Origin of the sequence: Mesorhizobium salmacidum (SeqCode) (genome assembly GCF_037179605.1) — a bacterium.
Taxonomy (GTDB): domain Bacteria; phylum Pseudomonadota; class Alphaproteobacteria; order Rhizobiales; family Rhizobiaceae; genus Mesorhizobium; species Mesorhizobium salmacidum.
In genome coordinates this window covers 1-56,525 of record NZ_JAPYKS010000021.1, presented here as the reverse complement: position 1 = coordinate 56,525, position 56,525 = coordinate 1, and the positions used below count along the sequence as shown (strand labels likewise).

The following is a 56,525-nucleotide window of genomic DNA, read 5'->3' as shown; positions in this document are numbered from 1 at the left end:
GGGTGCGGGGCAGACCCACAGCATTGGCGCCTCGGACAGCTGGACGGTGGGAGCCAGCCAAATCGTACAAGTCAGCGCCGACCAGAACTTTGACGTTGGTGGAGCGCAGGCCCTGCAGATCGGGAAATCCCGAGCGACCAAAATTGCCGACGACGACGCCGCCGATATTGGCGGCGGCCACAATCTGAAGGTGGGTAAATCCAGTGCGGTCGACGTCGCCGACGACGGCAGCTTCAAGATTGGCAAGAACTTTGCGATAGACGCCGGCGATTCGATTTCGCTGACATGCGGCAACGCCTCGATCACGATGAAAAAGGACGGAACGATCTTGATCAAAGGAAAAGACATCACGGTCAGCGGATCCGGTAAGATCAATATCAAGGCGTCGAGCGACGTCACCATCAAGGGATCGCAGATCCACGAAAACTGACGGTGGTTTGGCTCGGGGAAGAGGCGGGGCTGTGCTCTTCGCCGCTTTGCCTGTCCCGCTCCGGCGTTGCGCGCATAAGTGATTGGCTCGTTGCCTAAATGACGGTCCTGGAAAACATTGTCGGGGAACATGCCGAGCGCTCGGCCGCCTTATGGGCGCAGAGGGACAGTCTGGCACTTGACGACCCTCCCGATCTGGAGACTGTAAGGGCCATAGATGACAGGCTGGAAATAAATCTCGATGGCCTGAGGGCTGCTGGCCTCGCAGCTTGGCCCTGCGTCCTCGCTCTGGACGAGGAAGCGCCTGGCAAGGGCGAGCTTTTTGTCATGGCTTGGACGGCTCTCGAATTCGAAACCGCCGATCATGTCGCAAAAGTCGTCGAGATCGGTCGCACCGCAATCGATGGTCCGGGTGGCTTGCTTGGTGCCTTGGCATGGCACGAGCCGCGCAAGATTGCGGCGTGGGCACGTACTTGGATTGATGAGGGCGACTCGTTCAAACGGCTCCTTGGAATGTCGGCCTGCCTGGCACACGGCGTCGATCCAAAGCAGGTGCTTTTGCAGCGACTTCGCGACCCCGACACATCGGTACGTATCGTCAGCCTTCGGCTGGCCGCAAAGCTCCGTCGTGCCGATTTGACGGCCGAAATCGCGAATGCGCTTACGGATGAAGACCAGCAGGTGCGTTTCTGGGCTGCCTGGACCTTGAACGAACTCGGCCAAAGCGGTCCGGGCCTTGCGGAACTTAGAAGGACCGTTGAGAGAGATGACCTCAATGCCGTGGTCGCTCTCCGGGCCGTCGTGAAGGCGACCCCCGTCAAGGAGGTGCGAAGCTGGATCGGAACCTTACTGCGCCTGCCGCAAAGCGCCGCTTTCGGCGTAAGAGCAGCCGGCATGCTCGGGGATCGCGCCATCCTGCCGTGGCTGATCGAGCAGATGGGTGATCCCGCCGTTGCCGTGGCGGCAGGCGCATCGCTTTTGGAATTGTTTCCAGAGGCGCGGCTGGCGGGCGATCTCTTCACCAACGATCCAGACGCGGCGGGCACTCACTTCACGGAATATTTCGGTGACAGGATCGCTCGCGTGCCGCTTAAGGACGGGGTACTGAAATGGGCGCGACGACAGGGCTACGTCCAATGACTTGATGTGGTTGTAAACGGCGGTAGCCTCAATCCGCTGATGCAAGCCATTTGAACAAGCGAGCCGAACTGTTGGCAAGCGGAGTCTCCGGCGCGCCCAATGCCAGGTCCAAAGCGGCGCCCCGCCTTTGACGCAGCGTCCCCTGTGCAAAGGTCTGCGCCAGAGTCTCTGCTGCTAGAGGCTTGCCCCGCAAGTACCGCGTGCCCTGAGCAAAATTCGTTTGGTTTTGCCGCCACCATTCTCGAATCTTACCGACATCTGGCCAGACGAGGTTCTCGTCGTGAGCGGAATAGCCGGTCGGCAGGTCTGCGGGGTCCAGGTCTCCACGCGCCTCAACATGCATTGCTCGTTCCTCAAGCGAGATGCCGGTGATAGTTGCGAAGCTCTCGCCGGCCAGCCGGGACAGTTCGTGGTCGCGCATTCGTGTAATCAGCCAAGGTACGAAGACGGGGTCCCCGACAACGCCGGCCCCGGCCGCGATCAGCCTCTCCTTCGAACGATCACCTCGCAGTCCCAGAAGCCATTCCACGGCGTTTTGATGATCGGCTGCGCGCAGCATGAGTTGCGTGCCCTTCCAGCCGATCCCGTCCGCGCTAGCGTGCATCCGCAGCACCTCCAACGCCTCATATCTGTCCCCTAGAAGCACGCAGGACCAAGCTGCCCAAAAGCGGCATGTCTCGTTGGCGTCATGGAGAGCTGCCCTTATGTCGGAGAGTAGGTCGACGCGCCCAATCTCTCCCGCAAGGCGCAAGGCTCTGGCGCGCACTGCGGGGACTTCGTTGAGCAAGTTTGAAAGACGGGTCGGCGGATCGATCCGACGAACCGAACATGCGGCCATGCCAAGCAGGCGCCTGGAAGGGAGCGGGTCCTCCAACAGCGCCGGGATCCATTTCTGGACAACATGCGGCTCGACCCAACCCAGCGCTGATACGACGGGGCGCGACAGCTGTGGTGATGCCTCGGCAAGATTCAGGATGTAACCGATCCGGTTTTCTGACATGCTCTCCAAGGCGAGAACGGCGGCCACGAAAGTCTCGCCTGGCTCCTGATACCGGTCGAAAGCCGTCTCAGCGGCTTGCCACCCCCATTCACCGGCAACACGCAGACCATCCACATGCGCCTCGAGGCGGTCGTCCAGCCGTCTCAGATTCTTGAGATGCTGATCGGGAGCATCGATCGCCCAGTCACGCTGCAACCAGAGGAATGCCGCGTCTTCGGCATGTTGCTCGACGATATGCTCGATAACGCGGCGCGACATCCGAGGCTCTAGTTAAGCTGGATCGAGCCCCCTTTGATCTTGTTGGGACCGGACGAACGGCTGAGGATATAAGTGCCCCGCAAGATGATCTTGCCGGTGCGGGTCAGTGTGATGCTGGCCTTGCCGCAGCGAAGCACGATCTCGCGCTCAGCGCAAAGTTCCAGTCGCTCGCCGTCGAGGGTTGCGGCCACGTCTTCGGCGGCAACCGGCTTCGGATGCTGCAGGCGCCCCAGGATGATCGCCTGGTCCGGATCGCCACCCGCGAACATCACCACCACGTCGGCCCCAACATCCGCAACCTCCAGCATGACCGCTGCCCGCGCGATTGCCAGCCTCCTTTCGATTCCGTCGGGAACCGAGACAATTGCTTCGCCGGACTGGTCGCGCCCAATGAAGGTTCCGATGACGAGGCCATTGCTGAGATTGCTGCCGGCGCTCGAAAAATTAGGGCGGTCATTCATAGTGCTTACCCCTTTCCGGACTTGTCCAAGCATAGTCGCGCAGGGAAAACCCGGCAACTTCGCAACGTTCACGCGGCCAGCGTAGTATCGGCAGCCACCATTTGTACACACAGAACGTAGTTTTCCATTGTACTGTATTTCACTTTCAGCGAATATTCCACGAAGTGCCAGGTTGCATAACCTTCGAACTCTTCGTCCAGCAGTTGATCCGGAGGACGGCCGATCTTTTGCGTTACCTGTTCTGGCGAGTCGTCGAACGAAAGCCCTTTCGGCAACTCCCCGGGCCAGCGTGCACCCTCTGCCTCGTGCTCCCGGTAGAACAAGACGTTTGCGAGCGACTGATCGCGACCTCCACCGAGATAGCGAAATCGCAATTCTATGCCGAAGTGCCGTGTGAGGCTGGCGACCGACCCGGTTTCGTCTTCCTCCAGATTCTGCTCCAGCCGTAACGGCGCAAAAGTCAACCGAACCTCGGAATGTGTCAACGGCTTGGCCATCACGCGGGCGATCTGGGCGATGCTTGGAACCAGGGCCGCATCGTCGGCGTCGGCTGGCATCGCAGGCGGGCGCAGAAGGCAAAGAACAAATCCGATCCGCGCGCCATCGTCGACGTAGCTGACGGTCACCCGACACTCTGGCAGTTCCCACGTGTCGCGCAGATAGGAGCGCCGGGTCGGTTCGTAAGTTGCGAACTTCGCCCTTACACCGTTCCTGTCGTCGTCAGGCCCGATGCTGAACGGCAGCCGTCCACGATACGGCTTTACGTCGGCATGATTGCGGTAGAAATACAGCTGCGAGAGCACCATGGGTTCAGTCTCGGGATCGAAATCATCCTCGCCCATCAAGTGTGCGCGCGCCTCGAACCCGAGTTCCATGCCAAGCTGCAAATTGCTCAGCCAGTCTTCGGCCGAAAGTATCCGATCATCGCCGTCTTCGTCGATGTCCACCGAGGGCTGACGAATAATCTTCAGGCTGTCGAGAAGCGCCTGCACGTCGGGATCGGTCGATAGCCGACCAAGAAGGTAAACTGATTTGCTTAAATCCATGAAATTATGATCGCAATCGCGGTTTAAGCGGGTTCTGGCAGACTCAGCATCAAGGCCTCGATCGAGAACCTGTCGCCCGTGTATTGCGCGGTGAGCGTGAGATTGTCTGTTATGATCCAACGATCCCAGCCGATGTCGCTGTCCGATTCACTCGGTTTTCCAAACTGGGCGCGCAAATCGGCCTGAGAAGAATCTGTTTTGATGCCGTAGGGCAGCGGTCCGCCGTACGGGGCCACCTTGTTCTTCTCCAGGCGGAGAACGACTCCGGTAAGGACGCAATTACCGGATCCGACTGGCGGCAGGTCCTCGAAAAGCTCAGCGTCCTGGAAATTCACGGTCATGCCCGCAATGTCGACGAGAAGATCCAGTTCGTCGCGAGGCATGACAAGCCTCTTGGTGACCCCGGCCGACCGCAGCAAGGCTTTCACGGCCGGATCTTCGGCGGTATGACCGAAAAGGCCAACCCAATCCTGGTAGTTCGTCTGAGCCATCGGAGTTCACCCTGTTGTGTGACTACTTGCATTCGTCCACGGCATCTCTGATCATCTGATCGAAGTCAAACTTCTTGAGTTCCTTTACCGCCTCCGCATAAGCTGGACCGCAGTCGGTGGTGTCCAGATGTTTCTGCAACGCCTTTGTATCCCGGTTGACGGCCGCGGTCATGCTTTCCTTGGATTTTGCGTCTTGTCGAATTTGCGTCTTGGTGTTCTTGCTGCCGCAGGTTTTGCTGAAGCCGCGGTGAGATTTGCGGGGGATCACGATCGCCATGCCACGCGATTCGATCTTTCCTTTTGCGCATTCGTATACGGCTGCAGACATTGTGTTGAACATGACTTTGGCGCGCTTGAAGAGCGTGGCCTTGGCCGGAATATGGTCGCGTTCCCATACCCGCGACCCGTCGGCTCGGCTCGCCTTGCCGTCGTTCTTGAGGCCGCCATAGCTTCCAACCTCGCCGCATTTGTGCATCGGCTTGTTGTCCGGAGCCTGCTTGTTTCCGGTCGAGGTGGCGGAGTTAGCTCCCATTGTTGGTCATCTGATCGCCGAGCAGTTGGATGTTCTTGCCTTCTGCCTTCACGTCCATCGAGCCCGGCGCAACGAACTCGGTCTTTCCTTGCGTAGCCGACGATACCACGCCTCCACCAGTGCCCTGGCTCGCCACGTCGGGCGACGGCGCGCTCATGTAGTAGCTGCCTTTGATGGCTATTTTCTTCCCTTCGATCTTGACCGTCGACGTCGCGTCTGACAACCGGTCGGCGGAGCGTCCAAAGTTCGGTAGTGGAACGGGCACGAACGGCGCTGGCGGCCCCGGCATCTTGCAGACATTGGGCACGTCCGCAGGCGCCATATCGATACTTCCCTCAGTCACCGGCGTCTTGGGTGGATTGACCCCAACTGAAACCATCACGCGTCCTTTCTTGGCGGGGTGCTAGGAAAGTCCAGCAGCATCACCGCCCGCTGTCCGCCTTCGGATCCGGCCCAGAGCGCGGCCCGCGAACCGTGACTGTAACGCTTGCTGGCGGCGGCGTGGGCGAGGGCCGCGAATAGCGGCCCCGACGCGGCGCCGACATCGCCCCAGCAGTCGGCCGGATGCAAAAAGTGGGTTGCCTGATCTGAAAGATGCTGAACTCGCAGGATTGAGTAGACCAACTCCTCGCTGCGGTAACGCTGGCCATTGAGATCGCAATAGGTATCGGTGATCTTGCGTCGATCGCTGTCGATGGCGGGGCCAAGTCCAAGGAAGGCGGAACTCAGCCCCTCGCCGACGCAAATCTCCTCCCCGCCGTGCCGCTTGATGGTAATCCGCTCGGGCGCGGCGCTGACCGCGGTTAGCCGTCCCAAGAGTGCCAGGCCCAATTCTGATATCAGATTTCTGCGTGCCAGCAGGCAGGCGCCCGCCGCTTCTCCCGGGAAGAAGCCGTCTCGATTTGCCTCGGATTTAAGTTGCCCCGTCTCATCCATCCATTCCAGGGTTTCGTACTCGTGATAGGAATCGACGCCTGCTACCACCGCCAGGTCCGTCTTGCCCTCATCAATCGCCTTGGCGGCGACACCAAACGCAAGCATTCCGGCAGCGTGTCCGTGGGCAAGGTATTGCACGCGCATGTCCGCCGAGCCGAACCGTCCCATCACGGCACGGCCGAGCATTTCGGCGACCCCGTCCGGCAGCCCCGGCCGCGGCTCCGGCGCACAGATGATCAGGAGCGTTCTCAGGTCGTTGGCTGATTGCGTCGCTGCCTGCGGCAGTTGCAGCAACGTCGAAAGCAGCAGTTCCTTCATACGCTCTCCCAGCGGCATATCAGGGCCCATGATCGCATCCCGCGCCAGACGCATGGGTTCGCCAATGCGGTCGACGAAGAATGGATGCTCGGAAATTCCTGATATCCCCGCCCGCACCGCCGCCGCCGCGCTTTCGGGGCGCAGCCCAACCGGGGTCCGCGCTGCAAGGCCTGCCAGCCAGATTGGCGTCCGAGGGAAATAGGCTGCGAATACCATCACATCAGCTTTTTCAGACGGACAGAGGTTTGATCGAGATAGTCGATGTCCTTGTTGCAAACGAGCGAGCTTTGCCAGGCAATAACCACGCGCGAAGCATCCGGCTCCAGGATCACTGTTGCCAGCGTGCCCCGGGTATGAATCGTTTCGCGTTTGATGCGCGTGGTGAAGCCAAAGACCATTCGCGGCAGATGGAAGCGTATCGGGCCGTTCGGCGAGAGATTGATCATTTGTACGGGCTCGCCGCCGCGCAGGTAGCCGGCCACCTGTTGATCACGCGGCGCGCAGCAGTAGTAGTGGGGATCGAGATCTTCCGCCCAGAGCGGGAAGCGAGTTTTCTGCCAGGCCTCATCATAGGTTCCGGCGAGTTCGCGGCGTGGTGACCAGTGACAGGCCACGGCGTTGAAGCCAGCCGGTGCGGGGCGACTGGCGACGGAAGAGACCAGGTTTGCAGGATCTTCTATGTTGGGGAGCGGCCGCCCGAGACAGCCATTTGGATTAGAGATGAAGCCCTGCCCGACCGGATTCCTCGCTTCCAGTCGATGATCCTTCGGATTGGAGGCAGTACGATCCCAGCCACCGAAAGCGTATTCATACCGGATCGGCATCTTGGCGAACGGGTCGGGGCTCGAAATAACACGCTGTCCGGCAAGGTTCACCGTCCACCAGCGATTGCCGAACACCTGCAGGCGCTTTTGCACCGGACCAACCTGAAATCCAACGTCGAGTTCAGTGGTCGGTCTACCATTCGGCGGCCAGGCGGTGCCGTTGACGAGCACGTCAGTGCACGGCTTCACGCCAAAAAAATCGGCCTCATAGATCAGGCTTTTCTCGTAGTCGCCGCCGAGAGGTTGCCCCTGTATAAACGGCGACACCTGATCGCCCGAGGGCCGCGTGGTTCCGTCTGGCAGTATGTCGAAAGTGGCCTTCACACAGACCAGCCAAATCTTGTTTGCGGCCTTGTCCTGAACCCAGCTCCCCATAGCCGGGAATCCTGTGGTGTTGGATACCGCCCACATCAGCTGGTCTCGCAGCTTGCGGCCAGCATCTGCTGGAGCGCCGGCTGCGGCGCTTGTCCATCAATGTCGAAGATGTCCGTGTGTGTCGTCCACATGACAAGGTCGTCGATGACATCGCCATTCTGTTCGACCAGTGGCACGGGCAGGGCTGCAAGCGCGGCATCCAATTCGTCCGCTGTCAGCTCGCCCCGTTGCGCCGCCAAAGCGGCTTCCTCGATACTGTCGAACCAGGTGTCGGCGTAAGCCAGCTGAAGCGGAGGCCCGGCAAGCTGCGCCACGACGCTCAGTGGGAATTGCCTGCCGACCCTGTCGGCGCTCTGCAGGACGAGGCCCGCCGAGGCGCCGAAGGTAGCGGGGCCAGCGAGAAAGCGAAGCGCCTTATCGTGCGGCCACGCTTCCGAGCCGAACATCGGCACGATATGCTGCGACAGCCAGCGGTCCCATACGCGCACGAACCCCGCCGGCAGCCGCCGCGTCACGAAATCCCCGGTAGCGGGCATCTTGCCGTAGAAGCCGGGCAGGATCAGATCTGCGGCGGACATGTGAATTTCTTGAACATTTCGAGTGTGTACGGGTTCTCGACGCTGGCCGCCTTGAGCTCGAAATCGGCCCACACGCCTTTCGTGCCGAGCCGCAGGCTGTAGACGTCGGTGAGCTTGGTCGCGGCGAAACGGCCGCCGCGCAGCATTCTGAGCCACGCCCAGCTGCCGGTCTCGTTGAGCATCACTTCGGGCGAGCCGTCGACCGGCTGGAAGGCGAGCGAGATGACGCCGGTGCCATCCTTGCCGGGCCACGTCATCGGCTGCGGCCTGGTGGCGTTGTTATAGTAAACGAGATTCTGGCCATCGAGGTTGAGCGTGACCCGCGCCACGTTGGGTGAGAGGTCCTTGGGTTCCAGCGTGAAGTTCATCACCGGGCCGGTGCCGCCGGGAAACAGGTCGTCGCGGATATGCCTGGCCTGTTCGAACGCTGCGAGCGCCGCTGGGTCGAGGCCGAAATCGGCCCGCCATTTCCATGGCTCGCTGGCGGTGTCGACATAATTGATCAGATGGTCGTTGATGAACGCATCGATCATGCCCGAGGGTCCGAACAGACGCTGGAAGTCGCGCACATTGACGTCGACCGCACTTTCGGCGCTGAATGGATAGCGGTTGTTGAGCGCCGCCTGGCAGAAGGGGAGTATGTCGGCCCGCCAGATGGCGTTGAGTTCGTTGGTCACGGCCTTCTGCGACAGGCCGCTCGTGTCGCCGGCAATACCGCCCAGCCAGTCGTTGATCGGCGAGGGCAGGATCTGCGCCTGCCTGGCGACCGCACCTGTCAGTTCGGCAAGGCCGCCTTGCTTCTTGATCGCATCCTGCGGGTTCGGATTGGCGGTGACCGTCTGTAGCACATTCGACAGCGCCGTCAGGGCCACTATCGCCGCGTCCAGCGCTGGCGGCTGGCCGTCGACCTGGGCGATGGTGCCTTTGAGCGGCTTGAAATGGTCGGCAACCAGGCTGCCGGTCATGTCGACCTGGCTGGCGGAGCCGGCGCGCGGCAGGAGCTTCGCGCCTGTGGTCACGACTTTGCCCAGCTTGCCGAGCTTGCTGAAGAGCTTCGAGCCGGTGCTGGCGGCAGCGCCACTTTTGTCGCCGGCCGGCGCATCGTCGGAGCGGGTGAGGTCGGTCTCCTGTACGACTGCCGTCAACAGGCGCTTCAGCGCGGAGTCGGCGCTTGAAAGATCCTTGAGGTTCTCACTGGCGATGTTGAGATCGGTAAGCGGCGCAAGCCGCATGTCACGCAGGAAAGAGTCCCACTGCGCGATATAGTCGTCATAGTAGAGCTTCAAGATGTCCTGCGAGAGTGCTGAAACCGATGTCTCGGAATTCTCCGCGCAGCCGCCGGCAAACACCGCGCGATCGAGGGCCGCCTGTCCCGCGACATCCTCGACCCGATCGAGGATCGCGTCGTGGAAGCCGGCATAGGTATAGGGCCCGGGAACACCAACGCGCAACGTCTTGTCGGAGCGGCGCGCGAACACTTTGGCGCCGTTCGGCCCGGCGAAATTGGCCGGCACCCATTCCTTGACGGCTGCTACTTCCGGGTCGGCCAGGAGCTGCCTGTAGGCGCGCTCTGGCAGGGAGATCGTGCACACGGTCTTCAGCGCCTCGCCGACCAGTTGCTTGTCCGGGGCGATGTAGCTGTCGTCGATGGCCATGCGGCGGATCGCAGCGAGCTGGTACTGTTCGGCGTCGGCGGTGGGGAAGGGCGGAGCCGGCGCGAATTGCGGCAGACTGTTCACCCACCAGTTTTGCACGAAATCGGTGTCCATCTGCGACAGGCCGGTCATCATCCGGTAGGTCTTCAGCGCGCCGAGCATGAAGTCCGGATCGCGGATCTGCCGCCACATCGTGGCTTCGAGCAGGGCGACCATGTGCGGCTCGAGCACGTTGCGCAGCGCATGGTCGTAGGTATCGGTCTGCGCACGCGCCAACTCCGCCGAAGCAGTCGGCCCGAGCAGGTTATGGACAGCGTCCGGCGGGGCGGTGCGCGCCGTCGCCACGGCGTCCATGGCAGCTAGCGCACCGTCCATGGTCGGCTGCTCGACCGCGGCCGGCATGGCGGCGACCTCGGCGAGCGGCCCCTGCAGGGCTTCGAACTGGCTGGCCTGTTCGACGATCGCACTGCGGTTGTCGAGGTAGGACCAGGTGAACAGGCCGCCGGCCAGCAAAGCCGCGAGCGCACAGGCGACGGCAGCCCCGCGCCAGATCCAGGCGCGGCGACGCTGCGCCAGCGGATCGAACGTACCAAGGCCGGCCTCCTTGAAGATCACTTCGGTGAGAAGGTTCCTGAGGAAAAAGCTGCGCTTCTCGACACGCGACGCCGGCATGGCGCGGCGCGGTGGCAGCCCGAAGGAGGATGATAGCGCCGCGGTCAGCCGGTCAATGGGAGCGCCTTCCTGTGTCGCCGACGTCACATAAAGGCCACGCAACCAGGCGGCTTCCTCGTAGCGGCTTTCGCCGAACATCGCCTCGAGCAGTGTCTTGATCGGCTCGCCAAGGCTCGCCAGCTGCGCCGGAAAGCGGAAGATCTCGGCGCGCTGGCCGAGCTTGTCTTCGTCTTCCAGGCGTGGCACCAGCCGCCGCTCAAGCTCCGCGGCAAGCCTGGCTAGCTCCGCTTGGATCGTGCCGGCGTTGACGCGGGCGTCGAGCGGAAAAGTCGTTCCCCACACCTGCTCGCGCGCCGTCGTCGACAAGCCGCCGAAGAAGGCTTCGAAGCCTTTGATCAGGTCTGCCTTGGTCAGCATCATGTAGACAGGCAGACGGATCTCCAATCGTTCGTTCAGCTCCGCCAGTCGACGGCGGATCTTGCGGCCGTGCGCCTTGATCGCTTCGTCGCCCTCCGACAGCGCATCGATGGACAGTGCGACAATGACGCCGTTGAGCGCGCGGCGGCCGCGGTGCTTTTTCAAAAGGTCAAGGAAACCCAGCCATTCCGCAGCGTCGACATCCGGCTGGCTCTCCTGCTGGACGTAGCGGCCCGCAGTGTCGATCAGCACCGCGTTTTCGGAGAAGAACCAGTCACAATTGCGCGTGCCGCCGACGCCCTGCAAATCATCGGTGAGGTCGATCGGGAAATTGAGGCCCGATTGGCGCAATGCCGTGGTCTTGCCGGTGGCTGGCGGCCCAACGATTACATACCACGGCATCTCGCGTAGGAATTTTCTGCCGCCGAGCTTGCGCCGCTTGAGCTCGGCCATCACCTCGGCAAACTTGGCGCCGACGGCCGCGACGCTCTCCTCGCCGGGGGTGAGTTGTTTTTCGGCCACGGGTGCTGCGATCTCCGCGACGAACATGCGGTTAGCGCGGATGGCACGCCGCTGCGCGACGATCAGCCAGATCAGCCACAGGATGATCAGCCCCGCGATCATGGCGATGCGCACATTCTCGGATTCGAATGGCGCGTAAGGACCGACCTTTACGATCGGGCCGAACACCCAGATCAAGAGCGAAAGCAGCGCGATGCCAATCAGCGTCCACAGGAATCGCGAGGTGATGACGGCCCAGAGGAAGCGCAGGATGAACATCTCAGAGTCTCTTCTCGACCAGGACCTCGACGCGCCGGTTGAGCGCACGGCCCTCGCGCGTCGCGTTGTCGGCCACAGGATCGGTCTCGGCGCGCCCTTCAGAATGGATGTGCTCCTGTGGCACGCCAGCCTGAACCAGGAGGTCCGCTATGGTCTGGGCGCGCGCCTCCGAGAGCCGCTGGTTGCTCGCGAGCGGGTTGGACCGTTGCAGGCGCACATTGTCGGTATGGCCGATGATCGTGATGTTTCCGATCAGCTCCTGATTGGCGAGGATCACTTTGGCGATCGAGGCGATCAGCGGCTCATACCCTTGGGACAGCGTCGGCCGCGAGGACTGGAACAGCTCGGGGTTGGAAGACTGGATGATCAGCTTGGCCAGCGAGACGCTCTCGGTGCCGCTGAGCGCGCCCTTGAGGCTGGCTGGCGCTTCGGCCTTGAACGCGGGCAACAGCGCGAAATCGACCGGCTGCGGTGCCTCGGGTTCAGGAGCATCTTGCTTGGGCGCGGCGCGGGCGACGTCGCCGCGTGAGGCCGGCGGCAGCGTGCGCACGAGCGCGGAGAGTTCAATCGCCTGGCTGCTCAAGCTCACCGATAGACCGATGTAAGCGGCGGCGGCGGCGACGATGGCGGCAAGTGCCATCACCCAGATCGGGACGATGAAGCGCTGCGGCTCGTCGGACGCGATCACGCCTTTCCAGTTCGGCGACAGCGGTGCGTTCTCGGCGTCCGCATCGCGCAGGAAGCGCGCGGCTGCCACACGCACGGCATTGAGCGAGCGGTCGCCGGCGCGGCCGGGCACCCGATACTTGCCGCGGAAGCCGAGCGCCAGACAGTAATACTGAAGCTCCAGCATTTCGCGGTCGCGGTTGGGATGGCGCTCCAGCTCGTCAAGGCGGGTGAAAAACTGGGTCCCGGCATCGACGTCGCCGCGTAGCATGACCACGAGCGGCTGGCGCGGCCAGGCGCTGGCGCCGCCCCATGGCGTGTTGAGTGCCAGGTCGTCGAGCAACGCCGCCACGGCCCATGCTGCCTGGTCGGCGCGTTCCAGCGAGGAGCCCGCTGCCATCGCGGCGTCGCGCGCCTGAACCAACTCGTCGAGCAGGCGCGTGCGCATTGCTTCCGGGTTCTCCGGCGCCAGTGCGCTTTCGAGCTCGGGCGCGAATTCGAGCAATGGCGCGAAGATGTTGATGAGCGGGTTGGGATGAGCGCGCGCCCGTTTGACCGGCGCGCCCGGCGCCAGCGGCGCCATCGGCCGGGGTGCAGCGCCGGTCAGCCGGATGCGTGTGCGCTCGCGATCCTCCGACAGTCCGAAAGGATCATCCCGGCTCATGGCCTCACCTGTTCACCGAATAGCAGTCGACCTGCGGCTCGCTCTCCAGGACACCGGAAACGCCGATGACGAATCCCGGGGCGTCGAGCAAGGAGGCCCAATGCTCGCTCTTCTGGTCGAGCTCCAGGCACAGCCGGTCGCCATCATAGGGAATCTCGCGTGGTTGCGAATGAAGCGGTTTCAGCGGAATTCCGGGCAGACGCGACTTCCAAAGTCCTTCGAACTCGTCTGCGGCGCCGACTGTCGCCTGGTTGACGAAGATCTTGCGCAGCGCGTCGTCCGAGAGTTCCGATCCAACACGGATGACGATGCGGCTGGCGACGAGGAGCTTAGGGTTGTCGATGCGCACCTTCCAGACATTGGTCGCGTGCCGCATGACCGGCAGCGCGCGTGATTTCGGTTCGATGTAACGCAGACTGAGGATGAGCGAACGCAAGGCGTCGGCCAGCGCCATGTAGGCGGGGCCGGGGGCCATGTGGTCGTAGGCCGGCAATTCGCCGAGCCGCCGCGAGCTCGAGCCGTAGGTTGTCATCTCGCCGGCCAGTCCGGCAAGTTCGAGATAGAGTTCGGCAGGATGAAAGACATCCTGCGCAAGCATATGGGCAAGCCGGGGGCGAGCGGCATTGGCCAGGTGCAGCATCAAGAGGTCTTCGACGCTGCGGCCGGCGCCGCCCATCACCATCTTACCATGCGCTTCGGCGATCTGGTCGAGGCCGGTGACGACCTCCTGCAGCAATTGCCGGTACCAATGGACCGCGCCGGTGATCAGCGTCGGCGGCAGGAACGTCTCGTCGAGCGAGACGCCGCCGTCGGCGCGCAGACCTTTTATGTCGGCGATCGGCAAGGCGGTATAACCGCCCACCGATTTGCCGGGCGCAAGCAGGGCCGCATGCGGCCGGGCGATCTCGATCTCTTCGGGATCGGCGCCGCCCTGGACGGCGTCGCGCACTGAAACGATCTTGCCGTGGTAACGCGCGCCCGTCGATGCGGCATGCGCCGGATCGTATGCGACGCCACCGGGCGGCTCGAGCGGCAGTGCAAGCAGCACCGGCCCGGCGCCGGTGTCGGGCGTGACCGGCAGCGGCTTCGGAGCGTCCATCAGGTCCGGGATGGAGAAGGGCGTGCCGTCCGGGAGGATGCCCCGGGCGGATACGATCGAGACCTGACCGGCGTCGAGCAGCGACTGGTCGAGGGTCAGGTGCTGGAAGCCGAAAGTATGGAGCTGGCCGGCCTGCAATGCGCCGCGCACCATGCCTTCGAAGAACCGATCCTGTTGCTGGAAGTGCTGGGTCCTGAGAAACAGGCCCTCCGACCACAGCACCCTGTTTGCATCGCTCATACCATTACTTTCTGCACGCACCCGTCTGCCTTGTCGCTAGGCGGAAATGCCGCCCTTGCCGAGGCTGACGTTGATGGTGAATTTCGACCCTGGCGACACAGACTTGGTGGTGCGCCAGTTGCGTCCACCCGGCTCGCGGATGAGCGCCACGAAGCCGAGCGCCGTCGCGTTTGGCTCGACCGTGATGGTCTTGGCCGCCGTCTTGCCAGGCGCAACCGAGATCGCGTCGGAGCCGATGAGGTCGGCACCGAGCGCCGAGCCCGCGTCGCCCTGCAGCGCGAAATAGTCGGCGGAGTTAAACTTGCCGGTGCTGGTAAGTCGCATCACCAATACCGTCACCGGCCGGTCGCCGCCGCCCGGTCCTGGATTCATGCCCGCACCGCCGGTCACGTTGACCGAGATAACCGATGGTTTCGGCGGGCCGCTCTGGCAGGCCGCCAGCAGCCCCGTAGCGCCAAGGGCAACGACGAATTCGCGTCGGTCGATCATGTCCTACTCCTCTTCATATGCGTCCCTGAAGTCTGCGCCGATCTCGCCCAGGAAACTCGATTCCGCGCTCTGGGCGATGTCGCGATGGCGTTTCTGGTAGAGCTCCCACAGCTTGGCGTTACGCCCGCCGGAGAGCAGATTGCCGATGGCGGAGTTGGATTTGAGCTCCTCTTCGATCGCGGCAGGATCAAAACGGTCGATCATGCGCCGAAGTGCTGCCTGGACGCCCCGCCAGGCGCGTACGTGATGCTGTGCAAGATCCTTCACCGCGTCGCCGATCGCCGCCTCACCGGAGAGAAAGCCCGGACTGCGTTCCGAGATGATGGTGACGACGACATCCTCGACCGTCGGCAGGAATTTAAGCGGATTGACCTCGGAAGCGCCGACCATCGTCTGGGCGACACGCGCGCTTCCCTTCTCCTCAGCGCGTTTGCGCAGGAGCTGCATCAGGCCCTCCAGCATCAGCCGGTATTCACGACCGAATTTTTCCATTTCGGCGATCGCATCGCGGCCGGGAAAATCGGCGTCCTCGACACCCATGCCGCGCAAGAATGCGGCGCGAAGCGCCATATCGCTTGCTGCTGGCTGCGCCGGGCGCGCCAGCTTCGCCGCTGCAACGGCGCGGCGCGGCGCCTGCGACGCGGCTGCCTGCGGCATATCCCAAGGATTGCCGGCGCGGGGCTTTTCAGCCTGATGCTGGGCACGTCCTGCGGCATCGGCGCCGTTGCTGAGAGGTGGCGTAGCGGCCGGCCCAAGGCTGAAATCGTCATCGAAGCTGGCCGGCTTTGCTGTGTGCCAGGACGCACCGCCGGGCGAAGACATTTCGCCCAGCCCGAAGGGATCCGGCTGGCCCGCGGCAGCGGCGTCGCTGGCTTGCGGCGTTGCCACCGGGTCGAGGCTGAACGGGTCATCAAAGGCAGGCGAACTGCGTTGGTTCGATGCGCGATCATAAGCCCCCGGCACGGGCTGCTCGAACGGGTTGGGCAAATCCGCCGGACGGGGCGTACGCGGTTCTTCCTCGATCCTGGCCGAGAAGAAGTCGTCGCTGCCGATGCTGGCCGGCGTTCGCGCTCGCAGCGATGACCACGCCGGCGTGGTATGGCTGGCGACCGGGGCCGGGCCGACTGACGTCTGGCTCGCTTTGGATTGAATCTCGACATGGAACACGTAATCGCCCATGCGCAGCCGCATGCCGCTTTGCAGCCGCATCAACCTGCCAGGTCCTACGGGGCTGTCGGAATCGTCGACGAACAATCCGCTGCTCGACGTGTCGGTAACGAAATAGCCGTCCTGGTTGCCGCTGATTTTGCAATGCGCGCGCGAGACGAACATGTCCGGGTCGTCGATCTGCCAGCCAGCATCGGCATTGCGCCCGATCACCAATTCGCCCTCGTCAAGGCGGGTCTGCCGGACCACTTGCGAGCGAGGGCCTTGTTCCAGGGTCAGCAGCAGGGTCATGCGGCCGCCTCCGCCATTTCGGGCCGCCAGCCGACGATGGTGTGCAATCTGAGATCGTCGGCATCCCCCCTATCTGCGGGCCGTTCGAGCCAGACCGTCCGGCCAAGCTGGACAGTCCCGACCCGTGGCGGGGGCACGTCATCGCGCGCCAGCACGATGCGCAAATCGACATCGAGCGCTTCGCCGATCATGTCGCGCACCGCTTTCTTGAACAGGCCTAGGCGCCGTTCGCCGGGCAGGAAAGACTTGAACTCGTCGAGGCTCAGCGGACCGACGCGCAATTCGATCCTGCTCTGGCGGCTGAACACCCGCGGCCCGATCGTCGCCCCGCGTCCGAGCCCGGCATAGGCCTTGCCGAGACGCGTCTGCAGTGGCGTCGGTATGGTGATCCAAGCGGCAACGAACTCCTTGATCCGCACCGGCACCTTGAAGGCGGTGGTGAGAAACAGTGTCAGCCGCTCCACGCCGTCGACCTGGTTGGCCAGCGACCCAGCCTGTCGTAGGCGCACTGTCTCGAGTTCGGGGTCCTGCGTCCCGGGGAGGCCGATCCCCGACATTGCCTCCAGCATGGCTCGAACGTGCCCACCGACGGAACGCTCGACCTGCACCGCTGGATGCGCATCGGCCCAGGCGCGGTAGTAAAGCGCTATCATCCGATGCTGCAGGATGTTGACGAAATCGACGAAGGTCGTGTCGCTGGTCTGCTCGGCATCGGCCCCTGTAAACCAGCGCTGCGACAGCCGGTCGAGCACCCAGCGCGTCAGATGCAATGGCATCGGTCCTTCCGGTCCAAGCAGCCCGAAATTGGCGACGGTCACTCGCGCCCGGGCCTTGTCCCCGGCGTCCTCGACCTTGATGACGTCCCGGGCCGAAAAGCTCAGACGCACATGCTGGCCGAGTCTCGCCGGCTCGCGGTCGGCCGTTCCGGAATGGCCGAACAATCCGCCGCGCTGCTCCAGGCGTCGCAGCAACTCGAAAAAGTCGAAGCTCTCCGACAACGCTTCGGCCGCGACCGTTGCGTGCTGCGCTAGATCAGGTAGCGATTGCCGGGCGTCATCGGCCATGGCACATCCTCCTGCTTCTGCAGCAATCGCGTACGGGTCCGCACAAATCCGTTTATGCCCGCATGGCGGGCGAACAGCCGCGAAAGCAGGGCCGAAAGCAGCAATGAGCTTTGACCGGCCAGCACGGATTGGTCGATATGCAGTGTGACCTCGGTGCCGCGTCCGAAACACATTGGCCCATCGATCCGGAGCCTCTCGATCACCGGGCGCGAATCGATGCGCACGATCGAGTGCACGTTGCGGGCAAGACCCGGATCGCCGCGATCGGCATAGAGGTCGAGCAAGGCATGCAGCGGATCGACACCACGGCCTTCCTTGGCAAGGCTGAGGAAGTTGAGCGAGAGCTGCGCCACCAGCCGCCAGGCAAGGTTGTCGGCGCGCGATTCACCTTCAGCCCCGGCCGGCAGAGATGCCGGGATGGCCGGCTGCGGCGGCCGCAGTGCCCCAAGCAAGCGCACCGCTTCGACTGGATCGGCCGTCTCCAGCGTAAGCGTCGGCGTGTCGTCCAGGATCGGCAGGTCGCGATTGGTGCAAAGCGCCACGATGCCGAGACGCTTGAGCAGCCGGTTTGGCGTGCTTCCTGGCGGGCGCGAGACGGCGATAAAGACATCGTCGCCCGTATAGGAGGTGCGGGTCAGGCCGTCGCGCCGCTCGTCCTCGGTGGCCCGGCGCGGACGTCGCTCAGTCGAATAGACCCAGCCGCTGCCGCGGTTTTGCCCCAGGCTGAACAGTTCGGGAATTGTCGCCTCGCCGCTCTCCGCGTCGGCATCCTCGACCCGGGTGACCCGGAATATCTCAAAATCCCGCGCCCGGGTGCGGTCGGCGTGCAGCACCTGGCGCGTTTTGCGCGGATCGATCTCAACGTCGTTGCATTCGCGTTCGAAGAGATTGATGACCGGCGTCACGAAGAGCTCGAATTCGGCAGCCGTCACATCGGCGAGTTCAGGCACCGCACGCCGGAACAGGAAGATGATCTCCATCCCCGCCTCGCACGCGCGCACCACCGGCTGGAGGCCGGCAACCCGTACATAATGGAAGCGCTCCGGGATCATGAAATATTCGCGCAGCAGCCGATATCCCTCGAAGGTGGGACGGGTGCGCGGCATCAGCGCTTCGTCGTCGTGAATACCTATCATTTCGGGTTCGGGCAGCGCCGATAGCGCATTGGTCTTGCCTTGCGCCCGCGCGCCGACGGCCGAGCAGGCGCCGAAGATCGCATCGAAAATCACCGGCGCCTTGGCACGGCCGGCGAAATAGAGGTCGAGACGATCGAGCGACAGGTCGCTGAGCTTGCCTTTTCCTGTCCGGGCGAAGGTGACGCGCAAGGCCGCTTCGCCACGCATGTCGCCGACCGGCGCGATTCCGGCGGCGGCGAGCGCGCTACGATCCTGGAAATAGCTGACCGAGGTGATGGCGATCGGCCACAGCGTGACCTCTTGCGCGGTGGTGAAGGTGGAGCGTGTCGAAAGCCCTGGATGCAGGGTGGAGACCAGTCGCGTGCCGCGCGCGATGGCGTGGCCAGCGATCATCGAGTGCACTTGCTGGCCGGGTTTCAGCACAGCCATCCCCGTCGCCGGCGCCGGCGCCACCAGATCGGGGTAAAGCACATCGAGCACGGCGCGCGAGAAGCGCGAGCGCTCCGCGTCGACCTTCAGACGGGTGCGCGCGGCGAGGAAGGCAACGCCGTCAAGCAGCCGTTCCACATAAGGATCGGGACACGGGACCGTGTCGAGGGAAAGATTACGAGCAACCGCCGGATGCATGTCTGCGAATTCCGCGGCCAGCGCCCGGATATGGGTCAGTTCTTCTTCGTAATATTCGACAAAGACCCGATCCATCTCAGGTCTCCCGGAATTCGGTTCGTGCCAGGCCGTTGTCGAGATTGATTGTGGTGCGCAGCCGCATGCGCTCCGGTGTCGGGGCCATGATCAGCACCGCGTCGATCTCGATCTTGAGGCCGACGTTTTTATCGCCGAGCGTGACGTTGACGATCGTGGCGCTCTCCTTCAGGCGCGGCTCGAAGGTGGCAAGCACCGCGCGGATTTCGCGTGCCAGCCCATCGCGGTCGAAATCCCGCGACGAGCGGCCGGAAAAAGACGGCACGCCAAAATTGACCACGCTGCGGCGCACCTGCGGAAAGTCAGCGAGCGAGGGCAGTTCCTCCAGGGGCTGTTCGTGTTCGGCGTCCGAGAGCATCGGTACGGATTCGAAACGCTCGGTGTTGAACAGGGCCTCGATGTCGCGCCGCACGGCCTCTCTCAACACGCGTGCCGAAACGACCACGCCGCGGCCTTCGATCTCGGCGCGATGCTGGGCCTGGAAGACCAGGCGGTGCAGGCGCCGTTTCTGCTCGGATGTGAGTTCGGCGTCGGCATCGATGGCGCGCGCATTGCCGGCAAGAAGAGCCTCGACGCGCTCGGCGCCGAGCTCTTCCTCCAAGAGACGGCGCAGCCCATCGATCTCCGACGTCAGTCCTGGCAAGTCGTTGACGAGGCGGTCCCACAGGGACGGCTGAACCGCCTCGCGCCTTGCGCGCGAACTGCCGCCAAGCTGCGCCCTCGCGCCAGGCCGCTTGGTCTCACTTGCCGACATAGACGTCCATTTCGATCTCGTCGTCCTTGTCGTAGACGAACTTGATCTTTTTGTAGGCGAAGCTGACTTCTTCCTCGATAAGGTCCGCCTCATCGGCGGCCTGCCGCATATCATACTCCATGATCGAGGCGTCGGTGAGCGTCACGACCAGATAGTCGCTGGTCTCGCCGTCAATGGTGCGGCGTGCCGAAAACACCACCTCGTCGAGCGCCTTGTTCTCGAATAGCGCCTTCTTCAAATAGGGCGACGACTTGTCGTAGTGCTTGAAGAATTTGATCATTCCCATCGACACGCGGCCGCGTCGCGAAAGCGAGTTGGGATCATAGGGCGCCATGATCTTGTAATCGACGCCATGCACTTCGATCTCATCTTCGTGGCCGTCGCGCTTGCTGGGGCCCTTAATGTCGGGAACCTTCAAAAAACCATCGATCTTCATGGAAGGAGCGTCACTTCTTTCTGTGGTCGGCATTGTCTTTCTCCACCGCTTTCAAACCAAACAAGATGACTTCGCTGCGTTTCAGCCCTTCACCGACGGCAGTTCCGACACCAACCGCAGGGAGGCGTTGATGCCTTCCAACTGGTAATGCGGACGCAGATAGAAACGGGCGTTGTAGTAACCGGGTCTGCCTTCGACGCTGTCGACCTGAACCTCGGCCGCGGCGAGCGGCCGCTTGGCCCGCGCCTTGTCGTCGGCGAAAGCTGGATTGGCCAGCACGTATCGGTTGATCCATTCGGTCAACCATGTCTCCATATCGGTGCGTTCCTTGAACGAGCCGATCTTGTCGCGCGCGATCGCCTTGAGGTAATGCGCGAAGCGCGAGACCGGGAAGAGGTAGGGCAGGTTGGCGCTCAGCCGTTCGTTTGCCTGGGCGTCGGGGTCGACCAGACGCCCAGCCCGCGTCTCGTCGTCCTGAAGTGAGTGCGCGCCTATGAAGGCTGCGAGGTCGGTGTTCTTGCGGTGCAAGATCGGCATCAGACCGAGCTTGGCCAGTTCCGCCTCGCGCCGGTCATCGATGGCGACCTCGGTCGGGCATTTCATCGCGATTGACCCGTCATCGGTCGGGAAAGCATGCACCGGCAGATTGAGCACCGTGCCACCATTCTCGACGCCGCGGATCTGCGTTCCCCAGCCATAGAGCTTGTGGCTGCGGTTGATGTTGACGCCCATCGGGAAAGCGGCGTTCATCCAGACATATTTGTTATGGTCGCCGCCCACCTCTTCCTCGAAGGTGAAGCCCTTCACCGGAACGGTTTCCGAGCCGTAGGGCAGGCGTGCCAGCACCCGCGGCATGGTGAGCCCAATATAGCGGGCGTCCTCGCTCTCACGCAGCGACTGCCATGAGGCATAGGACGGGTTGTTGACGATCATCTGCAGGTCTTGGGGGTTTGGCAGTTCCTGCCAACTGTCCATGCGGAACAGCCGCGGCGAGGCGGCCGCGATGAACGGCGTGTGCGCCGAGGCACAGACACCCGAGATGTTGCGTAGCAGGCCGACATCGCGCGGGTGGTTGGAGAACTCGTAGGCGCCGATGATGCAGCCGATCGGCTCGCCGCCCAGCATCGAATACTCGTCGGTATAGACTTTCTTGAAGATCGGGCTCTGGTCCCACATCTGGCCTTCATAGTCTTCCAGCGTGTCGGCCAACTGCTCCTTGGAGATGTTCATCACCCGGATCTTGAGCTTGGTATCCGTCTCGGTGTTGTTGATGAGGTACCAAAGGCCTCGCCAGGTGCCTTCCATCTCCCGCACTTCGGGGGCGTGCAGGATCTCGTTAACCTGCGTCGTCAGCATCTTGTCGATGCCCGCGATCAGCGATTTGATCGACTTGATCGCGTTGGACGATATGGTCGTCGTCTCGGATCGCGACTGTGCGGCCAGCGCCAGGTTGCGCACCAACTGCTGGAGCTTCTCGGTGTCGTCCTTCCTGACCTTGAAATCCTTTTCAAGGAGCCCGCTGAATTCGCCCAGATCGATGGCTTCCGCCTCGGCGGTTGCGGCTGCGGTCTTTTGCTGTTCGGCCATGACTTATTCCTCGCCCTTGCCGTCAGAGATCGCCTGGCCGGCGATCTTGCTCAGCAGCGGCTCGTTGTTGAGAAGCTGCGCAATGCGCTTTTCAGCGTCGACGCGGCCATCCATGAAGCCCAGCAGTTCCTCGAGTTGGCGCCGCATCTTGAGGATCTCGGCCAGTTGCGGCACCTGCTCGGCGATCTTGTCGGGCGCGAAATCTCCCATTTTGGAGAAGGTGAGATCGATCGCCAATTCCTCGTCCCGCTCGGCCCCTTCCACTTGCGGCAACGTGTTCTTCACGCGCGCTTTTACGCGCGGCCCCATCGCCTCCATGAATTTCGGGAAGCGATTGGCGTCGGTTTCGACGAAGTTGCGATCCAGGACCGACTTTGACGCTTCCTTGGTCTGCGAGGCGCCGGAAAGGTCGGCCATGACAGCCATGACGAACGGCAACTCGATCGTCGTCGGGCTGCCGTAGGTTTCGACGTCGTAGGCGATCTGCACACGCGGCGCGCGGTTTCTTTCGATGACCTTGGCTTTGCTCTCTGCTGGCATGGTTGTTACCTTTCATCCTTCTGGGCCGGCTTCTTGGGATCGGAAACACCGGCAAGCAGCCGGAATTCCTTCAGCCCCGACGGGGCGAGATCTTCCATCAGTTCCACGAAATCCATGTGCACCATCCGCCGCACGCGCCGGGCGAGGTGCGGGATCGGGCTGGACGGCTCGGTGCGGTCGTAGAATTCAACCACGAGATCGAGGCATTTGACGACCTCGTCACGCGAGTAGATCCGGTCAGGCAGGCCGGTGCTGGTTTGCGCAGAGCTTGCCACACTTGCCATCGTCTCGGCTCCATGTCCGTTTCGAGGGGGCGTCGATGCCGGCTGGGACGGCTGCGGGGCAGGCTTTGCCGCACCGTTGGCCACGGCGGCAGCGCTGGAATTCCACTCCAGCGTCGTCAGCAAGCGCTGCAGGAACTTCTTCAAATCCGGAACGGCCGCGCCATTGCCGTCGATGTGCGCGTTGAGCGCGGTATCGACCGCATCCAGCGCCGAAATCGCAGCGCGCGCATCGCTCAAAAGGGTGGTGATGGCGTCCACGGCCTGATCGATCTGCGCCGCGCATGCGGTGCGCACCCGGTTCAGCATCTGGTTATGCGCGGCCGTTAGCGCCGCCTTTTCGGCGTTCCCCAGGCCGGAGGCAGCTTCCTGGAGCATGACGCGCTCGTCGAGCGCTGCCTGTTCCAGGTCTCGCCCGCTGATCGGCCCGATCGTGCGCGGTGAGAAGAAGACGGTCTGCCTCAGGTTCGCCAGCAGGCCTTCCTGCCCGTTCTGGAGGTCAAGCAGCGCGTTGATGCGTCGCAGCGCCGCGTCGCGAGGCGTGCCAGCCGGCCGTAAAGCCGGATGCATTGAATCCCAATACTGGTCGAGAGTCTTTGCGATCAGGGTCAGGCCCTCGGCGAGGCCGGCAAGCCTCTCTTCATTGGCCAGCGCGCGCGTGACGATGACCAGAAGGCGCAAATCCCGACCGCGTGAGCGCAATTCTTCCGCTTTTTGGAGGATGGCGGCCCAGTCGACTGAGCTGGCTGACTGCGAAGGCTTGCTGCCGCCGTCGTGCACGACCTTGAGCTGGGCTTCCGTCAGCCGCTCCAGCTCGTGAAAAGCCGGGTCGTTGCGCAAATCCGCTCCCGACGGATTCGCACCGTCCAGAGGATTCAGCCAGAGTGCGAGATCAATCACACGTACCCCCAGCGAGCGGCTCCGCGCCTCATATGTGACGCAACGTTATCATCGGTCCCTTGTCACGACAATTGAGCACATGCTCGAAAACCAACAGAAGCTGAATGCTCGGTTATCTTTCAACGAAACCCATGCCGCGATCGGCGGACCGTGTATGTGCAATGGCTCGCGTATTTCGGATTCCAGTTCGGGTTCTTTGCAGGAGTTTGCTAGGCTTGTGTAACCACAAGGTGCCGCGCGGACAGGTCAGAAGGACCGTCTCCTCACACGGCTTTGTCAAGCTGCTGCTTCTGTGGCAGGGTAGGGTCAGCAGATTTCGGGGGCAGGTTCAAATGGAACAGCGCCGGTCGTCGCAGAGTTTCAAGCGCAAGGAACTTGTTGCGAAGCTCAATCCCACGGGGGTGCGCGCCTTCAAGGCCGCCGCGGACACGGCCAAGTTGCGCGGCAACCCGTATGTCGAGCTCGTCCATTTCGTCCAGCAATTGGTGCTGTCCGAGCGCTCGGATGTACAGATGATCGTCGCTGATGCCGGGCTGGATGTCAGCCGGCTGACGGCGGATATGACCCGTGCCGTCGACAAGCTGCCCTACGGCGCGACCTCGGTGGAGGAATTCTCCGATCACATCTTCCACGCCATACAGGAAGGCTGGAACCTGGCCACACTGGAATTCGGGGTCGAGGAGGTGCGCAGCGCGCATATTCTTCTCGCCTGCCTGAAGACACCGGTGCTGGAGGGGCTGGTTTCGAAGATCAGCGCCGAATTCGACAAGATCAATGCTGATGGGGTAATTGCGCGGTTCGCCGATGTCATTGAAGGCTCGCTCGAATCCGGCTCACCGCCCGCGACAGCTGCCGCCGAAACACCGATAGAACGCGGCCCGGGCCGTGACTCGGCGCTCGCCAAATACGCCACCGACCTCACTCAGCGCGCCCGTGATGGCAAGATCGATCCGGTGGTCGGCCGCGATGCGGAGATCCGTCAGATCGTCGACATCTTGATGCGGCGCCGGCAGAACAACCCAATCCTGACAGGCGAGGCGGGTGTCGGCAAGACGGCGGTCGTCGAGGGCTTTGCCTTGCGCATTGCCCAGGGCGACGTGCCGCCGCCGCTTCAGAATGTCAGCGTGCGCATGCTCGATGTCGGCCTGATGCAGGCGGGCGCCAGCGTCAAGGGCGAGTTCGAAAAGCGGCTGAAGGCTGTCATCGACGAGGTCCAGGTCTCAGAGACACCGATCATCCTGTTCATCGACGAGGCGCATACACTGATCGGCGCGGGTGGCGCGGCGGGAACCGGCGATGCAGCCAATCTCTTGAAGCCTGCTCTCGCGCGCGGCGAGCTCCGCACCATCGCCGCCACGACGTGGGCCGAATACAAGCAGCACATCGAGAAGGATCCGGCGCTGACCCGTCGGTTCCAGGTGGTCAAGATCGACGAACCTTCCGAAGCGGTGGCCGTGCTGATGTTGCGTGGTGTCGCCGGCGTTCTTGAGCAGCACCATCAGGTGCAAATCCTGGACGAGGCGATCGAGGCGTCGGTTTCCCTTTCGCACCGCTACATCCCGGCCAGGCAGCTGCCCGACAAGGCGGTCAGCCTGCTCGACACCGCCTGCGCCCGCGTTGCCATCTCTCAGCACGCGACGCCTGCCGAGGTCGAGGACATCCTGCGCCGTCGCCAGGCGCTCGAAGTCGAGAAAGGCATCATTTGCCGCGAGGCGGCGATCGGCATCGAAGTGACGGACCGACAGGCTCGCGTGGAGGCCGGGTTGGCGGAAACCGAGACCACGCTTGCGGCAGCGCAAGCACGCTGGGATCGCGAAAAGGCGCTTGTGGCCGCGATTCTTGACCTTCGTGCCAAACTTCGTGGCAAGGGCATGTCCCTTGACCCGGAGGAGGGGGAGGAAGCCACGGCCGAAGCTCTCGAGGTCCCAGGTGGCGAGGCGCGCAAGACAAAGGCGCTTGCCGCCCGCGAGCCTGCTCCAGCGCGCGATTCCGCAGCTGATCTGGCACGATTGCGCGAACTGACGGCCGAACTTGCCGCCGCGCAGGGCGAGACGCCGTTGATCCTGCCGTCGGTCGACCGCAATGCCGTGGCCGCCGTCGTCCAGGACTGGACCGGCATTCCGACCGGACGCATGCTATCCAGCCAGACTGAGAAGGCGCTCAAGCTGGCCGCCACTTTATCCGAGCGCGTCGTGGGTCAGGACCATGCGATGGAAATGATTGCGCGACGCGTGCAGACCAGCCGCGCCGGCCTTGGCGCTCCGGAAAAGCCGGTCGGCGTGTTCCTGCTTTGCGGCCCCTCCGGCGTCGGCAAGACCGAAACAGCCTTGGCGCTGGCCGAGACGCTCTATGGCGGAGAGCAGAACCTGATTTCGATCAACATGTCCGAATTCCAGGAGGCGCACACGGTCTCGACGCTGAAGGGCGCGCCACCCGGTTATGTTGGCTTTGGCAAGGGCGGCATCCTGACCGAAGCCGTGCGGCGCAAGCCCTATTCGGTGATCCTGCTCGATGAGGTCGAGAAGGCGCATCCGGACGTGCACGAGATCTTCTTCCAAGTCTTCGACAAGGGCATGATGGACGATAGCGAGGGCCGCCGGATCGACTTCAAGAACACGCTGATCCTGCTCACCTCGAATGTCGGGTCCGAAGTCATCATGGATCGCACGAGGAACGGCACCTTGCGTATCGGCCTCGACGATCTGGACACCGGCTTGCGCGGTCCTCTGTTGAAAGTATTTCCTGCCGCTTTTCTCGGGCGCGTGGTGACAATCCCCTACTACCCGCTCTCGGACGAAATGATCGAGGCGATCGCAACACACCAGTTCGCCAAGATCGCGCGGCGTCTCAAAGTAACCAACGAAGCCGAGTTGGTGATCGGCGAGGGTGTCTTGGATATGATCAAGGCGCGCTGCACCGAGATCGAATCCGGCGGGCGCATGATCGACGCCATCCTCACCAACACGCTGCTGCCGGAACTCAGCCGCGGCGTGCTCAATCGCGCGCTCGAGGGCAAGAAGATGACGAAAGTCATCGTCGGTGCCTCGGCGAAAGGATTTACCTACTCTTTCGAATAGTGCCCGATCAGGATTCGCCGTCACGCGTTCGCGCCCACGATCTGGGTCACACGCCGGGACGTGCACGTCGACCGTATTGCTTGCAGCTGGCTGACCCGTCGTTTCATCGATGCTGACGCGATCATCCGCTTGTTCGGCCCCGAGGAGGCGACAGGGATTAGCAGCCTTATCACCGGCGTAGCCATGGCATATGAGAGTGACGAGCAGCGAACCGTGCAGGGCGCTCCTGTCGTCGATGGCCTGTGGTCAGAGTGCCGGCGCCGCAATGCGACGCGCGTTTCGCCGCCGTCTTCACTCCTGCCTTTTGGCAAATCCAGGGGTTTTGCAGGACGACTGGAGCCCCATAGCGCCTGGACAGCGCCAACATCATGGCCATTATCCTTGGCAGCACGAACAGAATTCCGGCCGCCCTTGGGTCATGTGCATTAGCCAGCCGATATAGATCGCCATTGCTGAGTCTCTGGACGGGCAGCAGCGTGAAGTAGTTGAGCGTAACAGGAAACCATGTCTCGCCGATCCAGCGGAGCCACGAGCCGCCAATGAAGGCGGCGTTCACGACAGTAGCTTTGCGGCTTCCCCGTGCTTGGAAAGTAGCTTCACAGCCGTTCTATCGAACGACACAAAGGTCTCGCCGCCCAACCAAGTGCCTTCATAGGCCATGATACCATTCGCGAAATCGCCCCCTGCGTCCAGCAATGCAAGCCCGGCCTCAACACGGGTCGATTCATGACGACGTTTCCGGTATCGAGCAATGCGCGGATTGCGGTCGCGCAGACCGGATGTTCGAAGCCATAGGCCCGGCGCAGCACCCACACCAATTCGCACAGGCACGCAGGGAAACGGCGATCAGCGACGCCTCTTTCAGCACCTTGTCTGCTGCGGCGGCTTGCTTTAGATCGTCGCGGACGACGCCCCGGACCAGCACGTTGGTGTCGACGGTGACTTTCACTCCTCGCCCGCCCAACCGGCGGCGGCGGCCTCGTTCATGTCCTCGATCGTGGCGACCTTTTTCGTCTTGCTGGCGAGCAGTGCAAGGAAGCTGTCAATCGTGCCGGTCGGCCGCGCCGCCCGCACCCGCAATTCGCCGCCGGGAAGCTTTTCAAAATCGACCCGTTCTCCCGGCTTCGCACCCGTCGCGGCGCCCACCTCCATCTCCATCAGCCGCTTGGCGGCAAAGCCGATCATCTCGCGCAGGAGATCGGCGTCCGGGGTCTTCTCCACGAGCGCGCGCAGGTTCATCATGTCGTCGGTCATCGGTGGTCCTTCCAAGCAGGAGTTGGTGTCGCAACCAGACTCTACCGGAAAGCGCCGATGACCACCGCACTACCAGCTACACCACGTCCAGGGACATCACCGAAGATGATGCCGCCGCTGACGCGTTTGATCTCTGGGCGCGTCATTATCTGATGCAGTGGACCGATGAATCCCGAATGTGCTGGCCGTTGGCTGGTCATCATGACATCTTCCTGGCTTCACCAGTTGCTTGGCTGGTTATCGAAATTCAGACCCGTGCCCTGTTTGTAAACTGTTTTCGTTGAATGTGCTCCATTTTCATGCGATAGTAGGGGTAGTGTTCGATTTTCACGGCAAGGTATCCGATGTTCATGGGTGATGGTCCTCAGAATCAGTTTTCAGGCCCGGTTACTGTTTTTCATGACCGCAGGCTGCCGGAGGAGGCGCTGCCCGCAGGGTATGCCGCCCTGATCGCTGCCTACCGGCTTGCCGTGCCCGTGCCGCTGAAGCTGGCTGCCATCGGGCAGCGCCATAAGATCTATGAGGCGGAAGGCTGGCGGATATTCACGCCCCGCCACACGCCGCACGCCGACCTGGCCGGCCACCTGACATTCGCCCTGCGCTATGAGGGGCTGGATCTGTGCGTCCTCAAAACCCTGTTCAGGGCGACCGGGCCTGAACCTGTCGCCGATATCGTCCGCGCCGCACCGACGGGCTCGTTCGCGCGCCGCGTCTGGTTTCTCTACGAATGGCTGATGCAGGCCCGCCTCGACCTGCCGGACGCGGCCAGCGGCGCCTATGCGCACATCGTCGACCCCGAACAGCAATGGGCAACAGGCGGCGTCACATCCACGCGCCACCGCGTCAAGAACAACCTTCCGGGCACGCCCGCCTTTTGTCCGATGATCTTCAGGACGCCCACCCTTGAGGCGTTCGTCACCAGGAACCTTGCCGGGGAAGCGCGCGCGCTGGTCGCCGACGTGCCCGCCGATCTGCTGGCACGGACGGCGGCGTTCCTGCTTCTCAAGGATTCACGGTCCAGCTTCGAGATCGAAGGCGAGGACCCGCCGCAGGACCGTATCCAGCGGTGGGGCCAGGTGATCGCGGAAGCCGGAAGGCGGCCGATTGACCGCGCCGAGCTCGACCGCCTGCAAAGGATTGTTATCGGCGATGCGCGTTTTGTTCATCTGGGATTACGCACCGAAGGCGGGTTCGTCGGTCAGCATGATCGCACGACCGGCGTGCCGATCCCCGATCATATCAGCGCGCGGCAGGAAGACCTGAGCGGCCTGGTGGATGGCCTTACCGCCTTCGACAGGACGGTCGCGCCGGCGCTCGACCCTGTGCTGGCGGCGGCCGTGCTCGCTTTCGGCTTTGTCTATATCCATCCCTTTGAGGACGGAAACGGACGACTGCATCGCTTTTTGATCCACCATGTCCTGGCGGAGCGCGGATTCAATCCGCCCGGCGTCGTGTTTCCGGTGTCCGCCGTTATTCTCGACCGCATCGACGAGTATCGGCGCACACTCGAAAGCTATTCGCAGCGGATGCTGCCGCTGGTTCGCTGGAGGCCTACCGATCGCCACAATGTGGACGTTCTGAACGACACTGCGGACTTTTACCGCTACTTCGATGCGACGCCGCATGCAGAGTTTCTGTTCTCCTGCGTCGCGCGGACAATTGACGTCGATCTGCCGGCAGAAACCGCTTTCCTCAAAGCTTACGACACGTTCAAAGCGCGCGTGCTGAATATCGCCGACATGCCGGACCGGCTGCTCGGCCTGCTGTTCCGCTTCCTGCGGCAGAATGGCGGGACCGTGTCGAAGCGCGCGCGCGAACGCGAATTCGCTGGCCTGACCGACAGGGAAGCGGCTGAGATCGAAGCGATCTTCGCGGAGACAAACCCCGTTGCCGCTCCCGTCGCCGCGCAGATTCGTTGACGCCAGCGGCACGAAACCCGGAATCGACCAGGTCACAAACGGGTCATTCTTCTCCTGAAAACTGAAGTGGCGGTGACATTGAACGCGAAGCGTGTTGTTTTAATCTGCACGCGAGCTCACGGAGCCGAAATCATGCAGCTTCGATTCAGCCCATGCAATGGTCGGTGTTGCTGGAGCTTCAGGATGCGCCGCCGCTTGATGACGAGGATCTTGCCTGCCTGTAGGAAGTCCGAGATGCGCTCGCCCGGCACGGGAAATTGAAGCGGTTCGCGATCCATCTGGCACATCGACACTTCGAGCTCGGCCGGATAAAATATTGATCGAGCGCCCCGATCCCGATGGGCGTACTAGCATGTAACCGTTGGAAAGCGCGGTGACGAAAAGGGCGCTCAGCCGACAACATGGTTGTTCGAAGAAAGTCCGGAGCTGTTGTTGTCAGGTGCAGTCTATTGTGTGTGCGTGTCCGATCCAAAAGCGACGGATGCCTGTGTGCGCCATGGCAGGAGCCGTTCGCCGGGCGGAGCGCACCAGAAGGATGAGTCAGCGAAGAACAGGCGGATGTCGAAGATAAGGGCCGGCAGAAAGGTTTTCCTGCCGGCGGGCATGATCGCGACAGAGCGCGCGATAGATAGGGTCCTGCTTCACACCAAGAAAGATGATGGTTGGAGTTCGGCGCCGGACGACGGCGACTCCGCTATGCCGGCAACGCCTCAGACATTTCCAGGTAGCGGCAGAAGGCATTGGCGAGCTGCATCTGCCGCGGCGTCTTGCTTTCGGCTTCGAATATCCCCGGGATGAGACAAGGATCGCGAGGCATTTTGCACGGGAGACCGCGACATTGAAGCGGTTGGCGCTGTAGAGGAATTCCATGCTACGCGGGGCGTCGGCATGGCTCGACGTCGCCATCGAATAAATCGCGATGGGGACTTCCTGCCCTGAAACTTACACAGTACCGACGCGCACGCCCGGATGGCGCTCGAAAACCTGCGCATTACGGGGTGTGATGACGATGATATCGTCGAGCGTAACGGGCCTTTCGATGCCGTCCCGGTCGATCCATCGTGTGTTGCTGTTCATGATGGTCATCACGATCTGCGTCATCAACCGAATAGCTCTTGTTGCCGGCATGCTCGACGGGGACGAGCGAAGCCGCGAGCCCTTAATCGGCCCGTTGGACAGGACGACCTGCTTCTCACAGCTCGGTACCGGGTGGAGCTTGCTGTCATAGAAGAGTTCGGAATCGAAATCGCAGATAGGCGGGTTCATACGCCAGGTTTCAGCGAAGAAAAGGCCGCGATCCGGGTCGATCGTCTGGCTACCGCCGAGTACATGCTCCAGTGAGGACCCGCCCGTACCATGGGGATGCGTGCCTTGCGTGGGCTGATCGAGCTGCTGCGGATCACCGAGCAGGATCAGCCGCCTGGCCGTATGCGATACGGCCAGCACGTTGGCCAGGGACATCTGGGCGGCCTCGTCGACGACAAGAACGTCGAGAACGTCCAGCGCATCGGCCGCCGACCACAGAAACCCTGTCGCGCCGGCGACGTGGCATTGCCCGGAGGCAAGCTCGCTTGTGCCGGCCGGAGACCGGCGCCTGCGCCAAATCATCGCCTAATGTTCCCGTTGGGCCGCTTGCAGTCAGCTGGCAGGCGGCGGGCTCATGGCGGCTTTAGACTGCGGTGGCGAAGCCTGGGATAATAATCTGGATTTCCACCGGGGAGCCCAGCTTCGGCCCGACCATGATCAATTCAATTGTCCAGAAGCAGCTTCAGGGTGAGATCCTGCGGGAGTGGAGGGTTTAAAGTTCAACAAAAGCGTTTCCGGCACACCTGACCTCCCGACGCCAAGGACGCCTAAAGTCGCGCGTTACTGTAACGGTCCCGTTTTCGATAGGGAGGCTCGGGGGCTGGCCTGAAACAAAAGTTGTGTCGATTGAAGTCTGGCCGTTATTCTATTTCATTAAGCCGGCAGCGCGAAGAGCGTCTTCGATAATCTGACCAGGGCCGGCGTCCGGGCCGCTCGGCGGCTGGAACGGCGGGTGCGCGCCCGCCAAAGGGGAGTGTCGCGCCGATCTCGTCGATGGATGGGCGTCTGGCGACTGGCCCTCAGTGCCGGCTAGTCCCCAAAACCGGGAGATAAGCGAAGTGGATGATATGCCGGTGTCGATCATAAAAGGTCCGCCGTCACTCAAGCCGTCTGCCGAGTCCACAGGTGTCCCGTGCGCCATACCTGGGATGAGGTAGGATTCGACGACTTCCTGATTCGTAGCATCCCTCCAAACGTCGCGGCGATAGCCCTGCCGCTCCGCGGTGTCGGCTTGAGCTTCACTTTGCCCATGAAGTGCAAGCCATTGCCGGACGAGTTGGTCGGAATTGACGGGACTGACCGTCGTGTCGGCGCTTCCATGCCAGACGGAGAGCTTCGGCCATGGTCCGGAGTGACCGGACGCCTGCTTGACTGCCGACGCCAATTGCTTCGCGGTTGGGCCGCCATGACCTCGCATACGGTCGAATGCCTGCGGCAAGGTAGTGGCGCTGCCATAGGGTAGACCAGCTATGATGGCCCCGCCCGCAAAGACTTCCGGATAAGTGGCCAGCATCGCGGCGGCCATTGCCCCGCCAGCGGAAAGGCCGGTGACGAAGATCCCAGTCCGGTCCACATCGTTTGCGATCACTACGGCCTCTATCATTTGCCGGATCGAAAGTGCCTCACCCGAGCCTCTTCGGGTGTCGTCTGGGGCGAACCAGTTGAAACAAAGATTGGCATTGTTGCTGCGCTGCTGTTCTGGATAGAGCACGGCAAAGCCCTTACGATCTGCCATCCTCGACCAGCCCGCGCCGCGGTCATAGGACACAGCCGACTGCGTGCAGCCATGGAGAGCAACGACCAGAGGTGCATCCGCTGCGAGGTCCTTGGGGCGGTATGTCCAGCCCCGCAACCGTCCTGGGTTGGACCCGAACGCCTGAAGTTCGGAAAATCGATCCCTTCCGACGTCACCGGCCACGACCGAGTTGCTTTGCTTTCGCCGAGCAGCCAAGCGTGCGACGGTATCGGCGAGACTTCTCATGTCGGCATCCTTTTGCGTTCAAATCCAAAGCAGATCAATACCGGAACGCCGCCTTTCCAAGTTGGTTGCTGCGCTGCAGCATAAATACCTGCCTCGCGAACAGGTTTTCTCCTGCGCATCCATTCTGGCGAACACGCTTCGCCTGGGGCCGGAGCGGGCGCGGTAATGACGGCACATTCAGGACATCATGTGCAACCATCCACGGCTCGCCGCATGAGAAGAGAGCGGTCCGGGCGGCTGGTTACTGATCGCGGCTACTACTCTGCAAACGAGAAGATGCATCACTATCCGGCGAGGCAGCGCGACTATCGGATTTCCTCGCGCTTCGACCAGTCGCTGCCGGTCCCGGTGTCGGCCCGGGCGCCATCCCAATCGAGGATCAGCTGGGTGCGGAACCCGTCATACTTGATCTCGTGGATCCAGTCGTCGCCCGATCAAGAGCACGGCGGAACAGACGACAATCGGCCCTCGCCGGCATGCTGAGAGCCGCTTCCGTTCCGTTAGCGCGCGCTGAATACTTGGGGAACCTTCCGCACGGTCCGCTGTTCGTCGGCAGGAGATCCATGAAGTGCGAAACCTGACGGCAGAGCAGTCGCGAGCAGCAAGAGCGCTATTGAACTGGTCGCGAGTGCGGCTTGGCGCCAAGTGCAATCTTAGCGAAGCGACGATCAGCGGATTTGAGAACGGGGTAAGGAAACCGCATCCCCGCACTGTCGCCGCCTTGCTCCTGGCTTTCGAAGGAGCGGGAATTGTCTTTCCCGCCGAAGGGGGCCCATTACTAGCGCGCTCTTTGGGGCAGACTAGTCGTCGGTCCAGCAATAGAACGTGGCGCCGCCGGCAGACAAATCGCGCGGCGGAATGAAGAAAACTCCACATATCGATGAGGGAAAAGTGAGGGTGAACCTTGGCATTTCCTAAAGGAAGGGACCGCCACGGAAGCGCTCATGCCGTCCGACACACGTAAGCGAAGGTTCGCTTTTCGCTCTTGGTCTCCGTGACACGCACCCAGCTTTCCTCCTGGCGCCTGACAGGCTGGCCGATGTGTGCCCCTGCCGCTTTGAAGGGAAGCTGTGCGATGACCATGCTCGAAGACACAGCCGATCCGGCGGCCATGATCTCACCCGATACTGCGGCACCTCGCGCCCCCTTGCCACCAACCGGCCAGTCAATTAGCTGTAGCTAAAAGAGCTCCGAAATTGCAAACTCCATGCGCGACGCAACAAAGCTACCAGGTTGCGACCTCATCGGAATGCGGCGACGATGACGAAGTATCAGGTCGAAGAGATCTACAGCAATACAGTCGTGTCATCTGGCACTGTCGTGGAGAGCGATCCTATGAAAGCCGCCGAGGCCGCCGCCGGACAACAAAGAGTGTCGCCAAGAGCACTGCAGGATCATTGGTTCCGGGTGGTCGATGAAGAGAAAGCCACCGTGTATGAGTACAGCTTGGTCGGACCTGACGAACGTCCAGACCTCTTGGAATGGAGTGAGCACTCCGACTTCGGTCCTCCGATTCATGGCAAGGTGCACGGACCTGAGCTCACCAACGAGGGCGACCACTTCTACAACTGTCCCGCATGCGGTCAGCCCGTCGATCAGCGCGATTTGGGCCAAGTCTTCTGGCATGAAGTGCCCGGCCACGAGCCGCTGGAGCCGAAGCCCGAGGCGAAGGTGATCCAGTTTCCTAAACGGAAATAAGACGCCAGCCGGCTGGGCCAGCCGCGAGCGCCAATCACCCGGACGCCCAATGAACCCGCATCTTGCGCCAAGCAATTGGCCCGCGCCCTAGCAGAAAGGCGCGGGCCGGCCAAGCTACCCGCGTGGCCAGCAGCAAAGGGACTCGGCTGCGTTCCCCGAACTTGTCGCGCGTCCGGCTGTTCCCGTCCGGAAAGATAAAAGCTTTCCGCCGCAGCCACGCGCATCATGCACCGCACTGGCGGGCCGAATTTTCCTTTAAGTATTCTACTTCTTTCCATGCACCCATGTAGTCGAATGCTTGCTGGCGACCGATACTGGGAATGGTTAAGGTGGTGTCGAATTGGAGGCCTTGTAAATGTCGACCCAGAACACGAACCACTACGAAAAGAACTCGACCAGGGCCTTGTATCGGAATCTCAAGCGCGCCGGGACTTTCTTAAGAGGGCGGGGCGTTTCGCTGCGGTCACGCTGCTGGCTGTAGGAACTTGATGCCGCGCGTGCTCATTCCGACACAAGGCGCGCGGGGATATTAGGTTCCGCTCATGGTGCCCCGCGTGGCCGGCGGTCTTCGGGTCCCGTGCTATCGTTGCCGGCTCGCTCGTCGATCGCCGCCTGCAAACGTGCCGCGGCCACAAGGATGCTATTCGGTATTGGTTGAACGGGATCAGCCTGGGTCATGGCTGGACTAACATTGTTAGTCCGAAATGTCCCCGCTCGCCGGCGACCGGAATCAAAGCGGGATATTTACGATCTCCACTGGTTGGATCGCGCATTGCGACTGCTTTCCGACCTCATCTCCCCACTTTGTTCGCGCTGTAACAGTTATCGTGACCTTACGGCTGCCAGGGGTTTTGATGCTACCGCAGATGTCGCGAATAGCCAAGGGAACGGTCGCTACTCTTCCTCGCCACAGGCGCGTTCGAGAGATTGATCAATGCGGCGCGGTCACAGATCTCAAGCGCCACGCTGGTCTAATGGAACCGTTTCGGGCGGATGCGCATTGATGGTCCAGTTCAACGGAGGGCAGCGCAGTGTCCATCATCGGCAGCATCACCGGCATTTTCTCCTCGAACGAGGAGGCCACGAATAAGGCGCCTGCTAAGAAGGCAGCGACGAAGAAAGCAGCGACTGCGAAGGCGAGCGCGGCCAAGAAGACTGGAGCTGCCCCAGCTATGGCAGCCCACTCAAAGGACTCCGCGGCCAGGGGTAGATCTGGTCAGCCCAAATCGGCCACCAAGAAAAAAGCGGCTGCCCATTGAGTTCAAAGGAACCCCGCTCGGCGGGGTTTCTTGTGATGGCTTGGGAGCTGAATGGAAAAGACATTCGCAAGGATCGCTAACGCTGTCGCTCGCGGGGCAGGTCGTCCGATCACCTTCATCCTTTGCATGGCTTTGATCGCGGTCTGGGGCTTTTCGGGACCTTTCCTCGGTTTTTCGGAAACCTGGCAGCTCATCATCAACACCTCGACGACGATCATCACCTTCCTGATGGTTTTCCTTATCCAGAATACGCAGAATCGAGATGGGGCAGCGGTACAGGCAAAGCTTGACGAACTGGTGCGCGTGAGTGCGGGCAAGAACAGCTTCATCGGGATAGATCATTTAACGGCGGCCGAGGTCGAAGAGATCCGGTCTACCTGCGAGGCCGCAGTTGCCCGCTCCCAATCCTCGGAACCGGCAGGCAAGAGGGACAAGGAAGAGAAACGTCGCCAGCCGCAAGCTCAAAACACCTGAGGGGCACCGAAGAGCAACGGCACTAGAGCCGCTCCCCATTCACGGGTTGAATAAATTCCTGCTGGCGAGCCCGATATCTTTTTGCAGATCGAGGCGGGCGAACTTGAGCTCGCAGAACATATTCAGGCCGTTCTCCGATCGACAACGTGGACTGGATGATCACCGGCAGGCGGAGGTCAGCTACTGAATGGCTGGTATGCGCCTTATCTCAGCCGCACAGATCGGCTTTGTCACTCCTTGGCAGCAGACATCGCCACCGAATACCGGACGCCCTGAAGTCCGGCCAAATTTTGATGCGGACTCAGGCACTCAAACGCCGTTCCCGGAGCACCTAGCCACACAGCTTTGGGTCTGCCCTTCTTGGAACTCACGCCTGGAATTCAGCTGAAATCGCATGCGTGACCAGCTTTCGGTCAATTCGGCAATCACCCGTTCAGATCTCAACCGAACTCAAAGATCGAGTAAAACTGAGCCTTGAGCGCGGCTGCAACAGGCCAGGACAAAGCCCGCTGACTTTTCTTCGGACGTAAGTCCGCCAAGATCCTGCATCGCAACTTCGCCCGAGAGCTTGGCAATCCGGCACGCACCGCAAATTCCCTGCTGACAGCCGGTCGGAACATAGACACCACAGTTGCGCGCCGCCTCCAGCAGGGTCTCTCCGGGTGCGCAACGATGCTCCAATCCAGACCGGGCGAAATGGACCGAGGACGAAACCGCAGAGGCCACATCCGGAGCAGCACCGCCCAGGGCGCCACCGAAGCTCTCCTCATGATAACCCCGGGGGTCAACGCCTGCCTGGCCAAGACCGTCTCGCAGCGCCTTCATGTACTGTTCGGGGCCGCAGGCGTAGACCGTGCGCTCGCGAAGATCGGGGACCAGGCGCAGGAGCAAGGGGCCGTCCATGCGGCCCGTCGGTCCTGCCCAGGAGGGATCTGCCCTGGAACAGACGCATGTCACGCTCAGGTTGCGGAATCGGGCAGCGAGCGCATCGAGTTCGGACCTGAAAATGAGATCTCGCGGCGACCGCGCACTGTAAATGAGGCACAGGTCCAGATCGGAAGCTCTGTCCGTCAGGGTTCGCAGCATAGACATAAGAGGCGTGATCCCGCTGCCGCCCGCAAGAAAGAGAGGCTTTTCGCCTGGCAAGCCGTCAAGTTTGAACGAGCCCCGCGGGCCTTCAATCTTGATTTCGTCGCCCGCCCGCAGATTCTCGTGGAGCCAATTGGAAACGAGCCCGCCTGGTGTCCGCTTGACCGTAATGTGCAGGTCGAGCGGACGTGTTGGTGGCGACGAAACGGAATAGGACCGGGCCACCGCAACGCCATCGATCGCGAGGTGAAGGACCACGTGTTGCCCCGCATTGAAGCAGAACATGCAATCTGAGGCGGCCGAGAACACAAAGGTCTTCACGTCGTGCGTCTCGTCGATGACCGCACGGCAGAGCATTGCCTGTGGCGATGCATCGGCCCATTGCCGCTGCCGCATCGGTGCGAAAAAATCGGAAGCCGGAAACGAAGTATGTGCGTTCATGTTTGGCTCTCAATGACGTGCCAAACATGGCAGCCGCAGGCTGTCCGGAACAGTGGGTTGAGCCCTGCTTTTTAATCGGGAATTTCGATCTACGTGTCGAGCGACATCACCGCCAGCTGCAACGCACGAAGCCCTTTGCGGATGATCGGCTCATGCTTGCGCCGGGCGAGCATGGCCGTATGGACGGGCTGGTAGAGCGTCGGTGCGCCCTCGACGAGGAACGACGGGCACTCGGCCGCAAACCTGCGGGCATCGTCGTTGCGCATGTAACAACTCCCCCCGGTTCGCCGCAGCATGGCTTCGGCCAGACTCTCGGATCCCATGGAAAGGCGGGAGATTGCCAACGAAGGGATCAGCTCGGAATGGGTTTTCTCAAGGACGACGGTGTAGCCCGGCCGAATGTAGCTGTCAGGATCGACCTCCGACATCGTCCTGGCAAAGGTCGAAACCATCACATACTCCTCGACCATAAGGTGCTCATAAGCAATTTCGGGAAGATAGCGGGGCGCGTAGAGCACGGCTATGTCCAGATTTCCCATGCTGAGATCGGTCACCATCTGGTTGGAGTAGTCGGATTCCACATGGATCGAGGCTTTGGGAAGGGCTTGACAGAGCGCCTCCACCCACCCAGGCAGCACTGAGCGTGTCATGCCAACCTGCGCGGCCACGCGAAGGGTTCCTTCGAACCGGTTGAACGCGCGCACGTCGTGACGCGCCTGCGACCAGGTCGACAGCATCGCCCGCGCGTAGGCTTCGAAACGTCGTCCCGCCGCGGTCGGTTCAGCGCCGGCGCGACCACGATGGAAGAGCTCCGATCCTACCGCGCTTTCGAGGCTCTTGATCCGGCTGCTGACCGTCGACTGCGTGATGTTGAGCCGGTCGGCAGTCCGGTTGAAGTTCCGTGACTCGATGATGTCGAGGAACGTCTCAATGTGGTCCAGCTGCACGGACAAACCCCCAATCGAAAAACCCGATCATTACCCAGAGATCATTGGCTTGATTCGGCAATTGTCAAGGCGGAAGCTGGGCGAGCTAAACGGCAAGTAAAGCCGCGGTCTGGAAAGGGAGCGAAAGCTAAAGTGTTTATCGTCGACTGCGATTGTCACAACTACTGGTCCAGCGCCACGGTATTGGAACCGTATCTTTCCGGGATCTGGAAGGACATGTTCATCGAGGGCGAGAAGACCGGCCCCAGGGGGTCCTTCCCGCATGGCCATCGCCCCTGGTTCCATCCGCAGGATTTCTCCCGGAAGGATGTGCGACCCGAGACCGAAGCCGACAACTACCGGATCATGAAGGAAAAACACCTCGACAAATACAATGTCGGCGTGGCGATCCTCACCGGAGACGAGCCTATAGAAGCCTCGACTCTCGCAAACCCCTATTACGCCAGTGCGCTGGTCAGTGCCTACAATGACTATCAGATCGCCGAGTGGTTGCCGAAAGACAACCGCTTCATGGGTTCCATCATCATTGCGCCTCAGGATCCGAAGCTGGCGGCCGCCGAGATCCGTCGGCTCGGCAGTCACCCCCGCATGGTCCAGGTTCTAGCCTCCCAAGGCTCCGTGAAGCCGTATGGTGATCCCTTCTACCACCCGATCTACGAAGCCTGTGCGGAGATGGGATTGCCGTTTGCCATTCACCTGGGCGGCCACGGTGGCGTCAACTGGAACGCCGTCGCGCCTGCCCCCACGACCTTCTTCTGGGAAACGCACGCCATCCTGCACATGTCGGCGATCAGTCACGTCGCCAGCATGATCGCTCACGGGGTGTTCGAGAAATGGCCAGAACTCTACTTCGTCGTAGTCGAATGCGGCGTCGCCTGGGTGCCGACGGTGCTGTGGCGCCTCGACGCCGACTACAAGGCGCTGCGCAAGGAAACACCATGGCTGAAGATGCTGCCATCGGAGTACTGCCGCCGTAACATACGCTTCTCCACACAGCCCCTGGAGCAGCCGGCGAATGTGCAGCATCTCTGGTCCATCCTGGAAGCGATGGACGGTGAAAACACGCTGATGTTTGCGTCGGACTATCCGCATTGGGACTATGACGACGCCAACACGCTGCACATCCCGCCAGCCTGGAGAACGAAGGTGATGGGTCAGAATGCGCTGGACGTCTACAAGCGCATTCCTGCCATCCTAACCGCGAATGCTGCCTGACGGAGCAGACCATGGCCGAGAAAATCTTCATCTGTCGCGTCGAGGAGATCGAAGCGGGCACACCCGTTATCGCAAAAGTCCGCAGCCTTTCGGTGGGCGTGTTTCGCATCGGAGAGACCTTCCATGCGCTGCTCAACATTTGTCCGCATCGCGGTGCGCCGCTCTGTGAGGGGCCGCAATGCGGGACGACCGCGCCGGTCGACGAAGCGCGGTTCATCTATCACCGGGAAAACGAGATCGTGCGCTGCGCCTGGCATGGCTGGGAGTTCGACATCAAGACGGGTTCGGCACTTGTCGACCCGAGCGTGCGGGCGCGGACATTCCCCGTCATGGTCGAGGACGGCAACATCTATGTGACCGCGTAACGGTCATGATCAGCAGCTCGATGAAGAAGGCGAAAGCAAGGGAAGAAGAGTTGGCAAGTCGACGTGCATGACGAGGGTTAATTATAACGCGGAAAAAAAACCGCCAATGGGAGAACGAAAATGTCGGAATCTGAGTACAAGCTTCGCATCGCGCAAAGTCTGATCGGTCGCGGCAAGGTCTCGCGGCGTGACTTCATCCATCTAGGGTTGGCGGCAGGCCTCACCATCGCGGCCGCAGATAAGCTCTTTGTCACGGAGGCACGAGCAGAACCGCAGCAAGGTGGCTTTGCAAAGCTCGGCATGGCGCATGGAGCGACTACAGATTCCATTGATCCGGCCGGGTATCCCGACACTTTCTCGCAAACCGCCTTTTCAGGCGCTATGTCCAACAGCCTGACTGAGGTGGATGCGAAGGGCGGCATACAGCCAGACCTGGCAGAAAGCTTCGAATCTTCCAATGACGCCAAGACATGGGTCTTCAAGCTGCGCAAGGGCGCGACCTTCCACAATGGCAAAAGCGTGACCGCAGACGATGTCGTGACCTCCATGCGGTATCACATGGGCGCCGACACCAAATCTGCGGCCAAGCCTTTGCTTGCGTCTGTGAAGGACATTAAGGCGGACGGCCCAGAAACGGTTGTCTTCACACTCGACAGCGGCAACGCCGATTTCCCCTACATTATGAGCGATTATCATCTCGTGATCATGCCTAGCGTGGACGGGAAAGCCGATTGGGCATCAGGGGCCCGAACCGGCGCATTCGTGCTTGAGAATTTCCAGCCCGGCGTTTCGGCCAAGCTCAAGCGCAACCCAAATTATTTCAAGAACGGCAAGCCTTACCTGGATGAGGTGGAGTTCGTCGCCATTACGGATTTGGCCGCACGCATGGCTGCGCTCTCGACCGGGGAAGTGGATTACATCGGCCGCGCCGACCTGAAAACACTCGGCATGTTGAAGCGCAATCCGAAAATCGACATCATCGAGATCACCGGCTACGGGCATTATACCTTGCCGATGAACGTCACCATGGCGCCTTTCGACAATCCGGATGTGCGCATGGCAATGAAGTGGGCGATCAACCGACAAGAGATCGCCGACAAGATTTTCCTCGGCCATGCTACCGTTGCCAATGACGATCCAATCGCGCCGGCGATCAAGTTTTACAAGAACCCGGAGCCGCAACACAGTTTCGATCCCGAAAAGGCCCGCCATCATCTGAAGAAGGCGGGGATGGAAAAGCTGAAGGTCGATCTCTCGGTCGCCGACGCCGCTTTCGCTGGGGCGGTAGACGCGGCCGCACTCATTCGCGAGACGGCCGCACAGTGCGGCATCGACGTCAATGTGGTGCGCGAGGCCGAGGACGCCTATTGGGACAATGTCTGGCTCAAGAAGCCCTGGTGCGCTTCCTATTGGAGCGGTCGCGCCACCGCCGACTGGATGTTCACGCAAGCCTTCGCAGCCGAATCCAGCTGGAACGAGTCCTTCTGGAAGAATCCCCGCTTCAACGAATTGCTCGTCCAGGCCCGAGCCGAGACGGATGAGGCCAAGCGCGCCGCCATGTATGCCGAAATGCAGCAGCTGACCCATGATGATGGCGGTACTATCGTGCTGGTGTTCAACAACTTCGTCAGCGCCAAATCCAAGAAACTGGCGCATGGCGATGTGGCGCCGAATTGGGAAAATGATGGACTGAAGATGGCTGAGCGCTGGTGGATCGCTGTGGCATAGGGGTGTTTGCCAACCGCGCCGCCCGCACCGCGGACGGCGCGCTCTTGGGACTGCGCGCATGCGTGTGAATCCGGTCGCAAAAACGGTTATGCAACGGTTGGGCCTCGGCCTGATCACTTTGTTCGTCGTTTCCATCATCATCTTTTCGGCGATCGCAATGCTGCCTGGCGACTTCGCCAAGGCGACGCTCGGTCAAGCCGCTACCCCCGAAACAGTCGCGGCCCTTCAACACGAGATCGGCCTCGATCGCCCGCCAATCGCACGCTATTTCAGCTGGATTGGTAAGATGGCACAGGGTGATTTTGGTTCCTCCTTCGCCAGCCGGACCGGCTACCGGCGGACCGTCGCGGAGATCATCGCACCTCGGCTCTACAACACCATGTTCCTGGCCGTCATGACCGCGCTCATCGCGGTGCCGCTGGCATTGGGATTGGGCATTCTTGCGGCCCTCTACCGCAACAGCTGGTTCGATCGGCTTGTAAACACGGTGACGCTTACAACAATCTCGTTCCCTGAATTCTTCGTCGCCTACATGCTCGCCTTCCTGATCATCTCGCGCGATACGTTCGCCGGCACGGAGTTCGCACAGTCTCTACCCGTCTGGCTGGCGGCGTCGATCAACTGGACCCTGAATGTCGTACCGAAGTTCCCGACCCTGGCCAATATCAGCGACCAGACTCCGTTTTGGGAGCATGTCTGGCGTGCGGCTCTGCCGTCCATCACGCTTACACTCGTCATCGTCGCTCACATGATGCGAATGACGCGCGCGGCGATCATCAACATGCTTTCAAGTCCCTATATCGACATGGCTCGGTTGAAGGGAATGACGCCAATGGTGGTCGTGCTCCGGCACGCTTTGCCAAACGCCTGGGCCCCGATCGTGACGGTTGTCGCCTTCAATCTTGCCTACCTCATCGTCGGCGTCGTGGTCGTAGAGGTAGTGTTCGTCTACCCCGGTGTCGGCCAACTGATGGTCGATGCCGTGAAATCGAGAGACGTACCGGTCGTGCAAGCCTGCGCCCTTGTCTTCGCCGCCACCTACATCCTGCTCAACCTGATCGCCGATATCATTTCGATCGCAACCAATCCAAGGCTTTTGCACCCAAGATGACAAATGCGGAGCCCCTCATCCAGACCAGCAGAGCGCCCAGGGTAAGGCGCACACGCCGATCTCGCATGAGGACAGCGCTGAAGAAGGCGCCGCTCAGTGCCTGGTTCGGCATGGTTGTAACCCTCTGCTACGTTTTGGTCGCTCTATTTGCGCCTCTCATCGCTCCTTATCGAGAGACGCAGGTCTTTAGCGAGGCATTCGCGCCGTGGAGCCACGAGTTTATGTTCGGGACTGACCAACTCGGTCGCGACATGCTCACTCGACTCATCTACGGGGCTCGCAACACGATCGGCATCGCCGTCGCCACAACGATCATATCCTTTGCAGCGGGTGTGACGCTCGGCTTGCTGGCGGCAATGTACCGGGGGTGGCCAGACCAGATATTGTCACGTGCGGTGGACGTGTTGATGTCGATCCCAAGCCTGATTTTTGCGCTGATGCTGCTCTCGATATTCGGCTCTTCGATCACCAGTCTCGTCTTGATCATCGCATTGCTGGATTCTACGCGCGTGTTTCGTCTGGCGCGGGCCGTTGGCCTGAACGTGGTGGTTATGGAGTATGTCGAGGCCGCGCAATTGCGCGGCGAAGGTCCCGCATGGATTCTCCGCAAGGAAATCCTGCCCAACATCCTGCCGCCGCTCATCGCGGAATTTGGTCTGCGATTCTGTTTTGTGTTTCTGACCATTGCAGCATTGTCGTTCCTGGGCGTCGGTATACAGCCGCCATCGGCTGATTGGGGGTCGATGGTGCGGGAAAACGCAACTCTGATCACCTATGGCGATGTCACGCCGCTGCTGCCGGCCGGCGCCATTGCCCTCCTGACGGTAGCGGTGAACTTCGTCGTGGACTGGTTTCTACATTCAACCAGCGGACTTCGTGATGAAAAGTAGCAGTGTCACGGCGCGCGAAAAGGGAACAGATCTTCTCAAGGTCCGGGACCTCCACGTTGAAGGCTTCTCGGACGAGCGCTGGCACCCGATCGTTCGGGGCGTGGATCTCTCGCTTAAACGCGGAGAAGTGCTTGGCCTCATCGGCGAATCCGGCGCCGGGAAGTCGACCATCGGCCTTGCGGCAATGGGTTATGCCAAGCCGGGGTGCCGTATTACCCAGGGCTCTGTGCTGTTCGACGGGGTCGATCTTTTGTCAATGAGCGAAGCCCGCCGTCGGCGGCTGCGGGGCTCCCGCATCGCCTATGTGGCGCAAAGCGCAGCCGCCTGGTTCAACCCGGCTCACCGGCTCCTGGATCAGACCGTGGAAACGGCGGTTGCGCACGGGATCGCCAGCAGAGACAAGGCCAATCGCGACGCTATTGACCTTTATCGACGCCTCCAGCTTCCAGAACCTGAGACCATCGGCTTCCGGTATCCGCATCAGGTGTCCGGTGGTCAGTTGCAGCGAGCCATGACGGCCATGGCCATGGCTTGCCGGCCCGACCTGATCGTGTTCGATGAGCCGACCACTGCGCTCGATGTGACGACGCAAGTGGAGGTCCTGGCCTCGATCCGCAGGATTGTTGAAGATTTCAACACAGCAGCGATCTACGTCACACACGATTTAGCCGTGGTGGCGCAAATGGCGGACCGGATCATGGTTCTGCGCCATGGACAAACGGTCGAGGAAGCCGACACACGGCAGATGCTCACTACCCCTACCCAGGAATACACCCGGACCCTCTGGGCCGTGCGCAAGCTCGCCAAGCCGGAGATTCGGACCCAGGACCATTTACTCGCCATCGACAATGTCACCGCGGCTTATGCCGGAAGGGTTAAGGTGCTGGTGGACGTGTCCATCAAGGTTCCGCGCGGCCGGACGGTAGCAGTCGTGGGCGAATCAGGGTCGGGGAAATCGACGCTCGCGCGCGTCGTTACCGGTTTGCTGCCTGCGATGTCCGGATCGATGTCGTTTGATGGCAAGCCGCTTACCCTCTCCTTGAAGGGACGTTCGAAAGACCTGCTGCGCCGCATCCAAATGGTCTATCAATCGCCGGACAGCGCCCTTAACCCTCGCCAGACTGTGGAGGAGATAATTTCGCGTCCGCTCGAATTCTACTTAGGCCTGAAGGGGCAGCAGCGCGACGAGCGGGTCGGCGAGCTCATGCACATGATCGAGATGGACGAAAGCTTCCTCGACAGACTGCCCGGTGAATTGTCCGGTGGCCAAAAGCAGCGGATCTGCATAGCCCGCGCGCTCGCTGCCAATCCGGAGCTCATCATTTGTGACGAGGTCACTTCGGCACTGGATCAGATTGTGCAGGAAGAAATCTTGAAGCTCCTAATGCGCCTGCAGCACGAACTCGGCATCAGCTACATCTTCATTACCCACGATATCGCGACGGTAAGAGCGATTGCTGACGAGGTCGTGGTTATGCACAAAGGGCAGGTGGTGGAGCAGGGTTTGAAAACCGAGATACTGGCGCCACCCCACGCAGCCTACACCGAACTGCTTCTCTCCTCGGTGCCGCAGATGGATCCGGACTGGCTCACGGGCCTGCTTGCTCGACGCAACCCAATTTTCAAATAGCAATAGAAGCGGTACCGGCATTCGCCGACTATCTTCCGGTTCTCGGTTAGCCGAAACTCAGGGCCATCTTCGAGCTAAGGGTTGTCGCGGCGATTTAGCCGCGCCAACGGTCCCCTTCGACGCCCTTAGGAACGCGTGGCCCCGTCTTCCGTTGACTGCGATGCCATCCACCTTGATACGTAGAACGGAGTACGATCCGGACAGACGGATCCTCTCTGTATGGCTAATGACCAGCGACAAGCGTTATGATTTCGAGGATGTACCGCCCGAAACCTTTGATGCATTTCGATCCGCCTTCGCCAAGGGGCGGTACTTCAACAGCCACATCCGCAATCATTTCCGATACCGCCGAAGCGACAGCTAACAGAATTCAAGCGTATACTTTCTAGAGGGCGGCTTGCCACGCCTGCCTTCCATGAGCGGCCGTCCGCAAGGGCCCATGTTCGTCATTCACAGCGAGGCAGGCCGGAGCCCACAACCTAGCAAGATGTTCGGCAAACGCGAATTGCGAGCCTGCGGTGGGCGGTCAGGGGCGGCGCGCCAAATAGTTAATGATCCACTTGCAGTGTCTCTAGTTCGCCAGACCCACCATACGGGATCATACGAAGGATATGGGTTGGCTAACCATCCAGTAAGCCATTGGTTTATGCGACCAGCATTCTTTTCCACTTCATTGCTGTCGTGGGGAGGCGGCCTCATGTCGGCTTGTCCAACAGGGGTGTGCTCCTCGTAGGATAGGCGTTCACCAGCCTGACGACAGCGGCATCGACCGTGACGGGAGTGCCGAGGTTCACGGTTACACGGTTTTCCTGGATGTGGGTGACGTTGCCGATCAACTCGATGTGCTGTCCCTTCTGCAGCTTCGTTGTTTGGTTCACGACCGAGTGGGGTTGCCCATAGGAGGGTATGGAAACGCTCACCCGGTCCTCAGTGACACGCTTGAGCACTGTTGCGGTGATTACGACCTCGTCGCCGATGTTGATGCCCTTTGCCATTCCCATGATTCTGGGGCGGCCAACGGCTTCGTCAAGCGAGCGGTAATGTGTCACGGCGCAGAGGAACAAACGACCGTGCGGCCATGCCTGGAAGGCATGGCGCCTCCTATCATTTGAATTGCAGCTGAGGACCGAGGATCTGCGTACCGGCATGTATGAAGGCTGCCCACCGCAGGCGATCGGGCTTGGCGCTGCCACGTTCACTGCACCCTTTTGGGTGGCGGAGTGGGGGGTGCGAAGTACGGGTGCCAACAACTCCTCCGCCGTCGCTGGAACCTTTTTCAGCGGCGCGGATTCCTCTGCATGACAAAAACCCCTGAAGTTGCCCCACCCATTCTCGCCGAGACCAGCCCCGACCGACCTGTTAATTGCGAGGTCGCTCTGGAAACTGCCTTCGCGGCCCTTGTCGCCAACTCCACGGCCCAAGGGTGGACGCCGGAAGAGACGGCCGAGACGCTGCACAAGCTCGCTGTTGAGCATCTCGAACAGCTCAAGGCCACAGCGGCCTGACCGCTCCGGCCCCCGTCGGACCTGTCATCCCGGCTCGGCCGCCGATCCTCAATGGTAAGCAAAAGCCAGCATTGTCGTTCCCCATCCGATAACAGGCAGGACGGACGAAACAACGTTAGGGTACCGGCAAGCCTGTCCGAAAATCGGGTGTCACCGGAAGCGAGCGCTTATGAGCGGTGCTGAAATACGCATCAAGGATTCGCCTCCGCGCCGCCTCGTTGATTTCCTTACCTTCGAGGAAATCGTCGATCTGATCATATGTGATCCCATATGCATCTTCGTCAGGACGAAGTGGGACAAGGTTCTCCAAATCTGCTGTCGGCACCTTGTTGACAAGTTCGGAGGGAGCGCCCAGGTGCGCTGCCAGGGCGCGCACCCTGCGTTTGTTTAGCCCGGAAAGGGGAAGGACGTCAGCGGCGCCGTCGCCGAATTTGGTGAAGAAGCCCATCATTGCCTCGGCCGCATGATCGGTGCCTATGACCAGTCCTCGGCTGCCAGCAGCGAGCGCGAATTGGGCAATCATGCGCTGACGGGCCTTGATGTTGCCCAGCACGAAATCCTCCCGATGGGCATCCCCGAGTTCCACGCCAGCCACCTTGATCGAGTCAAGCATTGCGTCGGCCGCCGGTTTGATGTCGAGTCTGTGCACTTCGTCCGCCCCAATGGTGTCGAGTGCTCGCTGAGCGTCCCTCTCGTCGGCCTGTGTGCCGTACGGCAGCCGGACAGCAAGAAACTTGGCATCGTATCCTGAGCTCCGCAGTTCGGCTACGGCTCGTTGAGCCAGAAGTGCGGCCGCGAGCGAATCCACCCCGCCGCTGATGCCCAGCACATACGTGCTGAGGCCGGCTGCACGCAGGTAGGTGCCAAGAAAGTCGCTGCGCCGGCGCGCCTCCACTGCGGCATCGAAATCTGGAGCGACGCCCAAGGCGCTGATGATGGCTTCTTGTTCTGTCATGTCGAGATATGCTCCTGTCATCCCTTGATTCATGGCAGTCGTTGGTGCCCCCGATTCAGGTTTGGCAACCCGGTCTCGTTCTGCGTGGGAAACCGGAAAATGTTTCAATAACCGAGCCCATGCCGTCAGACCAGGGCGGTCGCTCATCACCTTGGCCGAAGGGGAATTCTGGTCCTTTTAACCGTGTATCGCATCCGACCACCTTAAGGGGCATCGCACCGCGTCCACGCCAAACCTCGATCGAGACGCTTGCGTGCTGTGGATCAAGCTCGCGACGGTGAAATGCGAGATAGCCGCTAGGGCGAATGAGGAGCAAGCTCCCGTGGGCTGCGCCGAGTTTCCGCGCAACGTGTCCTTGGAATCGACAAGCACAGACGCCTCAGAGGCGCCGCCCAGTTCGCTTGATCTGCCCTTGCATTGCGCCAACCCGAGCGCTACATACTGAACCACATGGTTCAGCATGTAAGAGCCCCTCTCGATGCCTCGTTCGCCGCGCTCTCGGACTCCACCCGACGCGGCGTTCTCGAGCAGCTCGGACGTGCGGACGCTTCGATCACGGAGCTTGCCGAGAAATTCCACATGACCTTAACCGGCATGAAGAAGCATGTGGGCGTGCTGGAGCAGGCGGGGCTGGTTGTCACGAAGAAGGTTGGGCGCGTGCGGACCTGCAAGCTCGGCCTTGGCGGACTGGAGGAGGAGGCGGCATGGATCGAGAGATACCGGCAACTCTGGGACGCACGCTTCGACGCGTTGGACAAGGTGGTCGAGGAATTGAAACGCAAGGAGAAAGTCGATGGACAAAAGAAGAAACAGTGAGCCTACCCCCTCGAACAACCGCACGACGGTGGAACGGACGTCGGAGCGTGAGTTGGTCGTCACACGAAGCTTCGATGGCCCGGCGCGCGTCGTGTTTGAGGCTTGGACCAAACCCGAGCTGTTCAAGCTATGGTGGGTGCCGAAGTCGACGGGCATGGTGCTGCGTTCCTGCGAGATGGACGTTCGTGTAGGGGGCGGGTACCGTTTGGTGTTCGGACATGATGCCTCGAATACTGACGAGTTCTTCGGCAGGTATATCGAGGTGACACCGTACTCTCGCCTTGCTTGGACCAATGACGAAGGCGGTGACGCGGGATCGCTCACCACGGTGACTTTCGAGGAAAAAGGGGGCAAGACGCTGCTGGTCATGAATGAGCGCTATCCGTCGAAGGAAGCTCTCGACGCCGCCGGCACCGGGGCAGCTGATGCGATGGGCGAGGCATTCGACCAACTGGACAAGCTTCTCGTCACGCTGCACGGCAGCGCCGGGCGTTCATGAAGTCTTAGATCCCGCGCTCGGCCGCATAGGCTGTCACCTGCGGTGTCCCCTAGCTCAGGGAGCGTCGAGGTCGAGCGCTTCACTGGGCATTTGGCTCGGTGCGCCTAGGCGAGGGGCTGCCAGTTGAGCGCGGCGGCCGAGGACATTGAGACCGTCGATGAGTTACTGAGGCCGAGCCGGCACAGGATGCTCTCGACCTTCAGCGAAGCGGCCAAGCGCAGCACCCCCGCTTGATGCCAAGGCCTGAACGACCTCCGCCTTTAGGTCGGCGCTAGACATCACTCAAATGAACCGCGGCGACACGAGATTGCATGGAAGACCTACGCGCAAGAACGATGCCTCGGCCAACGTGGACAGAGATCCCGACGAATGGGTGAGCGGTGATGACCCGATGACCTCAGTTGCAACCGCCATAGCGGCTCGCGTCTCCGGGTGAGCGGCGCGTTCGATCACCCGGGGCGTTGTCGGGAAAAATTATCTACGATTCCCCTCGGAGGTGTCGTTGTTGTCCACCACGGGATTGAGCTCAGACGCAAAATTCACTCGCATGTTGCAGACCAGTCCCGATTTAAGGAACTTCAGAGTGACACGTCCTGAGGTGCGGGACGCGAATACACGCTCGAGAAGCTGCGTGCCGAAGCCCTTTCGCTCGACAGGTTCCACAGCCGGACCTCCCCGTTCGCGCCATTCTAGATCCAGCCAGCGATGCTGTTTTTGACCGAGAAGCTTCCACTGAATCGACACCGTGCCTGTATCGTTCGACAGCGCTCCATACTTTAGCGCATTCGTCGTAAGCTCATGAAAAGCCAGAGCGGCTGAAACAGCGACGTTCGGTGGAACCCAAACAGACTCGCCACTGATCTTGAAGCGCTCGATCGGAGCGTGTGAGCGGATTGATGTGGCAATCAGATCCTTGAGGTCGGCGCCACTCCAGTTCTGCTGCGTCAGCAGGTCGTTAGCCTTGGCCAGCGAGACGAGACGGCTGGAGAGCGTGCGTCCTGCTTCGGGCAAACTTGTGGCGTTGCGGAGTGTCTGGGTGGCAATGGACTGAACCACAGCAAGGATATTCTTCACGCGATGGTTCAGCTCGTTGGTCAACAGTTTCAGGTGCTCCTCACCGCGTTTGCGGTCCGTGATGTCGAGACTGATTTGTACGGCGCCTATAATGTCGCCGACCGGGTTGCGAATTGGACGTGCGCTGGAAAGTAGAAAGCGCTCGGCCCCTGATGGCAGCGTGTAGGCGAACTCTTCATGATCGGTCAGCTGCCCGCGCATGGCGCGGCTAAGTGGGCGGTCTTCGCGGCTCACTATGTGGCCGTCCTTGACGGCCACGGTGTCGATGACGAGCTCGGGCCTGCCGAAGGACTTGTGCGCATCCGTCGGCAGGCCCATGAGTTCGGCCGCGAAGCGGTTGCGGATCACCTGAAGGGCTTTCGGATCATAAGTAAACCAGACCGCCGCCGGCGCTGTCTCCAACACCGCCTCCAACTCATACCGCCGTTCGGCGATCGCACGCTCTGCGTCCACCATCGCCTGAGCGATGGTGGCGAACTCCGTAACGGAAGTCGACAGGGGTTTGACGCTGCGGCCATGACCGAGCGCCTCGGCCCGGGTCGCCAGTTCAGCGGTGGCCTGTGTAAATCTCTTGCCGACGATATATCCGAGAGCAACGGAAACAAGGAGCGACAGGAGACCTATCGCGCAAATCGCCACAAGTGAGCGCCAAAGCGGCGCCTGCGCCGCTGAAAGAGGCACGTTTGCGGTGTAGAACCAATCAGAGTATGGGGATCTGTAGTAGCCGGCCAGCAGCGTCACCCCTTCGAAGTTGGGGGACGTAAAGGAACCGGAGCGCCCAACGATCTTTGCCACGTATTCGGGCAATCCGCGCTTTCCGGTCCATTCGTCGTGCAACTTGGAACGTGCCACGTAGTTTCCGTCGCGATCTCCCACGCCCACAGTCCATCCTTCCGGTACGGCCGGCATCAAAACATCGCGGATCCGGGCAGTCGGTACAGAAAGCGAAAGAAGCAGGTCCTCCCCTTTCGGGGCGGGCACCCGGATGGCAACAGCAAAGCGGTATTCGCCTGACCCCTTGCCGGTGAAAACATCGCTGACGAAAACACCTGAGCGGTTGAGTTTCTCGCGGTCCACAGCAGCTATCGATTCCACGGACGGCAAAGCGGCGCCGTAGCCGATTTCGGTGTTCATCAGCTGATTGCGGCCAAGATCGCGCAGGACAATCGTCCGGTCCGTCCCATGGACAAGATCGAGCGCCTCGCGGTGGAAGGCTCGCAGATCGCCATTGGCGAGCGCGGCGGATTTGGAAAGGCCGTCGAGAATGGTTTGGAGATTTGCGAGCTCGCCTTCTACAACGAGCGACACCTGTCGAGCCGTTTGCACGGCATCCTGCTCAAAACGATATCGTTCGTGCAGGGCATACTGGCCTAGCAAATAGCCGGCAAACAGCCAAACCGGGATAACCGCGGCGGCGATCAAACCAAGCAGGTGCGATCGAACTGATCGACGAGGCAAGTCCATATCCCGTGCCGCCTCAGGAACGCTCAACCATAGTCAGCGGGCCAGGAACAGCAAGCGTTAGTTCAAGCGAATATAGTGCCGTTGGACCCTGGTCCGGCGAAGCGGGCGCTGTCGTCTCGCTTGCCGGCTTGCGCGGGCCCATCAAGGTCGAGCCCAGAACCGGTCCGCCTTTGCCCTTCAACTCCGCAAGCTTTGGATTGCGGCAGCAGGGTTGTCGCTGCCGTAGCAGCCATCTGCAAATCAGAAGGGCGATGGCGTTCAGGTGCGAGCACAATGCTAGGCAGAGACGGGTGTGGACATGCAGCCTCTCTTTATCGCGAGACTGTGACGTTGGGCACTTCAGCTACGATCCTTACCCCTTGATCGGACCACTCGCGGTATAACGACCCCTGAAGCTGTCGCCGTATTGTAGCTTCGGTCATGAGTGTCCCGAAACCCTTTCGCCGAGGCGTGGGTGGGGGCGGTCCGCCGGTCTCCTGCCACTCGAGGATGAAACCATTATTCTGGGGTCTGGCTTGCCATTTGATTTGTAGCTGACCCGTCTCTTTCGAAAGCGAGCCGTGGGAAGCGGCGTTGACTGCTAGTTCATGAATGAACAGCGCCAAGGGCTGAACAGAATGCGCTGCAAGCATGACATCAGGACCGTCCAGCAGAGCGCGAGTCGCTCCGTACGGCTCAATCTGAGACGAGATTGTTTCCTGCAATGGAATCTCGTGCCAGCCCCGCTGCGACAACAAGCCATGCGCCCTAGCCAGGGCCTGTATGCGCCTTTGGACCGAGGCGGCATATAGCGCGGGGTCGTCAGATCTCGTCAAGCGTACGATGCTGTCGACAAGGGCAAGTACATTGTTGGCTCGATGGTCCACCTCCAAAAGCAACCGATGCTCTGACGCTTCTAGGCTCTCGATCCTGCGAAAATCTGTGCGGTCTATCTGAGATGCGAAATGGTAAACCAGACGGCCATCGTCGTCATGGATTGGACTGATGTGCAGCAGATTCCAGAACGCCGATCCATCTTTCCGGTAATTCAACAACTCGACGTTGATCTCACGGTCCTCCTGCAATCCTGCTCGGATCTCGGCGATGGCCGCAGGGGATGTGGCTGCGCCTTGAAGAAACCGGCAATTGCGTCCAAGTACCTCACTTGCCCCATAGCGCGTGAGGTTCAGAAAAGCCTGGTTCGCTAGTACGATAGGAAAATCTTCCTGGGTGGCGTCAGTCACCACCATCGGCATTCTCGTCCGTTGTAGGGCTATCGCAGCCAGTTCCTTTACATCAGGCATAGCGCGATCAGTAACGGCGACCGGGTCATCACCGTGGAGACCGGATGTGCCTTCGTTGTCCATCGATGTTTCCCTGAGCTGACATGAGCTCAGGAACAACGTCGATGGAACTAAAACGTTTCCCTTGGAAATGGTCAGTACACCTCACCGTCCTTCAAAGCTTCGGTGGCTGTTCGAAGGCAAAAGGTGCAATCAACTGCGGAGAATGGCGTTTATCACCCGCCGCCATTCGTCCCTAATGAGGAAGGTGTGCAATGAGGTTAGCGCAGGGGGTGGGTGGCACGGCGCCGGCACGTGGCTCTTCCTGCTCCTCTGGAACATTTCAGATGCCGCACACGTTGGTTCTGATCAACCGAGGAGAAGGACGATGCACAAGGACGAAGTGAAGGGCTCAGCAAAGAAGCTGCGCGGCGAGGTAAAGGACAAAGTCGGAAAGGCAACGGGCGACGACAAGCTTCGCGCTGATGGGGCCGCCGACAAGGCCGAAGGCAGCCTGCAAAAAGGGGTTGGCAAGGCGAAGGACGCAATTCGGGACGCCTTGAAGGATTGAACGCCGAGCTTGACGACGCGGCGATGTTGCGAGGGTTCAGGCTGCTGGGCTGACTATCACCAAGGGAAAGGCCGCCTTCTATGACGACGGCCCCCCTGGGCTGTTCACTACGCTGTCGCCGATGCGTCCTCATTGATGTTCATGGACTTTTCGCTCAGATGCAGCGGGAGGATGGCAAGAAAGCGCGTGGGAATTCGGTGTTCCGGCCACGCCACCTCACGGTTCCTTTTCCATGGACCATGGCACGCGTTCGGCGAGAAAGGCGGCAAACGTCTTCACGGAATGAATTTCGATCTATCCATACGGCCGACATCCATCTCGATTCCCCGTTGCGCTCGCTCGCGCTCAGAAATTCTGAGGTCGCCGAGCTCGTCGGTGATGCCAGCCGACAGGCATTCGCTGCAATAGTGGACCTTTGCCTAGCGGCGCGTGTCGATGCTCTGGTCGGAGATCTTTACGATGGCGACCAGACCTCGATTGTTCCCGACCTCATCCACCAGGGGGACAAGATCTACAAAGCCCGGCTACAAGATGTGAGACCACCATGCCCTGGAACCGTTACGAACTTACAAAATTCGCGGCCAGCGACGATCTGCATATTTGGTTTGGGGTATATTATTGTAGCCACCGATTAAAGCGCGCGCTATTCGCCGGCGCACGCCAGAACCGGCCAGTCAGCTAAGCATGGCCTTTGACGATCCATACGACTTGGCGCGCTTTCGTGCCGCCCAGGAGCCGGTCTTCGAAGCCGCCCTGGCCGAGCTGCGCGCTGGCCGCAAGCATTCCCACTGGATGTGGTTTGTTTTCCCGCAGCTGCGCGGACTCGGACACTCGCCGAACGCGCAGTACTATGGCATCTCGTCCAAGGATGAAGCGCGGGCGTATCTCGCCGATGCGGTTCTTGGCGAACGCCTGCATCATGCGACAGCCGCGGCTCTTGGTGTAAACGGCCGCTCAGCATACGAAATCTTCGGCTCTCCAGACGATGTGAAGTTCTGCTCATCAATGACGCTGTTTGGCGAAACCGCCGGCGTCGACGGCTCAATCTTCCGCCAGGCACTAGACCGCTTCTTCGGCGGCGAGCGCGACCAGCGCACGCTGGACCTGCTCTGAAACAGCTCGACGCATGCGAGGGTCACGGCGATTCCTGGCAGGCAGCGTGGTTGCCGGCCAAGGCTGCAATCGTCGATGCCCTGCCGCGGCACGTGCCCGCGAAGACGTTTCGACGGCCGCCGCCTTGGGCCCGGGCTAGAGACCCCTAGCACAGGTCTCCACCCCAGCAACGCCGTTAGGAGCAAGAGAGCCGCCTATTTCTGACGAACTCGAATCTCTGCCTCTTGTGCTCGGACCGCGCCAGCCGGTGAGGAGCGCCCTTGGGGGTCCTCATAGAGCTTATTGACCGCTTCATCCTGGTGGATTTTCACGCGCCGTGAAAGCCTCCTTTGATTTAGCAGAGCATAGATGATTATCAAGGCGAGGATGACAGGTCCGACGATACTCAGCGTCCAAATGGTGCCCGGTCCACTCATATAAATTCTCCTTCGCGGCCAAACACCGAGCGCGGGAGAAGGTTCCCCGATTGCTGCGGCTAAGCGCACCTCCTGAGTTCGACAACTTGGACACCGAGGCGGAACGCCTGACCATCCGCATATGAGCGGGCGTACTCTTCAGCTTCGAAGGGCAACGTGAGGGAGCTGCCATAGGCGGTCACACGCACCGACCATTTCCTCTCCCGGATGATTTCAACGGCATGCTGCTCGTGCGGAGCCATGCTTTCCTCCCAGAACTTACGTTGAGGCAGCATCTATAGCGTCGCAAAATTCGTTTGAATGCAAATAATCCGACATGTGGCGTGTCGGAATGCTGAACCGTGCCGGAGCGTTTAGGCCGTTAGCCTTCAGCTGTTCGAGATACTCAATAGCGAGCTTGTGGAGCGTCTCGGCCGTCTCTTCCAGCATCCATCCTTGGGCAATGGACGTAGCCACATCAGTCGTTCCTGCGTCTAACAAGTCTTGGCCGCCTCTTGGAGCTGAAGGTCATACTTGGATGGCGAGATGCAGTGCGACCGTCCGCGATCTGGGTGTCGGGTATCCCGCGCTGGCCTGTCTCCTCGATGGCAATCAATCGGGCGTGGGGATTTCCCACGACTGATACTCCGTCGTTCACCAGGCGCCGTTACCGTAACCTACATAGCAACAAAGGCCTAGCGCGTCGTCCGTTAGCGATACCGAGACGCGAGTTGGGCGCCGCGACCGGCATCGAACAGGGCGCGATTTGCGTCCGCGAC

Annotated in this window: 51 protein-coding genes and 4 pseudogenes (1 of these 55 running past the window's edge); 21 read left to right on the top strand and 34 right to left on the bottom strand. The window is 61.2% G+C overall.

Features of this window, described 5'->3' with window-relative positions:
- Together O7A60_RS24850 and O7A60_RS24845 are read left to right on the top strand one after the other, a co-directional pair.
- A protein-coding gene (locus tag O7A60_RS24850) for a type VI secretion system Vgr family protein (RefSeq protein ID WP_337108420.1) crosses the window boundary here: on the top strand, positions 1 to 430 show its 3' portion. Its footprint begins 1,898 nt before the window's first position; only the last 430 of its 2,328 coding nucleotides appear in the window; its start codon lies off the left edge, out of view; its stop codon occupies positions 428 to 430.
- A 98-nt stretch (positions 431 to 528) separates the two neighbouring features.
- Positions 529 to 1,569: a HEAT repeat domain-containing protein gene (locus O7A60_RS24845; protein ID WP_337108419.1), complete on the top strand. Its 1,041-nt coding sequence runs from the start codon at positions 529 to 531 to the stop codon at positions 1,567 to 1,569.
- A 28-nt stretch (positions 1,570 to 1,597) separates the two neighbouring features.
- Here the strand turns inward: O7A60_RS24845 and O7A60_RS24840 are convergent, their stop codons facing one another.
- From O7A60_RS24840 to tssA, 21 genes are all read right to left on the bottom strand, one after another.
- Positions 1,598 to 2,827: a TIGR02270 family protein gene (locus tag O7A60_RS24840; RefSeq protein WP_337108418.1), complete on the bottom strand. Its 1,230-nt coding sequence runs from the start codon at positions 2,825 to 2,827 to the stop codon at positions 1,598 to 1,600.
- An 8-nt stretch (positions 2,828 to 2,835) separates the two neighbouring features.
- Positions 2,836 to 3,288 carry a DUF6484 domain-containing protein gene (locus O7A60_RS24835; RefSeq protein ID WP_337108417.1) on the bottom strand — a complete coding sequence of 151 codons (453 nt, stop codon included), beginning with the start codon at positions 3,286 to 3,288 and terminating at the stop codon, positions 2,836 to 2,838.
- Between the two features lie 68 nt (positions 3,289 to 3,356).
- On the bottom strand, positions 3,357 to 4,334 hold the full coding sequence (locus tag O7A60_RS24830; RefSeq protein WP_027143732.1) for a hypothetical protein: 978 nt from the start codon (positions 4,332 to 4,334) through the stop codon (positions 3,357 to 3,359).
- Between the two features lie 23 nt (positions 4,335 to 4,357).
- Positions 4,358 to 4,825, bottom strand: coding sequence for a hypothetical protein (locus O7A60_RS24825; protein ID WP_027143731.1), 468 nt, complete (start codon positions 4,823 to 4,825; stop codon positions 4,358 to 4,360).
- Between the two features lie 22 nt (positions 4,826 to 4,847).
- Positions 4,848 to 5,357, bottom strand: coding sequence for a hypothetical protein (locus O7A60_RS24820; protein ID WP_027143730.1), 510 nt, complete (start codon positions 5,355 to 5,357; stop codon positions 4,848 to 4,850).
- Positions 5,347 to 5,679 carry a PAAR-like domain-containing protein gene (locus O7A60_RS24815; protein WP_051442658.1) on the bottom strand — a complete coding sequence of 111 codons (333 nt, stop codon included), beginning with the start codon at positions 5,677 to 5,679 and terminating at the stop codon, positions 5,347 to 5,349. The genes O7A60_RS24820 and O7A60_RS24815 overlap by 11 nt, the downstream gene beginning before the upstream one ends.
- A 56-nt stretch (positions 5,680 to 5,735) precedes the next feature.
- Complete coding sequence (locus O7A60_RS24810; RefSeq protein ID WP_337108416.1) at positions 5,736 to 6,827, bottom strand: beta-ketoacyl synthase N-terminal-like domain-containing protein; 1,092 nt, start codon at positions 6,825 to 6,827, stop codon at positions 5,736 to 5,738.
- Positions 6,827 to 7,846: a DUF2169 family type VI secretion system accessory protein gene (locus tag O7A60_RS24805; protein WP_337108415.1), complete on the bottom strand. Its 1,020-nt coding sequence runs from the start codon at positions 7,844 to 7,846 to the stop codon at positions 6,827 to 6,829. The genes O7A60_RS24810 and O7A60_RS24805 overlap by 1 nt, the downstream gene beginning before the upstream one ends.
- Positions 7,846 to 8,388, bottom strand: coding sequence for a type VI secretion system-associated protein TagF (tagF, locus tag O7A60_RS24800; RefSeq protein WP_337108414.1), 543 nt, complete (start codon positions 8,386 to 8,388; stop codon positions 7,846 to 7,848). Before tagF ends, O7A60_RS24805 begins: the two co-directional genes overlap by 1 nt.
- Positions 8,370 to 11,912, bottom strand: coding sequence for a type VI secretion system membrane subunit TssM (gene tssM / locus O7A60_RS24795; protein ID WP_337108413.1), 3,543 nt, complete (start codon positions 11,910 to 11,912; stop codon positions 8,370 to 8,372). Before tssM ends, tagF begins: the two co-directional genes overlap by 19 nt.
- A gap of 1 nt (position 11,913) precedes the next feature.
- Complete coding sequence (gene tssL / locus O7A60_RS24790) at positions 11,914 to 13,242, bottom strand: type VI secretion system protein TssL, long form (RefSeq protein ID WP_140510033.1); 1,329 nt, start codon at positions 13,240 to 13,242, stop codon at positions 11,914 to 11,916.
- Between the two features lie 4 nt (positions 13,243 to 13,246).
- Complete coding sequence (gene tssK, locus O7A60_RS24785) at positions 13,247 to 14,581, bottom strand: type VI secretion system baseplate subunit TssK (RefSeq protein WP_337108412.1); 1,335 nt, start codon at positions 14,579 to 14,581, stop codon at positions 13,247 to 13,249.
- 36 nt (positions 14,582 to 14,617) lie between these two features.
- Positions 14,618 to 15,070: a type VI secretion system lipoprotein TssJ gene (gene tssJ, locus O7A60_RS24780; protein ID WP_337108411.1), complete on the bottom strand. Its 453-nt coding sequence runs from the start codon at positions 15,068 to 15,070 to the stop codon at positions 14,618 to 14,620.
- Between the two features lie 3 nt (positions 15,071 to 15,073).
- A complete protein-coding gene (gene tagH, locus O7A60_RS24775; protein ID WP_337108410.1) occupies positions 15,074 to 16,528 on the bottom strand; it encodes a type VI secretion system-associated FHA domain protein TagH in 1,455 nt (484 codons plus the stop codon).
- Positions 16,525 to 17,592, bottom strand: coding sequence for a type VI secretion system baseplate subunit TssG (tssG, locus tag O7A60_RS24770; protein WP_337108409.1), 1,068 nt, complete (start codon positions 17,590 to 17,592; stop codon positions 16,525 to 16,527). The genes tagH and tssG overlap by 4 nt, the downstream gene beginning before the upstream one ends.
- Positions 17,556 to 19,430: a type VI secretion system baseplate subunit TssF gene (gene tssF / locus O7A60_RS24765; protein ID WP_027143721.1), complete on the bottom strand. Its 1,875-nt coding sequence runs from the start codon at positions 19,428 to 19,430 to the stop codon at positions 17,556 to 17,558. The genes tssG and tssF overlap by 37 nt, the downstream gene beginning before the upstream one ends.
- A 1-nt stretch (position 19,431) precedes the next feature.
- Positions 19,432 to 20,184: a type VI secretion system baseplate subunit TssE gene (tssE, locus tag O7A60_RS24760; RefSeq protein ID WP_027143720.1), complete on the bottom strand. Its 753-nt coding sequence runs from the start codon at positions 20,182 to 20,184 to the stop codon at positions 19,432 to 19,434.
- Complete coding sequence (locus O7A60_RS24755) at positions 20,171 to 20,620, bottom strand: Hcp family type VI secretion system effector (protein ID WP_027143719.1); 450 nt, start codon at positions 20,618 to 20,620, stop codon at positions 20,171 to 20,173. Before O7A60_RS24755 ends, tssE begins: the two co-directional genes overlap by 14 nt.
- Before the next feature lie 81 nt (positions 20,621 to 20,701).
- Positions 20,702 to 22,207: a type VI secretion system contractile sheath large subunit gene (gene tssC / locus O7A60_RS24750; protein ID WP_337108408.1), complete on the bottom strand. Its 1,506-nt coding sequence runs from the start codon at positions 22,205 to 22,207 to the stop codon at positions 20,702 to 20,704.
- Positions 22,208 to 22,210: 3 nt separating this feature from the next.
- Positions 22,211 to 22,747, bottom strand: coding sequence for a type VI secretion system contractile sheath small subunit (gene tssB / locus O7A60_RS24745; RefSeq protein ID WP_027143717.1), 537 nt, complete (start codon positions 22,745 to 22,747; stop codon positions 22,211 to 22,213).
- A 5-nt stretch (positions 22,748 to 22,752) separates the two neighbouring features.
- Positions 22,753 to 23,928: a type VI secretion system protein TssA gene (gene tssA, locus O7A60_RS24740; RefSeq protein WP_337108407.1), complete on the bottom strand. Its 1,176-nt coding sequence runs from the start codon at positions 23,926 to 23,928 to the stop codon at positions 22,753 to 22,755.
- 332 nt (positions 23,929 to 24,260) lie between these two features.
- Between tssA and tssH the strand changes: the two genes are divergently transcribed.
- Complete coding sequence (gene tssH / locus O7A60_RS24735) at positions 24,261 to 27,005, top strand: type VI secretion system ATPase TssH (protein WP_337108406.1); 2,745 nt, start codon at positions 24,261 to 24,263, stop codon at positions 27,003 to 27,005.
- A gap of 6 nt (positions 27,006 to 27,011) precedes the next feature.
- Entirely contained in the window at positions 27,012 to 27,434 is a 423-nt protein-coding gene (locus tag O7A60_RS24730) for a chromate resistance protein ChrB domain-containing protein (RefSeq protein WP_337108459.1), read from the top strand.
- A 123-nt stretch (positions 27,435 to 27,557) separates the two neighbouring features.
- On the opposite strand, the pseudogene O7A60_RS24725 reads toward O7A60_RS24730, so the two are convergent.
- The 4 genes and pseudogenes from O7A60_RS24725 to O7A60_RS24710 form a co-directional block, all read right to left on the bottom strand.
- A pseudogene (locus O7A60_RS24725) lies at positions 27,558 to 27,954 on the bottom strand (type II toxin-antitoxin system VapC family toxin).
- Positions 27,951 to 28,136: pseudogene (locus tag O7A60_RS24720) on the bottom strand (AbrB/MazE/SpoVT family DNA-binding domain-containing protein); the annotation flags it as partial. The pseudogenes O7A60_RS24720 and O7A60_RS24725, both read right to left, overlap by 4 nt.
- Positions 28,116 to 28,259: pseudogene (locus O7A60_RS24715) on the bottom strand (IS256 family transposase); the annotation flags it as partial. The pseudogenes O7A60_RS24715 and O7A60_RS24720, both read right to left, overlap by 21 nt.
- Before the next feature lie 41 nt (positions 28,260 to 28,300).
- Complete coding sequence (locus tag O7A60_RS24710; protein WP_337108405.1) at positions 28,301 to 28,462, bottom strand: hypothetical protein; 162 nt, start codon at positions 28,460 to 28,462, stop codon at positions 28,301 to 28,303.
- 147 nt (positions 28,463 to 28,609) lie between these two features.
- On the opposite strand from O7A60_RS24710, the gene O7A60_RS24705 reads away from it, so the two are divergent.
- Complete coding sequence (locus O7A60_RS24705) at positions 28,610 to 30,178, top strand: Fic family protein (protein WP_337108458.1); 1,569 nt, start codon at positions 28,610 to 28,612, stop codon at positions 30,176 to 30,178.
- A gap of 116 nt (positions 30,179 to 30,294) precedes the next feature.
- Here the strand turns inward: O7A60_RS24705 and O7A60_RS24700 are convergent, their stop codons facing one another.
- From O7A60_RS24700 to O7A60_RS24690, 3 genes are all read right to left on the bottom strand, one after another.
- On the bottom strand, positions 30,295 to 30,456 hold the full coding sequence (locus O7A60_RS24700; protein WP_337108404.1) for a hypothetical protein: 162 nt from the start codon (positions 30,454 to 30,456) through the stop codon (positions 30,295 to 30,297).
- Positions 30,457 to 31,120: 664 nt separating this feature from the next.
- Positions 31,121 to 31,786: an AAA domain-containing protein gene (locus tag O7A60_RS24695; RefSeq protein ID WP_337108403.1), complete on the bottom strand. Its 666-nt coding sequence runs from the start codon at positions 31,784 to 31,786 to the stop codon at positions 31,121 to 31,123.
- A 343-nt stretch (positions 31,787 to 32,129) separates the two neighbouring features.
- Positions 32,130 to 33,245, bottom strand: coding sequence for an extracellular catalytic domain type 1 short-chain-length polyhydroxyalkanoate depolymerase (locus O7A60_RS24690; RefSeq protein ID WP_337108402.1), 1,116 nt, complete (start codon positions 33,243 to 33,245; stop codon positions 32,130 to 32,132).
- Between the two features lie 568 nt (positions 33,246 to 33,813).
- Here O7A60_RS24690 and O7A60_RS24685 point away from each other — a divergent pair.
- The 3 genes from O7A60_RS24685 (at position 33,814) to O7A60_RS24675 (ending at position 36,676) form a co-directional block, all read left to right on the top strand.
- Positions 33,814 to 34,107, top strand: coding sequence for a helix-turn-helix domain-containing protein (locus O7A60_RS24685; protein WP_337108401.1), 294 nt, complete (start codon positions 33,814 to 33,816; stop codon positions 34,105 to 34,107).
- Positions 34,108 to 34,505: 398 nt separating this feature from the next.
- Positions 34,506 to 34,943 carry a hypothetical protein gene (locus O7A60_RS24680; protein WP_337108400.1) on the top strand — a complete coding sequence of 146 codons (438 nt, stop codon included), beginning with the start codon at positions 34,506 to 34,508 and terminating at the stop codon, positions 34,941 to 34,943.
- A gap of 1,310 nt (positions 34,944 to 36,253) precedes the next feature.
- A complete protein-coding gene (locus O7A60_RS24675; protein ID WP_027143708.1) occupies positions 36,254 to 36,676 on the top strand; it encodes a low affinity iron permease family protein in 423 nt (140 codons plus the stop codon).
- 450 nt (positions 36,677 to 37,126) lie between these two features.
- On the opposite strand, the gene O7A60_RS24670 is transcribed toward O7A60_RS24675, so the two are convergent.
- On the bottom strand, positions 37,127 to 38,206 hold the full coding sequence (locus O7A60_RS24670; protein ID WP_337108399.1) for an FAD-binding oxidoreductase: 1,080 nt from the start codon (positions 38,204 to 38,206) through the stop codon (positions 37,127 to 37,129).
- 89 nt (positions 38,207 to 38,295) lie between these two features.
- Positions 38,296 to 39,153 carry a LysR family transcriptional regulator gene (locus O7A60_RS24665; RefSeq protein ID WP_337108398.1) on the bottom strand — a complete coding sequence of 286 codons (858 nt, stop codon included), beginning with the start codon at positions 39,151 to 39,153 and terminating at the stop codon, positions 38,296 to 38,298.
- A 132-nt stretch (positions 39,154 to 39,285) separates the two neighbouring features.
- On the opposite strand from O7A60_RS24665, the gene O7A60_RS24660 reads away from it, so the two are divergent.
- The 7 genes from O7A60_RS24660 (at position 39,286) to O7A60_RS24630 (ending at position 46,456) form a co-directional block, all read left to right on the top strand.
- Positions 39,286 to 40,368, top strand: a complete 1,083-nt coding sequence (locus O7A60_RS24660; protein WP_337108397.1) for an amidohydrolase family protein — start codon at positions 39,286 to 39,288, stop codon at positions 40,366 to 40,368.
- 11 nt (positions 40,369 to 40,379) lie between these two features.
- Positions 40,380 to 40,733: a Rieske (2Fe-2S) protein gene (locus tag O7A60_RS24655; protein ID WP_337108396.1), complete on the top strand. Its 354-nt coding sequence runs from the start codon at positions 40,380 to 40,382 to the stop codon at positions 40,731 to 40,733.
- A gap of 120 nt (positions 40,734 to 40,853) precedes the next feature.
- Positions 40,854 to 42,461 (top strand): ABC transporter substrate-binding protein, encoded by a 1,608-nt coding sequence (locus tag O7A60_RS24650; RefSeq protein ID WP_337108395.1) that lies wholly within the window; start codon positions 40,854 to 40,856, stop codon positions 42,459 to 42,461.
- 58 nt (positions 42,462 to 42,519) lie between these two features.
- A complete protein-coding gene (locus O7A60_RS24645; RefSeq protein ID WP_415926854.1) occupies positions 42,520 to 43,572 on the top strand; it encodes an ABC transporter permease in 1,053 nt (350 codons plus the stop codon).
- A gap of 65 nt (positions 43,573 to 43,637) precedes the next feature.
- A complete protein-coding gene (locus O7A60_RS24640; protein ID WP_337108394.1) occupies positions 43,638 to 44,462 on the top strand; it encodes an ABC transporter permease in 825 nt (274 codons plus the stop codon).
- Positions 44,452 to 46,092: an ABC transporter ATP-binding protein gene (locus O7A60_RS24635; protein WP_337108393.1), complete on the top strand. Its 1,641-nt coding sequence runs from the start codon at positions 44,452 to 44,454 to the stop codon at positions 46,090 to 46,092. The genes O7A60_RS24640 and O7A60_RS24635 overlap by 11 nt, the downstream gene beginning before the upstream one ends.
- A 160-nt stretch (positions 46,093 to 46,252) precedes the next feature.
- Positions 46,253 to 46,456, top strand: coding sequence for a KTSC domain-containing protein (locus O7A60_RS24630; protein WP_027143699.1), 204 nt, complete (start codon positions 46,253 to 46,255; stop codon positions 46,454 to 46,456).
- 331 nt (positions 46,457 to 46,787) lie between these two features.
- On the opposite strand, the gene O7A60_RS24625 is transcribed toward O7A60_RS24630, so the two are convergent.
- Positions 46,788 to 47,087 carry a hypothetical protein gene (locus O7A60_RS24625; protein ID WP_337108392.1) on the bottom strand — a complete coding sequence of 100 codons (300 nt, stop codon included), beginning with the start codon at positions 47,085 to 47,087 and terminating at the stop codon, positions 46,788 to 46,790.
- A 303-nt stretch (positions 47,088 to 47,390) separates the two neighbouring features.
- Between O7A60_RS24625 and O7A60_RS24620 the strand changes: the two genes are divergently transcribed.
- Positions 47,391 to 47,597, top strand: a complete 207-nt coding sequence (locus O7A60_RS24620) for a hypothetical protein (RefSeq protein ID WP_027143697.1) — start codon at positions 47,391 to 47,393, stop codon at positions 47,595 to 47,597.
- Between the two features lie 115 nt (positions 47,598 to 47,712).
- Here O7A60_RS24620 and nadE read toward each other — a convergent pair whose 3' ends face one another.
- Entirely contained in the window at positions 47,713 to 48,552 is an 840-nt protein-coding gene (gene nadE, locus O7A60_RS24615) for an ammonia-dependent NAD(+) synthetase (RefSeq protein WP_337108391.1), read from the bottom strand.
- A 450-nt stretch (positions 48,553 to 49,002) separates the two neighbouring features.
- Between nadE and O7A60_RS24610 the strand changes: the two genes are divergently transcribed.
- Both O7A60_RS24610 and O7A60_RS24605 read left to right on the top strand, forming a co-directional pair.
- A complete protein-coding gene (locus tag O7A60_RS24610; RefSeq protein WP_337108456.1) occupies positions 49,003 to 49,368 on the top strand; it encodes an ArsR/SmtB family transcription factor in 366 nt (121 codons plus the stop codon).
- Positions 49,346 to 49,867 carry an SRPBCC domain-containing protein gene (locus O7A60_RS24605; RefSeq protein WP_027143693.1) on the top strand — a complete coding sequence of 174 codons (522 nt, stop codon included), beginning with the start codon at positions 49,346 to 49,348 and terminating at the stop codon, positions 49,865 to 49,867. Before O7A60_RS24610 ends, O7A60_RS24605 begins: the two co-directional genes overlap by 23 nt.
- A gap of 474 nt (positions 49,868 to 50,341) precedes the next feature.
- Here O7A60_RS24605 and O7A60_RS24600 read toward each other — a convergent pair whose 3' ends face one another.
- A complete protein-coding gene (locus O7A60_RS24600; protein WP_337108390.1) occupies positions 50,342 to 52,405 on the bottom strand; it encodes a sensor histidine kinase in 2,064 nt (687 codons plus the stop codon).
- Positions 52,406 to 52,716: 311 nt separating this feature from the next.
- Positions 52,717 to 53,751, bottom strand: a complete 1,035-nt coding sequence (lov, locus tag O7A60_RS24595) for a blue-light-activated histidine kinase (protein ID WP_337108389.1) — start codon at positions 53,749 to 53,751, stop codon at positions 52,717 to 52,719.
- A 304-nt stretch (positions 53,752 to 54,055) separates the two neighbouring features.
- Here lov and O7A60_RS24590 point away from each other — a divergent pair, with 304 nt between their 5' ends.
- From O7A60_RS24590 to O7A60_RS24580, 3 genes and pseudogenes are all read left to right on the top strand, one after another.
- Positions 54,056 to 54,238 (top strand): CsbD family protein, encoded by a 183-nt coding sequence (locus O7A60_RS24590; RefSeq protein ID WP_027143691.1) that lies wholly within the window; start codon positions 54,056 to 54,058, stop codon positions 54,236 to 54,238.
- A 239-nt stretch (positions 54,239 to 54,477) separates the two neighbouring features.
- Positions 54,478 to 54,717, top strand: a pseudogene (locus tag O7A60_RS24585) (hypothetical protein); the annotation flags it as partial.
- A gap of 205 nt (positions 54,718 to 54,922) precedes the next feature.
- Positions 54,923 to 55,351 carry a DUF1810 domain-containing protein gene (locus O7A60_RS24580; RefSeq protein WP_337108388.1) on the top strand — a complete coding sequence of 143 codons (429 nt, stop codon included), beginning with the start codon at positions 54,923 to 54,925 and terminating at the stop codon, positions 55,349 to 55,351.
- Positions 55,352 to 56,525: the final 1,174 nt, after the last annotated feature.

Excerpts from the sequence above, each read along its gene's own strand:
- tssG (WP_337108409.1), bottom strand. The coding sequence starts at position 17,592 with ATGGCCGATGACGCCCGGCAATCGCTACCTGATCTAGCGCAGCACGCA.
- O7A60_RS24610 (WP_337108456.1), top strand. The coding sequence starts at position 49,003 with ATGGTTCAGCATGTAAGAGCCCCTCTCGATGCCTCGTTCGCCGCGCTC.
- tssE (WP_027143720.1), bottom strand. The coding sequence starts at position 20,184 with ATGTCGGCAAGTGAGACCAAGCGGCCTGGCGCGAGGGCGCAGCTTGGC.
- O7A60_RS24805 (WP_337108415.1), bottom strand. The coding sequence starts at position 7,846 with ATGTGGGCGGTATCCAACACCACAGGATTCCCGGCTATGGGGAGCTGG.
- O7A60_RS24810 (WP_337108416.1), bottom strand. The coding sequence starts at position 6,827 with ATGGTATTCGCAGCCTATTTCCCTCGGACGCCAATCTGGCTGGCAGGC.
- O7A60_RS24825 (WP_027143731.1), bottom strand. The coding sequence starts at position 4,825 with ATGGCTCAGACGAACTACCAGGATTGGGTTGGCCTTTTCGGTCATACC.
- O7A60_RS24815 (WP_051442658.1), bottom strand. The coding sequence starts at position 5,679 with ATGGCGCCTGCGGACGTGCCCAATGTCTGCAAGATGCCGGGGCCGCCA.
- O7A60_RS24835 (WP_337108417.1), bottom strand. The coding sequence starts at position 3,288 with ATGAATGACCGCCCTAATTTTTCGAGCGCCGGCAGCAATCTCAGCAAT.
- O7A60_RS24675 (WP_027143708.1), top strand. The coding sequence starts at position 36,254 with ATGGAAAAGACATTCGCAAGGATCGCTAACGCTGTCGCTCGCGGGGCA.
- O7A60_RS24830 (WP_027143732.1), bottom strand. The coding sequence starts at position 4,334 with ATGGATTTAAGCAAATCAGTTTACCTTCTTGGTCGGCTATCGACCGAT.
- O7A60_RS24845 (WP_337108419.1), top strand. The coding sequence starts at position 529 with ATGACGGTCCTGGAAAACATTGTCGGGGAACATGCCGAGCGCTCGGCC.
- O7A60_RS24580 (WP_337108388.1), top strand. The coding sequence starts at position 54,923 with ATGGCCTTTGACGATCCATACGACTTGGCGCGCTTTCGTGCCGCCCAG.
- tssM (WP_337108413.1), bottom strand. The coding sequence starts at position 11,912 with ATGTTCATCCTGCGCTTCCTCTGGGCCGTCATCACCTCGCGATTCCTG.
- O7A60_RS24645 (WP_415926854.1), top strand. The coding sequence starts at position 42,520 with ATGCGTGTGAATCCGGTCGCAAAAACGGTTATGCAACGGTTGGGCCTC.
- O7A60_RS24655 (WP_337108396.1), top strand. The coding sequence starts at position 40,380 with ATGGCCGAGAAAATCTTCATCTGTCGCGTCGAGGAGATCGAAGCGGGC.
- O7A60_RS24625 (WP_337108392.1), bottom strand. The coding sequence starts at position 47,087 with ATGGCAAAGGGCATCAACATCGGCGACGAGGTCGTAATCACCGCAACA.
- O7A60_RS24820 (WP_027143730.1), bottom strand. The coding sequence starts at position 5,357 with ATGGGAGCTAACTCCGCCACCTCGACCGGAAACAAGCAGGCTCCGGAC.
- O7A60_RS24680 (WP_337108400.1), top strand. The coding sequence starts at position 34,506 with ATGACGAAGTATCAGGTCGAAGAGATCTACAGCAATACAGTCGTGTCA.
- tssL (WP_140510033.1), bottom strand. The coding sequence starts at position 13,242 with ATGAGCCGGGATGATCCTTTCGGACTGTCGGAGGATCGCGAGCGCACA.
- O7A60_RS24695 (WP_337108403.1), bottom strand. The coding sequence starts at position 31,786 with ATGATTTGGCGCAGGCGCCGGTCTCCGGCCGGCACAAGCGAGCTTGCC.
- tssK (WP_337108412.1), bottom strand. The coding sequence starts at position 14,581 with ATGAGCGATGCAAACAGGGTGCTGTGGTCGGAGGGCCTGTTTCTCAGG.
- O7A60_RS24635 (WP_337108393.1), top strand. The coding sequence starts at position 44,452 with ATGAAAAGTAGCAGTGTCACGGCGCGCGAAAAGGGAACAGATCTTCTC.
- O7A60_RS24630 (WP_027143699.1), top strand. The coding sequence starts at position 46,253 with ATGCCATCCACCTTGATACGTAGAACGGAGTACGATCCGGACAGACGG.
- tssC (WP_337108408.1), bottom strand. The coding sequence starts at position 22,207 with ATGGCCGAACAGCAAAAGACCGCAGCCGCAACCGCCGAGGCGGAAGCC.
- nadE (WP_337108391.1), bottom strand. The coding sequence starts at position 48,552 with ATGACAGAACAAGAAGCCATCATCAGCGCCTTGGGCGTCGCTCCAGAT.
- tssH (WP_337108406.1), top strand. The coding sequence starts at position 24,261 with ATGGAACAGCGCCGGTCGTCGCAGAGTTTCAAGCGCAAGGAACTTGTT.
- O7A60_RS24705 (WP_337108458.1), top strand. The coding sequence starts at position 28,610 with ATGGGTGATGGTCCTCAGAATCAGTTTTCAGGCCCGGTTACTGTTTTT.
- O7A60_RS24650 (WP_337108395.1), top strand. The coding sequence starts at position 40,854 with ATGTCGGAATCTGAGTACAAGCTTCGCATCGCGCAAAGTCTGATCGGT.
- O7A60_RS24710 (WP_337108405.1), bottom strand. The coding sequence starts at position 28,462 with ATGATGACCAGCCAACGGCCAGCACATTCGGGATTCATCGGTCCACTG.
- O7A60_RS24620 (WP_027143697.1), top strand. The coding sequence starts at position 47,391 with ATGACAAAAACCCCTGAAGTTGCCCCACCCATTCTCGCCGAGACCAGC.
- O7A60_RS24755 (WP_027143719.1), bottom strand. The coding sequence starts at position 20,620 with ATGAAGATCGATGGTTTTTTGAAGGTTCCCGACATTAAGGGCCCCAGC.
- O7A60_RS24670 (WP_337108399.1), bottom strand. The coding sequence starts at position 38,206 with ATGAACGCACATACTTCGTTTCCGGCTTCCGATTTTTTCGCACCGATG.
- O7A60_RS24605 (WP_027143693.1), top strand. The coding sequence starts at position 49,346 with ATGGACAAAAGAAGAAACAGTGAGCCTACCCCCTCGAACAACCGCACG.
- tssF (WP_027143721.1), bottom strand. The coding sequence starts at position 19,430 with ATGGATCGGGTCTTTGTCGAATATTACGAAGAAGAACTGACCCATATC.
- tssJ (WP_337108411.1), bottom strand. The coding sequence starts at position 15,070 with ATGATCGACCGACGCGAATTCGTCGTTGCCCTTGGCGCTACGGGGCTG.
- O7A60_RS24840 (WP_337108418.1), bottom strand. The coding sequence starts at position 2,827 with ATGTCGCGCCGCGTTATCGAGCATATCGTCGAGCAACATGCCGAAGAC.
- tssB (WP_027143717.1), bottom strand. The coding sequence starts at position 22,747 with ATGCCAGCAGAGAGCAAAGCCAAGGTCATCGAAAGAAACCGCGCGCCG.
- lov (WP_337108389.1), bottom strand. The coding sequence starts at position 53,751 with ATGGACAACGAAGGCACATCCGGTCTCCACGGTGATGACCCGGTCGCC.
- O7A60_RS24600 (WP_337108390.1), bottom strand. The coding sequence starts at position 52,405 with ATGGACTTGCCTCGTCGATCAGTTCGATCGCACCTGCTTGGTTTGATC.
- O7A60_RS24690 (WP_337108402.1), bottom strand. The coding sequence starts at position 33,245 with ATGAGAAGTCTCGCCGATACCGTCGCACGCTTGGCTGCTCGGCGAAAG.
- tagF (WP_337108414.1), bottom strand. The coding sequence starts at position 8,388 with ATGTCCGCCGCAGATCTGATCCTGCCCGGCTTCTACGGCAAGATGCCC.
- O7A60_RS24640 (WP_337108394.1), top strand. The coding sequence starts at position 43,638 with ATGAGGACAGCGCTGAAGAAGGCGCCGCTCAGTGCCTGGTTCGGCATG.
- O7A60_RS24700 (WP_337108404.1), bottom strand. The coding sequence starts at position 30,456 with ATGGATCGCGAACCGCTTCAATTTCCCGTGCCGGGCGAGCGCATCTCG.
- O7A60_RS24590 (WP_027143691.1), top strand. The coding sequence starts at position 54,056 with ATGCACAAGGACGAAGTGAAGGGCTCAGCAAAGAAGCTGCGCGGCGAG.
- tagH (WP_337108410.1), bottom strand. The coding sequence starts at position 16,528 with ATGACCCTGCTGCTGACCCTGGAACAAGGCCCTCGCTCGCAAGTGGTC.